The sequence below is a fragment of the Pantoea sp. USHLN298 genome, from assembly GCF_037149395.1.
In the GTDB taxonomy this organism is placed as follows: domain Bacteria; phylum Pseudomonadota; class Gammaproteobacteria; order Enterobacterales; family Enterobacteriaceae; genus Pantoea; species Pantoea astica.
On record NZ_JBBCRO010000001.1, the window covers coordinates 628195 to 684551 of the forward strand.

A 56357-nucleotide genomic window follows, 5' to 3' on the forward strand; every position below is an offset into this window, starting at 1 on the left:
GTTATTGCAACAATTTACTGAAGCATTAGGTTTCGACTATTTTGCTTTTCTGATTCAGCATCCGGTGCCTTTTAGTCGGCCGCGCATTCATTTGCACAGCACCTATCCCGCATACTGGGTGAAGCATTATGAGGCGAACAATTATTACGCGGTCGATCCGGTGCTGGAACGCTGTCAGCGGCCGGGCAGAGGAATGGTGTGGGCGCGAGAGCAGTTTACTGAGGCCGGTAACCTGTGGGATGAGGCGCGTGAGCACGGCTTACAGAGCGGTTTTTCTTGCTCTGCAATGGCACCAAATCGCGTCATTGGTATATTATCTATATCATCGCAACAGCCGCTTCCTATTGACGAGCGCCGCATTGAACTGGAAGTCAAACTACACTTTTTAGCGGAGCTAAGCCTGGATACGCTGGAACGCTTTAGCGATGATGCCATGGTGGTACTAAAAAAAGAGTTTAGTCAGCGCGAGCTGGAAATTTTGAAATGGACTGCCGAAGGAAAAACGGCGGTAGAAATTTCACTTATTTTATCCATCTCTGAACATACCGTTAACTTTCACCAGAAAAATATGCAAAAGCGTTTCAATGTTTCCAATAAAACTCAGATTGCCTGTTATGCAGCAGCGATCGGGCTGATTTAGATGAAAGGCAACTACTAAATTTAGTAGTTCCCTCGTCCGGGTCAGTTGTCTACCCTGCGCCGGGGCTTTGCCAGGCTGGCGCAAAGAAATCATTGCAAACATGGGGATGTCAGAGGCGCATGATGAAAATAGTTCAAACGCAATTAAAGGATATGCCATCCTCTTTGCTCGCCGAACTTGGCAGCTACCGGTATAGCGTATTTGCGCGCGGCGAGGGATGGTCGATTCCTCCCCGTCTTAGCACGCCGGGACAGGAATATGATCGCTACGATCGTTCAGATGTGACCTGGCTGATCGCCTGGAATGCGCGTGATGGAATCAGCGGCTGCGCGCGATTAATGCCGTGGTTCGAGCCTGAACAAAGTGAAGGCATTGTCTTGCCCTTCAGCCATGAGAAAGTGTGGGAGATGTCGCGCTTTTCAGCACGGCTGGAAGTGGACCCTGAATTGCCATTGAACATTCTCTGGCACGCGGTGCAGCTGGCAGAACTGAATGGCATGGAGTACATCATCAGTTCAGCGACACCGATGCTTGAGAAGATGTTCGAGCAGCATCAGGTGGTGTATGAACCGCTGACGCCGGGATTAATTCTGTCAGAGGATAATCTGTTCGCGATTCGCATTCCGGTGATGCAGCCGGCATTGGCGGAGAAGTATCGCGGTACCCGGCGTTTCAGTCCGGAAGAGGTGCTGCCGTCGCTGGGTGTTTCGGTTAACTGGCAGTCGCACAACTAAATAATTTGCCCCCGCAGCTGGGGGCAAAATGTTTACTGGCGGTAGGCCGCTTTGATCTGCTTAATGGTGTTGCTGAACACTTCTGCCTGTGGCTTGTCGCCCAGCGTCTGCACGTAGCGTTCCATATTGATAATGACTTTTCCGGCATCCGCCTGACCCATACCTTTCAGAATCAGCGTGATCATCATTTTCAGACCCGCTATTTCATCCGATAATTTGCGCGCTTCCTGCGAAGTGGCAAAATCTTCATCGCTCATGATTTTCTCCTTGGTGAATAACAACGTGTCGGCAATCAAGTCCGTACAGCAGTGCGTGAGTATACCACAGGGCCGTTAAGTTGCTGAGGCAGCCGGTTCGCTTCTATCCGAAAAGGCATTCAGTCCAGCCGGGCTAATCAATCGCGGAAAGTTATCATAGCCTTCTGCCACGGCCTGCCAGCACAATGCGCCAGGCGTGGGCGTCGCCGGGAAAATAATTTAACTTATTGAAAATAAATAGTTTAATTTAATATTTTCAGGGTGGTAAACGGCAGCGTGAGACCCCGGCCCGGAAAACAAACGCCGCCGTTTTGAATCAGGTATCCCACCTACAGTTTTGCTTTGTTGATGTGCTTTTGAGGTAAAAGCAGGTATGATTACCGCCTGAAATCGTTAATCGCTTCCTCTTTTTTTAGCCTCTGGAGTCTTCCCGTTGATCAGTGTGCTTCTTGTTGATGACCATGAACTGGTCCGTGCTGGTATCCGCCGCATCCTGGAGGATGTCAAAGGTCTGGTGGTGGCTGGAGAAGTTAACTGTGGCGAAGATGCAGCAAAGTGGTGTCGCGCCAATCAGGTTGATGTAGTGCTGATGGATATGAATATGCCTGGTATCGGCGGACTTGAGGCGACACGAAAAATCGTGCGCTACAACCCTGACATCAAAATCATCATGCTGACCATTCATACCGAGAATCCACTGCCCGCCAAAGTGATGCAGGCCGGTGCCGCCGGTTACCTCAGTAAAGGGGCCGCGCCACAGGAAGTGATTAATGCGATCCGCTCGGTCAATGCCGGACAGCGCTATATTGCCTCGGACATCGCGCAGCAGATGGCGTTGAGTCAGATCGAGCCCCAGAAAGCCGAATCACCTTTCAGCTGTTTGTCGGAAAGGGAATTGCAGATTATGCTGATGATCACCAAAGGACAAAAGGTGACGGAAATTTCCGAGCAGCTGAATCTCAGTCCTAAAACCGTTAACAGCTACCGTTATCGGATGTTCAGTAAGCTGAATATCAGTGGTGACGTAGAGTTAACGCATCTGGCCATTCGACATGGCCTCTATAATGCGGAGCCGTTAATCAGTAGTGAGTGACGTTTTTAACCCCAAAGCCTTTCTGAGTACGGTGACCAGCAAGCCTGGCGTCTACCGCATGTATGACGCCGCAGGCAACGTCATCTATGTTGGTAAAGCCAAAGATCTGAAAAAGCGTCTGACCAGCTATTTTCGCACTCAGGTCGGCAGTCGCAAGACCGAAGCGCTGGTGAGTAATATCCAGCACATCGATGTCACCGTAACCCACACCGAAACCGAAGCGCTGCTGCTTGAGCATAACTACATCAAGCTCTATCAGCCGCGCTACAACGTACTGCTGCGCGATGATAAATCCTATCCCTACATCTTCCTGAGCGCGGATACGCATCCACGTCTGGCGATGCACCGTGGCGCGAAACATGCCAAAGGGGAATACTTCGGTCCGTTTCCCAACGGCTATGCGGTGCGTGAAACTTTAGCGCTGCTGCAAAAGGTGTTCCCGATCCGCCAGTGTGAAAACAGCGTCTATCGCAACCGATCACGTCCCTGTCTGCAATATCAGATTGGGCGTTGCCTTGGGCCGTGCGTTGCCGGTCTGGTGAGCGAAGAGGAGTACGCGCAGCAAACCGATTATGTGCGGTTGTTCCTGGCGGGCAAAGATGACCAGGTGCTGAATCTGCTGGTGAAGCGGATGGAAGAGGCCAGCGTCGGGCTGCGATTTGAAGAAGCGGCGCGCCTGCGCGATCAGATTCAGGCGGTACGTCGGATTACCGAGAAGCAGTTTGTCTCTAATCAGGGCGATGATCTGGACGTGATGGGCGTAGCCTATGAGGCGGGTATGGCCTGTCTGCATGTGCTGTTTATTCGTCAGGGCAAAGTGTTAGGCAGCCGCAGCTACTTCCCGAAAGTGCCGGCGGATACCGATCTGGCCGAAGTGGTGCAAACCTTTGTCGGGCAGTTCTATCTGCAGGGCAGTGAAGCGCGCACCTTACCGGGCGATATCCTGCTCGACTTTACGCTGCCGGAGCGCGAGCTGCTGGCTGACTCGCTAAGTGAACTGGCCGGTCGTCGCGTCTCGATTCAGAGTAAACCGCGCGGTGACCGTGCCCGTTATCTGAAACTGGCGCGGACCAACGCCGCAACCGCGTTAACCACCCGGCTGTCGCAACACTCGACCATTCATCAGCGTCTGGCGGCGCTGGCAGAGTTTCTTGAACTCGACAAAATTACCCGCATGGAGTGTTTCGATATCAGTCACACCATGGGCGAACAGACGATCGCTTCCTGCGTGGTGTTTGATCAGAACGGTCCGCTGCGTGCCGATTACCGCCGCTATAACATCAGCGGCATCACGCCGGGCGATGACTATGCGGCGATGAATCAGGTGCTGCGCCGACGTTATGGTAAAGCCATCGAAGAGGATAAGATCCCCGATGTGATCCTGATCGATGGCGGGAAAGGGCAGCTGGCACAGGCAAAACAGGTGTTTGCCGAACTGGATGTACCCTGGGATAAATCCCACCCGATTCTACTGGGTGTCGCCAAAGGCAGCGATCGTAAAGCCGGTCTGGAAACGCTGTTCTTTGAAGCGGAAGGCGAAGGGGTATCGCTGCCGCCGGATGCGCCTGCGCTGCATGTCATCCAGCATATTCGTGACGACGCTCACAATCATGCAATTTCGGGCCACCGCAAAAAACGGGCTAAGGTCAAGAACACCAGTGCGCTGGAAAGTATCGAAGGGGTAGGGCCGAAACGGCGTCAGCAACTGCTCAAGTATATGGGGGGCCTGCAACCGCTGATGAATGCCTCGGTGGAAGAGATCGCCAATGTACCGGGTATCTCACACGCGCTGGCAGAAAAAATATACTACTCGTTGAAACACTAGCATTGAAACGGGGGGGGCAATGTAGGAACATACGTTAAATTCTACCCATTCCAGACAGTTACCGGCATATGCAATTTAACATTCCGACGTGTCTCACCCTGTTCCGAGTCGTCCTCATCCCGTTCTTTGTGCTGGCTTTCTATCTGCCGTTTCACTGGGCGCCGCTGGCTACCGCATTGATCTTCATTTTCGCCGCCGTCACCGACTGGTTTGACGGCTTTCTGGCGCGCCGCTGGAAACAGACCACGCGCTTTGGTGCCTTTCTTGATCCGGTAGCGGATAAAGTGATGGTGGCCATGGCGCTGGTGCTGGTGGCGGAATATTTCCACGCCTGGTGGATTACCCTGCCTGCCGCCACCATGATTGCCCGCGAAATTATCATCTCCGCGCTACGTGAGTGGATGGCTGAGATTGGCAAACGCAGTAGCGTCTCCGTTTCATGGATTGGCAAAGTGAAAACCACTGCCCAGATGCTGTCACTGTTTGCCCTGCTGTGGCGTCCTGACAGCACCGTGGTCGGGATTGGCGTGGTGGCGTTATACATTGCAGCGGTGCTGACGTTCTGGTCGATGTTCCAGTATCTGAGTGCTGCACGCGGCGATCTGCTCGAACCGTGATCGATGCGATTCAAAAAGCAGCAAACAGACACACAGTGAGGATAATTTTATTGACTCATTGCGTGAGGTCAGTAGAATGCATCGCATCGAACGGCAGCCAGTCTGCCAGAAGGTAAATAAAATCAGCAAGTTCGATGCAGTTGCTGAAAAATGCGGGAATAGCTCAGTTGGTAGAGCACGACCTTGCCAAGGTCGGGGTCGCGAGTTCGAGTCTCGTTTCCCGCTCCAGATTCGCAGGTCAGGTTAACCTGACGGCACATCAGTTTAAGGCGCGTTGGCAGAGTGGCTATGCAGCGGATTGCAAATCCGTGTACCTCGGTTCGACTCCGGGACGCGCCTCCAGTTACACCCTGCCCGGGTGGTGAAATCGGTAGACACAAGGGATTTAAAATCCCTCGGCTGTAAGGCTGTGCGGGTTCAAGTCCCGCCCCGGGCACCATATCGAATTACCAATAAAATCAATGATAAGCAGTGTCGTATGACCGCCCCTCAGAGGCGGTTTTTTTGTGCCTGCGATTTGCAATACGGCCCACTTTTCCGTTCAGACGCCACTGCCATTATGCCCGGTAAAAACTGCCTCACCTTCAGGCACGGGAACTGAACACCAGCCGATCGTCAGTGTTACTGATCAGATAGAGGCGCTGCGCTTCGCCGCTGGAAGAGACAAAGGTGACCTCCTGACCGATACGGGCCGTATCAAACGCTTCTGTCGGCTGCAGTTGCTTCTGGATCTCAAGCACCATACGCGATTTAAACGGTTTTTCATTGACGGTATCAATATGGTAACTGGCGGTGAACGTCAGCTCGGGATGATCAATAATATAAAATTGTCCTGAGGGCATGGTACTTACCTCTTCGCTTAATACAGTCATCTGCGCCGGAATAGTCTTCCCGACAGGCTGGATAGTAAGGCTAGCTGAATAATCACTTATTAAAAGCCACAGTAAATAATTTTTACGACCTGCACGGTTTTATCAAATTGTCACCGCTTGCGCTTGCAGCCTAATTAGCGGGCACTACCCTTTATTTAATCAGGCATCATTGCGGCAGTAAAAGCCAGTGGAATAATCGGCATGCTAACCTTTAAATGTCCTTCATGTGGCTGCAGAAAATTCCGCTTTACCGCCTGTGATGAAACGGAGTCGGGCCACCACGGTGCCGTTTGCGCGCAGTGTAAAAATCCGCTGACGATAGCGTCCTGTTTTCCCTATTCCGCCTATGCGCGTCAGACAGATTATGGGGCAGGGCAGGCAGAGCAGCAGGCACCTATGCCAGAGAAAAAACCTTCACGCGGCACGTGACCCTACGGGCATGGTATAACGGTATTACTGCAACTCCTGGTGGGTTGCCGATGCAGGTTCAACTCCTGCTGCCCGGTCCTGCTGTCGCCCGCCGGACCGCCGCCAACACACTTCCCGCACTGACCGGCTGAAACGCCCTGGCCTTGACTATGGGTCAGGCGCTACGTTTTCCCGTGCAGATGCAGGCTGAATCAGGGTGCCATCAAAGCGGTGCTGACCGGACCGTTTCGGCGGAATATGCTTATGACAGGAGCGGCCTGACAATAATAACCGATGCGCGTACGGCTTCTCTTTTTCGCATCGCGTCGCATTGTGGGGAGTTGTGCAGAATTATGCGGATATTAAAGCGCGCCAATAATTGATTCTGGCGGCTGGCTTATTAATAGGGTGTGCTGATGACAGAGAAATAGATTTCTTATCTGGCGTCTCTATTCTGATGCGAGTGCTAACGCACTGAAAAATCCGTTTTCTCAGCAGCCAAAACGTATTCAGCGGCAAACGCATCTTTTGGGATGAAATAACACCGAGTGCAGCTCAGATAACCAGATGGCCGGCCGGACCCGCCTGAAGGCGAAATTACATGCTGCCAGGCTTCCCTGGGTCCTCTGGTCGCTGCCCGCCCATTACATTATTTTTCACGCATTTTTGCGGCCTGGCTCTGGCTTTGTAACCTGTTGAAAGTCAGCTATTTCCAGTATGGTAGGGGCTATTGTTCTTAGCCGCAGAGAAGTCAGGACACTGATGATGACGCTTTCCCCTTCCCGACAGCCTGAAGCCGCATTTCCCATGATGATTGGCGTAGTCACCAGCCCGTTACTCGCTCCCTGTCATCAGAATGTCCTCAACGAACTGGCGCGCCAGCTCAACACACGCGGCGCGCTGATGCTGCTATTACCCGCCGACACCGGACAGACGCTAACCGCACAGTTAACGCAGGCTGCACCATTAGGGCTACGCGGTTTACTGGTATTGTCCGACGGGGTAAGTGATCGGCAATGGGATGAGGCGCTTGCGGCCAGCTCGCTGCCGGTAATTCGGCCAGATGCTGAGCCGGACGTGCAGCACGATGCCCGACGGGCGGGCGAGGAGATGGGGCGTCTGTTGCTGGCTGAGGGGCACCAGCGTTTTGGCTCTCTGCAGAGTCATCCAGGCAGATCGCCGCAAATGCAAGGCTATCACGCCAGCCTGATGACGGCGAACCACACCCTTGCGGCCGAACTGCTGGCAGATGGCAGCGATCGCGAGCAGGCTTATCAGGCTGTGACCCGTTACCTGAAACAGACCCGCGCGGCCGAGCGCATTCAGGCGCTTTTCTGCGAGAGTGATCTACTGGCATTTGGTGTCATGCAGGCGATCCGTGATTTTGGTCAGGGTGCGCACATTGCGGTGGCGGGATTTGGCGATGTTGACGAAGCGCGCTCCTCTACCTGGCATCTGACCACCTGGGCCGACAATATCGGCTGGCGCATTAGCCAGGCGCTGAATCATCTGCTCGGAACAGTGGCAGCAGAAGAAGCCGAGGAGCGTGAAGGCGTGTTAAAGATTCGCCACTCCCATTTTGGCAAACAGCGACCGGGCGAAATGTCTGAGTGTGGATGTGCCCATCGGCATTAGAACGCCCGGCGTCTGAAGCATCGCGCACCGGGCGGAATAGCCTGTGCTCAGTGGCACCGGTTCAGGATTGTGGCTGCCCAACCGGTCCACTGCCACCGGGCGCTCCAACCGGCTGCTGACCGCCTGGCGGTGAGGGCGGCGGTGGCGCATCTCTGCCAGGCGACGGAGGCGCGCAGGCGGAAAGGGTGGTGATAATGGCAAAAGCTGACAGTAATAAAGCGCAACGTTTCATCAAAATATCCTGAAAGTTCAGACGGTGCATTGAGTATAGAAAAGCGACCGGGAATCACCTGGCTCACCACGCTGCGCTCGTCAGAACGAAATCGGGGGTCCGTTTTATTTGAGGCGCCTCTCAACTCAGCTATGACAACAATGCGTTTTGTGCCGAACACCGCTAAGGTAGCGCATCATTTAAGAGGAGTGGTTATGAATGGCATCGTGAAGTTCGTCCGCGGCTGGCTGGTGTTCTCTGTTCTGTGGGGCGTGTTCATGTGGTTTATGTCATGGCAGCAGCAGGGCAAAGAGCCAGCAATGGCGATTCTGATGAGTCTCTACGCCGGTCTGATCTATCAGGCGCTGGTGACGATGGTGGCCCGCTACAAAGCGCGCCGGCAACAGGCCTGAATCCGATCGGCTGTCCATCAGACAGCCGATCGGTCAGGGTCAACCGCAAGGCTAACCGAAATTACCGGTCAACCGGCGGTGGAAGTCAGTGCTACGGTTATCCAGTCCCACAATGGTGACCTGTGCGCCATAGCGCTGATAGCGATACTCAATGCCATCCAGTGCCGCCACGCTCGACGCATCCCAGATTTGCGCATGAGTTAAATCGATAATTACGCTCTTCGGATCGTGGGCATAATCAAAATGCTCAAACAGATCGTTACTGCTGGCAAAAAACAGGGGCCCCCGCACCGTATAACGTACCGACTCGCCATCTTCACTCAGTTGACGCTCCGCGTGAATGACATGCGCAATACGGCGGGCAAACAGCATCATCGCGACAATCACTCCGGCCAGCACGCCCAGCGCCAGGTTTCCAGTCCAGACCGTTACCACCACCGTTAATACCATAATCAGCGTTTCCGACCACGGCATGCGTTTCAGGGTTGCCGGTTGCAGGCTGTGCCAGTTAACGGTTTTTACCGCCACCACCATCATGATCCCCGCCAGCACCACCATGGGGATTTGCGCCATAATCTGGCTCAGGCCGGTGACCAGCAGCAGCAGCACCAGTCCGGCAGCAATCGTCGAGACCCGACTGCGCGCCTTGCCCAGCTCCACGTTAACGATGGTCTGGCCAATCATGGCACAACCGGCGATGCCACCATAAAAACCGGCAAAAATATTGGCGACGCCCAGACCCCAGGATTCCCGCCGCTTGCTGGAAGGCGTATCGGTCAGATCATCAACCAGCTTGGCGGTCAGCAGCGACTCCATCAGCCCGACAAAAGCGATACTCAGCGCGGTAGGCCAGATAATCTGCAGGGTTTGCAGATTCAGCGGCACCATCAGGCTGTTAAAACCGGGCAGGCCGGGGCTCATTGGTCCTTCATCACCGACGTTCGGCATCCGGTAGCCCATCAGCAGGGCAACGGCGGTCACCACGACAATGGCAACCAGCGGTGAGGGGACGCTTTTCACCAGACGTGGCAGCAGCAGCACGATGGCCAGCGTCACGGCAAAGAAGATCCACACCAGCGAAGATTGTCCCCAGACATGCGGAACCTGCGCAAAGAAAATCAGCACGCCCAGCGCGTTCACAAATCCCAGCATCACCGAGCGTGGAATGTAGCGCATCATGCGCGCCAGTCCGGCCACCCCAAACAGGATCTGAATCACGCCGCCCATCACTACCGCCGGCAAAATATATTCAACCCCATGCAGATGCACCATCGGACCGATGACCAGCGCCACCGAACCGGCCGCAGCGGTGACCATCGCCGGACGTCCACCGAGAATCGACAGGGTCAGACAGAGCACCACTGAGGCAACCAGGCTGACTTTCGGGTCAACGCCAGCAATAACGGAAAAGGAGATCACTTCAGGGATCAGGGCCAGCGCGGTGATCACACCGGCCAGGCATTCGCGGGTCAGCAGTGCCGGTGAGCGCAGTACGCGGCCGACACTGATATCACTCGCTACAACAGGCGTTGCAGCGACATCATTTGATTGGGTCATAAAAGGTTGCAGGCTCTTATTTTGTTTTGCTCTCGCGCGAAGGGCGAGAAAGTCAGGATAAACAGTGAGAGGCAGATGTTACCGGGCGAAGGGCGAAGATACCAGAAAAAGGCAGAGTGACTCCCTCCGTGGAGTCGGGATTACAGCGAAAAATCATCCGGGGTTTTGTGAACCACCAGCTCCAGCAACTGCCGGTAAATTTCCAGCGATTCGCGGTCGCTTTCCAGCTCCAGACGATGAATCAATTTCGAAATGATCGCTTTGTTACTCACCGGCATGCCGGACTGCAGGATCTCCGCGACCAGTAAACCGAGCATCTCCATATCACTGGCCGGTTTATTGGCCGCAGCATTAAAGTAGTCGGCAATCTCTTTATCGGTTTTAGGTACGATGTTCTGGTTTTGCATGTGTCAGCCCTTCAAAACAGCCCGATTCCGTTTCGGATGTCAGGACAAAAAAGACATTAAAAAAACCTCCGCATGGACAGATGCGAAGGAACCCAACGTCATAAATTAACGGATAAAAAAATAACCTCTGAAGGTGGAAATCCACTGACACCTTCAGAGGCGACGCAAGTGCATCATTCGTTACAGAGTCGCAAGACAACTCGTGGGGATAAAGTTATACAATGAATCCCGATCTGTACAATCGGATTATTGAGCATTATGTGCTATATGAAGGTTAACAGGAGGTTATAAGGAATATTCCGAGAAAAAATCTGTACAGAAAATCTGTACAGCCAGAGGTCAATCTGAAAATGAGGCGGAAAACCGCGATCGGCTTTCCGCACCCGACTTAGCTGAACAGGGCTAAATTTGCGGTCAGTTTGCGCAGCGCCTTTTTCTCACCGACAACAGCGACGCCCAGCAAGCGCCACTGCTGGCGTGGCTGCTGACGCATCGCAGCACTCAGCGCCTGATAGTCGGTGGTGGACTGACCCTCTTCCGGAAACAGCACCATATCGCAGCCGGTCAGTTCGCCTTTTTCCCGCAGCAGGCTGAGCTGTTCGGGCGTGGCCGCCAGAACCGGAATACCGACCGGAATCAGGCCGGGGCTGGGATGGGCGCTGGCGTCTTCCAGCGCGTCACCTACCAGTGCCGGATGGCGCTGGCCGAGCGTTAATGCCATCACCGCCGCGGCATTGGTCGCTTTGCCCGGCGGCAAACTGGCATTTAAAATCATCACACAACGTAAATCCTGCATCACGCTTCTCCTGACTAAAAAAGCGCATTGTGGCAAGCCGGTTAAGTCAGGTCTGGAAGATTTGTGCAGATGCGCTGATAACGCGCCGGACTGAGCTGGCAGGCTCGTTTGAACCAGCGGCCCAGATGACTCTGATCGGCAAAGCCCAGCGTCGCCGCCACATCGGCCACCGGCTGGCCCTCCGCCAGACGCCGTCGCGCCTGACTCAGCCGCCACTGCACCAGCCACGCATGCGGCGGCAAGCCCCAGTGGGCCTGAAAGCGTCGCGACAGGCGGAAGCGGTCGATGTTCAGGCTCTGTGCCATCTGCTGTAAGCCCGGATTCTCCGTATGATGGGCAATCAGCCAGTCGCGCGCCAGCAGTGCCAGCCGGCTATCGCCTGGGCAGTCTGCTTCCGGCAATCGCCATAGCCGGTGTTGCGTCAGCTGACCAAACAGCCGGTCGAGCGCCGCCTCTTTAATCAGAGCGGGGTGATCGTGCCATAGCGCGTCAAAGGCGTGCCACACCGCATAAGCCAGCGGCCGGTCGTCACGCAGGGTCGCGGCAAAGCTCAGTTCACGCGGTTCCGGCCCCTCAGCCAGCAGCGGAGCGAGCTGCTGCTGCACCTGCTGCGGTGAAAGGTAGAGCATGCGATAGGTGAAGCCCTGCGGGTTGATCGCGTCACCATCATGCAGTTCTTCCGGCTCCAGCATAAACACCGTGCCGGGTCGGCTTTGATGCTGTTTGCGTCGCGAATGAAACTGCTGTACACCTTGCTCTGTCACGCCAATCAGATAACTGTCGTGCCAGTGCGGATCGTAAGCGTGTCCGGTAAAATGGGCGCGAATCGACTCAATACCGCTGGCAGCGTCACGGCGCAAATCCACCCAGTTTTTCGCAGCTGTTATCATGGTGTCGCACTCCCGGTTACGGCCTCTGGACATTCTGCCGCGATCCACTAATTTTTAACAGATCGGGCGCTTTTCATTCGCGTTTCGCTTTGCGTATAATAACGCCTCCATTTAATTAGATGTCTGACTATTAGGTTGCTAACATTTGTCTTCGCACACTCGTACTTTTACCCATTTACTGCATCTGACCGCACACGCCTGGCGCCTGGCCGTTGACCGTCATCTGAAAGACAGCGGTCTGAGCATGAGCAGCTGGATGGCGATTGGCCTGATTGCCAGCGAGCCTGAACGTCTGACCCAGACTGAACTGGCGCAGATGCTGGGTCTGGAAGATGCCAGCATGGTGCCGCTGGTGGATCGGCTGGTAAAACAGTCGCTGCTGTCGCGGGTGCAGCCGCCGGAGGATCGACGTAAGCGTCACCTGGTACTGACTGAAAAAGGCAATCAGGCGTTTGCCAAAGTAAAAACCCAGGCAGATGCGCTGCGCAGCGCAATGCTGGCGGATATTGACCCGCAGGATCTGGCCGTCACCGAACGGGTGCTGCAGCAGTTGCTGACGCGAATGGGAAGCATGTAAAGGTGGCGAAGCGCAATCCCTACGCCGCGCGCGAATGGTTACCGCATGAAAAACCGATGCTGCCGGGATCACCTTCGACCCCGCTGCATCCGCTGCCGAAACGGATAGCGTTTGGCCTGATAGGTCTGCTGATCTCGTTGACCGGCGCGCTAAGCAACGCGCTGGTGACCGCCAATCTGATTAACCTGCAGGGCACCTTCGGCGCCTATTCCAATGAGATAGCCTGGCTGCCCGCGGTCTACGTGATGGGCAACATCTCCATCAACCTGCTGCTGGTGAAGTTCCGACAGCAGTTTGGCCTGCGCGCCTTTACCGAAGCGTTTCTGGTGCTCTATGTGCTGGTGGCGTTTTTTCATCTGTTCGCCAACGATCTCAGTTCAGCGATCATCGTGCGTACTGCGCACGGCATGGTGGCGGCAGCGCTCAGCTCGCTGGGTATCTATTATCAGGTACAGGCCTGGCCTGCGAAGCATCGCCTGAAAGCGCTGGTGATCGGTCTGACGGTATCGCAACTGGCGATTCCGCTGGCCCGACTCTTCTCTTCGGAACTGCTGCAACTCAATGAATGGCGCGGACTCTACCTGTTTGAACTGGGCCTGGCGCTGATTGCGCTGGGCGGCGTGCTGGTGATTAAGTTACCGCCCGGCGATCGGATCAAAACCTTTGAAAAAATGGATTTCGTCACCTTTATGCTGCTGGCACCGGGCATGGCGCTGCTGTGTGGCGTACTGTCACTGGGCCGGATTGAGTGGTGGTTTACCACGCCGTGGCTGGGCATCTGTACCGCCATCGCATTAACGCTGATCGTCACCGCCATTGTGATTGAGCACAACCGGCGCAATCCACTGATCAATACCCGCTGGCTGAGTAGCGGCATGATGGTGCGTCTCGGCATTGTGATGATCATGATCCGCATTGTGCTGGCGGAGCAGAACACCGGTGCGGTAGGTTTTTTACAGCAGATTGGCCTGCAGAACGATCAGATGCGCGGACTGGCGCTGGCGATCATTGCTGGCGTCATTGTCGGTATTGCCGCCAGTGCGCTCACCATCAAGCCCAACCACCTTAACTGGCCCATCGTCACCTCGCTGGTGGTGATGATTATCGCCTCGCTGATGGATGCGCACTCCAGCCCGCTGACCCGCGCTAACAATATGTACTTCAGCCAGTTCCTGCTGGGCTTCAGCAGCGCTTTTTTCATGGCACCGGCGATGCTGATGGGAATCGGCAGCGTAGTGACGCAGCCGAAGAACCTGGTGAGTTTTGTGGTGCTGTTCGGCATGAGTCAGAACCTGGGCGGGCTGATCGGTTCGGCGATCCTCGGGACGTTTCAGACCTGGCGGGAAAAATATCACTCCAGTTTGCTCAGCGATCAACTTTCGCTGCTGGACCCTAACGTCAATGAACGTCTCAGCCAGTACAATGCGCTGTTTAACAGCCTGGTCGGCGATAACGTTCTGCTCGGGGCGCAGAGCAGCAGCCAGCTGCAAACCGTGGCGACCTTACAGGCCAACGTGCTGGCGTACAACGATACCTATCTGTTAACGGCCGCGCTGGCCCTGATTACCCTGATGTGGGTGATCTGGCGCTTAACACGTCGGCGTTATCTCGACTGGCGGCAGGCACAATTTAACCTGCGAGAGCAGCAACAGCTGGCCGAATTACAGCAATCAACGGAGAAACAATGAGTCAGCAGGACGAACTTCAGGCGGCAGAACGCGATCGTGCGAATCGTCGTCGTATTCTTTCGATTGCCGCCGGCAGCGGCATTGTGGTGATTGGCGTATTAGTCATTCTCTACGCCTGGCAACTCTGGCCTTTTACCAGCGCAGTGCAAAGCACCGAAAATGCCTATGTTCGCGGTCAGGTGACCTTTATCAGCCCGCAGGTCAGCGGTTACCTGACCTCGGTTGAGGTGATCGATCTGCAGCCGGTGAAAAAGGGTCAGTTGCTGATGACCATCGACGATCGTATCTACCGTCAGCGCGTTCATCAGGCGCAGGCGCAACTGGCGATGAAGGAAGCCGCGCTGAGCAATAACCTGCAGCAGCGACGCAGTGCCCAGGCGACGATTGAGAGTAATAAAGCGGTGCTGGAGAATGCCAAAGCGCAGGCGCTGAAAAGCGGCTTTGATCTGAAGCGGGTCGAAAACCTCGCCGCCGACGGCTCATTGTCAGTGCGCGAACGGGATGCGGCCCGTGCGGCAAATGCCCAGGCGCAGGCGCAGGTGCGTCAGGCTGCGGCGCAAATCGCCGTGGCAGAACAAAATCTGCAAACGGTCATCGTTAACCGCGCCTCGCTGGAAGGCGACGTTGCCAGTGCGAAAGCGGCACTGGAACTGGCGGAGATCGATCTGGCCAATACCCGGATTACCGCGCCGGATGACGGTCAGCTTGGTCAGTTGTCGGTGCGGACCGGCGCTTATGTTACCGCCGGGACGCGGCTGACCTCGGTAGTGCCTAACCGTAAATGGATCATCGCCAACCTGAAAGAGACGCAGCTGGCGCGAATCCGGCCCGGTCTGCCGGTGACCATCCGGGTTGATGCGCTGGATGGCAAACGCTTTACCGGTCAGGTTGAATTTATTTCGCCCGCCGCCGGATCGGAGTTCAGCGCCATTTCGCCCGACAACGCCACCGGTAACTTTGTCAAAATTGCCCAGCGCATTCCGGTTCGCATTCGTATCGACGATGGCGATATGCAGCAACTGCGTCCCGGCATGTCGGTGGAGGTGAGTATTGATACGGCGGCACAACCGGCAGGTGAGGGCGCGCCATGATCGACCGCCGTTTACTGATTGCGGCTCTGGCGCTGACGCTGGCCGGTTGCGCCACCGAAGTTGAAAAAGCGCCGTCGTCACTGCCGATACCGGCAGCCTGGCGCGACCAGGTCGGCCCCAACGCCGCTCCGGAAGCTGGCTGGTGGCGCGCCTTTGGTGATGAGCATCTTAACCGGCTGGTGACGCAGGCTCTGCGCAACAATCCCGATATTCTGACCGCGCGCTCGCGGGTCGATCAGTATCGCGCCCAGCTGCGTGCGGCGCAGGGCGACAATTTCCCGACCCTGAGTGCTGGCGCGGCGGCCACCCGCGAACGTACGCTTTCGTCTGTGACCGGTCAGCCTTATGAGACCGATGTTTTCCAGGGCCTGCTACAGGCAAACTACGACGTTGACTTATGGGGCGCGCGCAGCAGTTCGATCGAGGCTTCACGGGCGTCGCTGGCGGCGCAACAGGCGGCGGCCTCGGCAGCGGAACTGACCATCGCCAGTTCGGTAGCAACCGGCTACCTGAACCTCTGCGCGCTGGACGAGCAGTTAAGGGTTACCGAGGCGACGCTGGCGACCCGTAATAATTCATTGATGCTGGCGAAGCGCCAGTTTGAAACCGGCTATACCTCGCGGCTGGAGTGGATGCAGGCCGCATCGGAGTATCAGTCAGCCAAAGCGCAGATACCACAGCTCCGGCACCAGATCAGACAGCAGGAGAATGCGCTGAGTATTCTGGTGGCGATGAATCCGCGCGAAATCGCCCGCCGTCAGCAGTTTGAACAGATCTCGCCGCAGCATCTGCCGTCGTTGCTGCCGTCACAGCTGCTTAATCGCCGTCCGGATATTGTCCAGGCTCAGCGTCAGCTGCTGGCTGCCGATGCCAGTCTGGCCTCCGCCAAAGCGCAGCTGCTGCCCAATATCAACCTGACCGCCACCGGCACGTTACAGAGTTCGGTGCTGCATCAGCTGGCGGATAACCCGTTCCGCCTGTGGAGCGTCGGCGGCAGCATTCTGGCTCCGCTGCTCAACCGTGAAGCGCTGACCGCAGCAGTGGATGTCTCAATGGCAACGCGTAATCAGGCGCTCTACGGCTATGAGAAAGTGGTGCGTAACGCCTTCTCGGAAGTGAACGATGCGATGGACGCGATCCGGCAGGGAGAGGAGCAGCTGGCAGAGTTGCAGAAGCAGGAACGCTATGTGGCAGAAGCGTTGCGTATCGCCAGCAACCGCTACCAGAACGGTTACGCCTCTTACCTTGATGAGCTGGATGCCCAGCGCACCCTGTTCTCAACGCAGCTGAATCTGGTGACGGTGAAAAACAACCTGCTGCTGGCGCAAATCGATCTCTATCGCGCGCTGGGCGGTGGCTGGTCAGCGGGGAGTGCTGCCTCATCCATTAATTAACATTTCTGCGGCGTCTGACTGCCTGCCCATGCCGTTAAGGCATGGGCATTCTCTTTATTCTCTCCTGCCCGCTTTTCATTCAGCTATCCACTTCCCTGACCGGCAATTTTACTTGCAATTGACCCGCTCCTGCGCATAATCGCAAACCGCAATAATAATGATTCTCAGTCCAATTCAAATCAGGGAACCACCCATGCGTCAGCGCCTTTTAACCCCAGGATATAAACCGACTCTGCTGGCCATGCTGGTCAGTGCCGGATCTCTGCCCGTGATGGCGGCAACGCCTTCTGCCTCTTCAGCCACCGCCAGCCAGAGCGGGCAGACCATGACGGTAACCGCGACACCCGACGACAGCTTTAAGCCGGGCGGCGATCAGACAGTGCCGGCCTGGCTGGAAGGGCAGGTGGCGCACGGCGGCCGGCTGGGCATGCTGGGTGAGCAAAAGGCGATGGATGTGCCGTTTAACATCATCGGCTTTACCGCAAAAATGATTGAGGACCAGCAGGCCAAAACCATCGCTGATGTGGTGCGTAACGATGCCGGAGTGCAAAACGTTAAAGGCTACGGTAACTTCGCCGAAAGCTACCGCATTCGCGGTTTCCTGCTGGATGGCGATGACATGACCTATGGCGGAATGCCAGGCGTGGTGCCGCGTCAGGTGATGGATGCGTCGCTGATTGACCGGGTTGAAATCTTCAAAGGCGCCAACAGCCTGCTGAACGGCGCGGCCAGCAGTGGCGTCGGCGGGATCATCAACCTGGAACCTAAACATGCCGGGGAGCTTCCACAGGCACGGATAGGCGTGGATTACAGCTCCGATGCGCAGATCGGTACCACGGTGGATGCGGGACGGCGCTTTGGTGATAACGACCAGTTTGGCGTTCGGGTTAACCTGGTCCACCGCGAAGGGGAAACCGGCGTGGATGACGAGAAAAAGCGCACTACCGCCGCCTCAATCGGTCTGGACTATCGCGGTGACCGGTTACGTACCTCACTGGACGTCGGCTACCAGAAAAAGAGTTTCCACGACGGCTTGCAAGGCATCAACATCAGCGGCGTCGACTTCCTTCCGGCAGTGCCTTCCCCTTCCCATAACTACAGCCAGAAATGGGTCTACAGCGACATGGAATCGGAGTTTGGCATGGCCCGGGCGGAATACGATCTCAGCGATAGCTGGACCGCCTATGCCGGTTTAGGTGCGCAGCACGCCCACGAAACCGGTAACTACGGCACGCCAAAACTGATCAACCGCGCGGGCGATGCCACTATCGGCACCTTTAATACCAATCGCGTGCAGGACAACATGAGCGGTATGGTCGGGCTGCGCGGCAATTTCGATACCGGTTTTATCTCGCATAAGGTCAACATCGGCTACTCGGCGCTGACCACCAATGCGAAGAATGCTTACGCGATGTCGCTGACCAATGCCAATACCAACATCTATCACACCGATGAAATTGCCGCGCCGACAGCTAACTTTGCCGGCGGCAAGTTCTCCGATCCTCTGACCACCGCGCGGTCGCGTACCCAGGGCTATCTGCTGAGCGACACCCTGGGCCTGTTTGATGATTCGCTGCTGCTGACCGTGGGTGCGCGCCATCAGAAAGTGTGGGTGCGTAATTACAATTACAACAGCGGCGCGGAAGATACCGCTTCGCGCTACACCAATAGCCGCTGGATGCCGACCTATGGCGTGGTCTACAAGCCGTGGCAGTCGATCTCTCTGTATGCCAATCACACCGAAGCGCTGCAGCCCGGTTCGGTGGCGCCGCGTAATGATACGGTCGTCAATCCGGGGGCCATTACCGGCATCGCCCATTCGAAACAGAATGAGGTCGGGGTGAAGGGCGATTTTGGCCGCATCGGCGGCACGCTGTCGCTGTTTGAGATTAAAAAGCCGTCGGGAATGATTGACGCCAATGGTGTGTATGGCATGAACGGTGAGCAGCGCCATCGTGGCATTGAAACGAATCTGTTTGGCGAGCCGGTACTGGGCGTCCGGCTTAACGCCAGCGCCACCTGGCTCGACCCGGTGATGGAAAAAACCGCTGGTGGCGCCTATGACGGTAAGCAGGCGGTGGGCGTGCCGCGCGACACCTATACGCTGGGTGCCGAATATGACATCAGGCCGCTGGAAGGGTTAACCGCCACCGCGCTGATCACCCATTCCGGTTCACAGTGGGCGGATGCCGCCAACAGCAAAAAGATCGACAGCTATACCACGCTGGATCTGGGGCTGCGTTACCGCACTCAGCTTAATCAGAATGAGATGGTCTGGCGTGTCGGAGTCGAAAACGTTACCAACGAAAAATACTGGGCTAACGTGGATGACACCGGTACCTATCTGTCACAGGGCGACGGCCGCACGCTGAAAGTCGGGGTAACCTACGACTTCTGATCGGGCCGATGGTGGTGAAAACGGGGTGCCGCGCGCACTCCGTTTATTTTCCAGACGAAAGAACCGGACGCCACTCAGGCTTTCCTCTACACTGTGACGCGCTGCATAACCGGTCAGCTGAACCCATGTTACAGGAACCCCATGTCGTTACCTTTGCCACCCGACGATCACGATGAGCCGATTCGCCAGTCGCTCGACGATGCGCACTTCGCGATTGTAGTGCTTGCGGTGACCTCGGTTACGCTTATAATCTTTGTCCTGATGATTACGCTCTGGATGAGCTGAACGCACAGGCGATTCAGGGAAAGGGAAAAGGAGACGGCGATGGAATCGAGAGATGACAAACTGATCGCAATTATCGGCCTGCTGACCGCCTGCCTGATCGGCGTCACATTCCTGTTTACCATGACCTGGCTCACCGACGTACGTCATCCCACCGATCCGTCACTGGATGTCCAGTCCTGCTATCCCAAAGCGCCGCCGTCTCAGCACGTCTGATCGCGCCGGGTAAATTTGATCTGCTGACTGCGCAGCACCAGCGCTAACGCCTCGTGCAGGTTGCGATTCCCGTTGGGATCGGCCAGCCCGAACAGCGGGCCGGGTGAGCGCCGGTCATCCGCCCAGGCCGGATATTCCACCACCGGATAGAGCGAAACGCCCTCCACCGCAATCCCCTGATCCAGCGCCACCGCGACATTCTCACTGATCTCCTGCAGCCACGGCGCACGCGCCTCGCCTTCGGCACCGGTTTCGGCAATCAGCATCGGGCGCTGGAAGCGCTGCCAGCACTGCGCCAGCAAAATATGCAGCGGAACGCGTGCCGGATCGTCTGCCGGCATCGGCCGATCGGGGAAGAACCAGTGGTTGTCGGGGTAGTAATTCAGACCAAGAATATCAAGGCAATCTTCACTGCCGCCCAGCTCTTTATCGAGGCGACCCGCCAGCATGTCCCAGGCTTCGAATTGCGCCTGATGCTGGGCATCCGCGTAGGGTTTACTGTCCGGATTATCGCTATGATGCGCAATCTGCACCAGCGGATCGGTCAGCACAAAGCGCGCATCGGGATAGACCTCGCGAATGGCATGAATGGCAGCCAGCGAGGCGCGCACCAGCTGACGTTTCAGCTCTTTGCCCCGGCCCGCGGCGTGCGGATTGAACCAGGCGACATCGGCACCGGCCCACGACCAGAATGAGATTTGATTGACCGGAGTAAAGAACGGCTGTTCGATGCCCTCATCTCGCATCAGTTGCGCCATCGCGCGGGCGAAACGGCTAAAATGGTCAACAAATTCCGCTTTCCAGATATTAAGATGGTCGGGATAGCCGAAGTGCGCCAGCTCCCAGATAATCTGCAGATTCTGTCGGCGTGCGGCGTCAATCATCGGCAGAAAGCTCTGCCAGTCATACTGATTCGGGACTTTTTCAATCAGGTGCCAGCGCGCCCCGTCACGCGCGGTGAACAGGTGCTGTTCGGCCAGGGCGGCGTAATCCTTCTCCAGCAGCATATCGTGACCGCTGCTGATCACCATATCCAGCCGTTTTCCTGGCGTGCGGCAGGCGGTGGAGCAGGGAAAACTGCCCTGGAAAAAACTGCGAAACAGGCTGGGATGATGGCGCTGGCGGGCGTCTGTAAGGGGCTGATGTGACATATTCCTCTCCTGCCGGGCAATGCCGGTCACAGATCGTCCGACTAAGTCTAGACTAAAAACCAGCCGCGGCGTTTTACGAAGTCAGAAGGATCGTATAGCGTCAGCGTGCGGGCCGGGGAATAATAAAAATAACTGCATTTTACAGGGAATGGTCATGACCGAAGCGTTTGAGCTGCCTCAGCAATCCGAACAGCCCAGCTGGCTGGAGGCGCAACTGGTGCCGCAGTGCCAGCGTCATCCCGGACTGAGCGGGATTTATCCGCTCAGCGATGGGCTGGATGCCTTTGCGGCGCGCTATCTGCTGATGCAAAAAGCGGAGCGTTCACTCGATATTCAGTACTACATCTGGCAAAACGATCTCTCTGGCCGGTTGCTGTTCAGCGCGATGCTGGAAGCGGCACAGCGTGGTGTCAAAGTCCGGTTGCTGCTGGACGACAATAATACGCCGGGCCTGGATGAAACGCTGGCCCAGCTCAACCGTCACCCCAATATTGCGGTGCGGCTGTTTAATCCCTTTTCATTTCGCACCTTACGGGCGCTGGGCTATCTCACCGACTTTGCCCGCCTCAACCGCCGTATGCACAACAAAAGTTTCACCGTCGATGGGGTGACCACCATCGTGGGCGGACGCAATGTTGGCGATGAATACTTCGGCACCGGCAATGAGCCGCTGTTTGCCGATCTCGACGTGATGGCGATTGGCCCGGTGGTTGAGGAAGTGGCGCAGGATTTTGAACGTTACTGGAATAGCCGGCCGGTCTCGCCGCTACAGCAGGTACTGGATGATGATGAGCAGGCGGAAGATAACGTCAGTTTGCCTGCCGAGTGGCGGCACAGCGAGGCGGTGCAGCGCTATCTGCAGCGGCTGGAAAACGCCTCACTGTTGCAGGATCTGGCGCAGGACAGCTTAGCGCTGACCTGGGCCAGAACCCGCCTGCTGAGTGACGATCCGCGTAAAGGGCTGGGTAAGGCGCGTCCGAAAACCCTGCTGCCGCAGCGGATGCTGGAGGTGATTGGGACACCGCAACGGCAGTTCGACATTATCTCCGCCTATTTTGTGCCAACCCGCGCTGGCGTAGCGCAGCTGCTGTCGCTGAAGCGCAAAGGGGTGAAAATCGCCATCCTGACCAACTCGCTGGCGGCTAATGATGTCTCGATTGTGCATGCCGGCTATGCCAAATGGCGCAAAAAGCTGTTGCGGCACGGTATCGCCCTCTATGAGCTTAAACCTCAGGCGGCGCTGCAGGATGCCCCACACGATCGCGGCTTAACCGGTAACTCCGGCTCCAGCCTTCACGCCAAAACTTTTTCCGTCGATCAGCAGACGCTGTTTATCGGTTCGTTCAACTTCGATCCCCGCTCGGCGGTGCTCAATACCGAAATGGGGCTGGTGATTGAGAGTGAAACGCTGGCACAGGTGACCCATGAGCGCTTCAGTCAGTCGATGCGCGATCGCGCCTGGACGCTGCGGCTGGATAAGTGGGGACGGGTGAACTGGCTGGAGTATCCCGGCGAGGCGCAACAGATAGTGCATAAGCATGAACCGGGCTGCTCATGGTGGCAGCGGTTGCAGGTGCGGCTGGTGTGGCGCTTGCCTATTGAGTGGCTGCTGTAATCTGGACGCCGCGCACGCCCTCCGCAAAGACACAAAACCCGCCATCGCTGGCGGGTTTTGTGTCTTTGCGGAGGGCGCAGGCTCCCTTTGCGTTAAGTTTGTGAACCGTCTCTGGCTAACACCATTAAAGGCCGGCACCCATTAGTTGCCTGATCCCGGTTTATTTGCGTTCAAATTTACCGGAGAACAGGAAGCGCAGCAGCGGAATCCGCAGGTGAATCTCATACAGCAGGAACGCAATCCCGAACACCATTAACAGGCCAAGGAAAAAGCCCAGCGTGTTGTTTTCGATGCGCGGCGTGACGTAGATGCCGTACAGCAGCGTCAGCGGATGGTGCACCAGATAGATAAACAGTGACGCATTCACCAGATACATGATGCGCGGGGAGTGCGAGTTCAGCAGCTTATGACCAAAGCAGAAGCAGACGTTCAGCATGCATAATCCCATCAGCGTCGAGATCAGCGCATCCAGTTCATACAGCCAGCCTTCACCACTGCTCAGCCGCTGATTAGCGCAGTAGGCAATAAACATCACTACCGCGCCGGCCCACATCAGCGGATTGAAACGGACAAACAGCTGTTTCAGCGGCTGATGCTTCCACGCCAGCGCCCCCAGCATAAAGAACGGCAGATAGAAGAGCGTCTGCATCACGATGATGCTGAACAGGCCATCCATCAGCCAGGCGGGCTGGAACAGAAAGATCAGGCGACGGAAGGCACACCACAGCAGCGCCCAGCCCACTACGCCCGCAGCCAGCGAACCCCAGCCGACCCGGCTGTAATCCAGGGTGCGGTGTTGATCGCGCAACCAGCGGAAGGTCACCATGCCGAGCGTGGTCAACATCACCAGCACCACCAGAAACCACAGGTGCGAGATGAGCTCCCACATCAGGTTATTGAATTTCTGATAGGGCGTGAAGCGCGGCCAGTCGGCCAGCTTGGCAGTCCAGTTTTTCAGCATAAAAAACTGCGGCAGGGTAATCAGCGGAATGGCGGTCAGAAGCGGGATGCCGACACGCTCCAGCCGCACTTTAAGAAAGCGTTTCGGCTGATAGCGCAGGTAAAGCATGTAGGAGAAATAACCCGAAATGACGAAAAACACCTGCATACGAAACGAGTGAATGAAATCATTCAGCAACGTCAGCCACAGAGAGGCGTCATTGCTGTTAACCGCCCATTTCTGCGTGGAGTAAATGAGGGAAACGTGAAACGGTACCCCCAGTAACATCAGATACGCCCGGATAGAGTCGAGGAAGTATTCACGTTCAGGTTTTGCTGTACTCATAAAGTTCCAGTTCGTTAGTACGTTTGACCGGTTTCGCCCTGAAACCGGATTATGCTCGGGCGAAATTCTACCTGCGATAAACAAGGTATACTATCAGTGGAATCCGTAGTGTTTAATTGTCCTAAAAGCGGGTCTTTGCCTGACGAAATGCGGGAACAATGTTGCGCATAAGCTGTCGGAAAACCGAATAATCCTTTAAGATAAGCGGGTTTGATTTAAGCACACGAAAGGGGGGGATGTGCTGACTAAAGAAAAAAATAAAGCCGGACTGATGAAGGTACGCTGGATTGGTACTGCAGTTCTGCTGGCGTTATACGCCAATAACAGTTGGGCGTTTAACATCGATGATGTTGCCAGACAAGCCAAAGCGTTGGCAGGGAAAAGCTTCGAAGCGCCAAAAAGCAATTTACCCTCTCAATTTCGTGAAATGAAATTTGCTGATTACCAGCAGATCCAGTTTAACCACGATAAAGCGTATTGGGGCAAGCTGCGCACGCCGTTCAAGCTGGAATTTTACCACCAGGGTATGTATTTCGATACCCCGGTTCAGATTAACGAAGTGACCGCTAACGCGGTGCGCGAAATCAAATACAGCCCCGATTATTTTAATTTCGGCAATGTAAAACATGACGTCGACTCGGTGAAAAACCTCGGATTCGCCGGTTTCAAAGTGCTCTACCCGTTAAACAGCAAGGGTAAAGATGATGAGATCGCCAGCTTCCTCGGGGCCAGCTATTTCCGGGTGATCGGTGCCGGTCAGGTTTATGGCCTGTCTGCCCGCGGCCTGGCGATCGATACTGCGTTGCCGTCCGGTGAAGAGTTCCCGCGTTTCAAAGAGTTCTGGATTGAACGTCCGAAACCGCAGGATAAACAGCTGGTGATCTATGCACTGCTCGATTCGCCACGCGCAGCGGGTGCCTATCGCTTTGTGCTGCGTCCGGGCCAGGCATCGACCGTTGATGTGCAGTCGAAAGTCTATCTGCGCGACAACGTTGGCAAACTGGGGATCGCTCCGCTGACCAGTATGTTCCTGTTCGGCCAGAATCAGCCGTCCACCGTGAACAACTTCCGTCCGGCGTTGCATGATTCAGACGGTCTTTCTATTCACAGCGGTAATGGTGAATGGATCTGGCGTCCGCTGAATAACCCACGTCATCTGGCTGTGAGCACTTACACCATTGAGAGTCCGAAGGGCTTTGGTCTGCTGCAGCGTGGGCGTGACTTCAGCAACTATCAGGATCTTGATGACCGCTACGACCTGCGCCCAAGCGGCTGGGTTGAGCCATTGGGCGACTGGGGTAAAGGCCGCGTCGAGCTGGTCGAGATCCCAACGGCTGATGAAACCAACGACAACATCGTTGCCTTCTGGACACCGGAGACGCTGCCGGAGCCGGGCAAAGAGATGAACTTCAAATATCGCCTGCACTTCTCACGTGATGAAAATCAGCTGCACTCCGACGATACCGCCTGGGTGAAGAATACCCTGCGTTCTGCGGGTGACGTGAAGCAGTCAAATCTGGTGCGTCAGCCAGATGGCACCGTGGCTTTCACCATCGACTTCGTGGGTAAAGACATGAGCAAGATGGCGGAAAACAGTCAGGTGGCACCGCAGGTCAGCGTAGGTAAAAACGCGGATGTGGTGGAGCAGAGCGTACGTTATAACCCGGTCAATAAAGGCTGGCGTCTGGTGTTGCGTCTGCGTGTGAAAGACAACAAGCAGCCCACCGAAATGCGTGCGGCGCTGGTTAGCGGCGACAAGACATTGACGGAAACCTGGAGCTATCAGTTACCTGCCAATGAATAAATCGACTTTTACACCTCAACGTTACGTGGAATCCCTGCCGCTGGATGCGGCGGGGAAGGCCCGTCTCAGCGCCTCGTTGCAGAATGCCGGGGCGTTTCATTTCATTCATGATGCGCTGGGCAAGGATGTGGCCGCCAGCGATCGTCCCGATGATGCACCGTTAAAATCGGTCTCTTCGCGGGTCGAAATGGCCTGGCCTGATTCGCTCGCCAACGGTCAGCAACTGGGTAAAGATGACCTGGATCGCACCACGCTGAAGGCGATGCCAAAGGTCAGACGTTCACTGATGTTCCCGGAAGCCTGGCGGACCAACCCGGTCGCGCGCGCCTGGGACTCGCTGCGTGGGCATAAATCGGTGCCGCGTTACGCTAACGCAGAAGAGCAGCGTGCCGAAGAGAAATGGCGTCATGTCGGATCGATTCGCCGCTATATTCTGCTGATTCTCACCATCATGCAGACCGTGGTCGCCACCTGGTATATGAAGACCATTCTGCCGTACCAGGGCTGGACGCTGCTGGACCCGATGGAGATGATCAATCAGAACTGGCAGCAGTCGGTGATGCAGATTCTGCCGTATGTGTTGCAGACCGGCATCCTGTTCCTGTTCGCTATCCTGTTCTGTTGGGTCTCCGCCGGTTTCTGGACCGCGCTGATGGGCTTCCTGCAGCTATTGATTGGTCGCGATAAGTACAGCATCTCCTATTCGACCGTGGGGGATGAACCGCTCAATCCCGAGCACCGTACCGCGCTGATCATGCCGATCTGTAACGAAGATGTTGAACGCGTTTATGCGGGCCTGCGTGCCACCTGGGAATCAGTGGTGCGGACCGGTAACGCTGAGCATTTCGACGTCTATATTCTTAGCGACAGCTATGACGCCGATATCGCCATCGCCGAACAGAAAGCCTGGATGGAGCTGGTGCGTGACGTCGGCGGTGCGGGCAAGATTTTCTATCGCCGTCGTCGTCGTCGTGTGAAGCGTAAAAGCGGCAACATTGATGACTTCTGCCGCCGCTGGGGCAGCAACTACAGCTACATGGTGGTGCTGGACGCCGACAGCGTCATGAGCGGTGAGTGTCTGACCGGTCTGGTACGCATGATGGAAGCTAACCCTAACGCCGGTATTATCCAGTCATCGCCAAAAGCGTCCGGTATGGATACGCTGTACGCGCGCTGTCAGCAGTTTGCGACCCGCGTTTACGGTCCACTGTTTACCGCCGGCTTACACTTCTGGCAACTGGGGGAATCCCACTACTGGGGGCACAACGCGATTATCCGGGTGAAACCCTTTATTGAGCACTGTGCGCTGGCGCCGTTACCGGGTGAAGGCTCGTTTGCCGGATCAATTCTGTCACACGACTTTGTTGAAGCTGCGCTGATGCGTCGTGCTGGCTGGGGCGTCTGGATCGCCTACGATCTGCCAGGCTCGTATGAAGAGTTGCCGCCGAACCTGCTGGATGAGCTGAAGCGTGACCGCCGCTGGTGTCACGGTAACCTGATGAACTTCCGCCTGTTCCTGGTTAAAGGCATGCACCCGGTTCACCGTGCAGTCTTCCTGACCGGCGTAATGTCCTATCTGTCCGCTCCGTTGTGGTTTATGTTCCTGGCGCTCTCTACTGCCTTGCAGGTGGTGCATACGCTGATGGAGCCGACCTACTTCCTGCAACCGCGCCAGCTATTCCCGGTGTGGCCACAGTGGCGTCCTGAACTGGCGATAGCGCTGTTCTCCACCACGCTGATACTGCTGTTCCTGCCGAAGCTGCTGAGCGTGGTATTGATCTGGTGCAAGGGCGCGAAATCTTACGGCGGTGCAATACGTCTGTTCATCTCGCTGATGCTGGAAATGCTGTTCTCGGTGCTGCTGGCGCCGGTGCGTATGCTGTTCCACACCGTGTTCGTGGTCAGCGCCTTCCTCGGCTGGGAAGTGGTCTGGAATTCACCGCAGCGTGACGATGACGCGACCCCGTGGAGCGAGGCGTTTAAACGTCACGGTTCGCAGATGGCGCTGGGTCTGGTGTGGGCGATCGGCATGGGCCTGTTGGATCTCAACTTCCTGTGGTGGTTGTCACCGATTGTGTTCTCGCTGATTCTGTCGCCGTTTGTGTCAGTGATGTCGAGCCGGGCAACCATCGGTATCAAGAGCAAGAAAGCCCGTCTGTTCCTGATCCCGGAAGAGTATGAGCCGCCGAAAGAGCTGGTGGATACCGATCGCTACCTGCAGCTTAACCGCGAGCGGGCGCTGGAAAACGGCTTTATGCACGCGCTGTTCAACCCGGCGTTTAACGCGCTGGCGACGGCGCTGGCGACGTCACGGCATAAACAGAGTCAGTTGCTCGACTATGCCCGCGATCGCCGTGTCGATCAGGCGCTGAGCGACGCGCCCGATAAACTGAATCGCGATCAGCGTTTACAGCTGATTAGCGATCCGGTGGTGCTGGCGCGCGTACATACCCGGCTGTGGGAGAACGCTGAGAAATATCATCAGTGGGTGGAGAGTTATCAAAAACTCACCCTCAACCCCAACGCGCTGGTCAAAAACGCGTAAACTGAAAAAGCGGCAGCGATGCCGCTTTTTTTTGCAGGTTATTCAGGTTCAGCAGAGCAGGTCGTGCGCTTCTTCAGGCAGCGATGAATCTGACGATAATGGCGCGAGCGCAGGACAACAATAATGGCTGTTAAGAGTGGGGAGCTGTGGTGAAACGGGGTTTAAAAACGAGTCTGTTAATGGTGGCCGTGCTCTGTCTGAGCGGATGCGGCAGTATTATCAGCCGTACCGTGCCCGGTCAGGGGCACGGTAACCAGTATTATCCGGGCGTACAGTGGGATGTGCGTGACGGTGCCTGGCGCGTATTAACTATCCTCGACCTGCCGCTGTCGCTGGTGGTTGACACCCTGCTGTTGCCGGTTGACGCCAGCCACGGTCCTTACGAATAGCCCCGATCGGAGTCGCTGTTATCATCTTCCCACTCTTGCGCAGCGGCTTCACCTTCTTCGGTATCCAGCGGTGGCTCCAGCTGGAACTCGCCATCGTCCCACTCATGCAGCGTGTTTTCCGCTAACCACTCCTGACGCAGTTCAACCTCATCAAAGTCAGCATCGAAAATCGCCTGTGCGGCCTCACCGCTGCGAATCGGCAGGCATTCGCCCGCATCGCCTTCCTCGGCCAGAAACTCAGCCTGCCACATGATATCGCCATCCTGCATCACATATTTCTGCAGACCAAACTGACTGACCGAGGCATCCCCTTCATCAAGTTCAGGGTGGTTAGCGAGAAACTCTTCACGTGCAGCATCAATCGCTTCCTCTAAGGTACTGTACATGCTCATCGCTCTTCTCCTTGACTGGTTGATTTGATTTCAGTGAAGAATAGACGAAATTCGGCGGAGGGAAAGGGCGGGGCAGTGTGATCGGCGGGAAATAAGGCATTTCCCGCCGAAGAGGGTCAGGTCACTTTTTGCGGGAAGTGCAGCACCGGTCTGACAGACTCATGGATCACCGGCGCGGAATAACGGATACAGCATTTGATGCAGGGCTTAACTTTTTTGAAGTTAATACGTGCAATCGATAACGCCTGACTCAAATTATAAAGGGTACCAATAAATATCACGTCCTCTTTATCGGGCATCCGTCGACATCCCTGACGATGAAGCGCGTGATAATTATCCTGATCGGTGCTGATTGTCACATAATAATAGAGGCCTTTATTCATATTATAAGTCCTGCTAAGCGGTTTGCTGTGGGTCATCTTTTTTATGATTTTTAACTAGTGCAGTTAAGTCTCTAACTGTCACAACAGAAATTAACGATAACCTGCCGCTTATTCAAATGCCATAACGGTCTATCAGCATGTTTAATATTTGTAAAATGGAATATACCCGGCAAATGAGAGGCAATTGCTTGTAAATTAAGTTAATTTTGCTGGATTAATAAGCTGCAGGAAATGATTAAGCCTGGCTAAATAGGAATAGGCCTGGCGTTTAAAAAAATTAGCGCCGCAGTAAAATATGCTCTGCTGCTGTGAAATTAATTTATCAGGGCTGCAACAGGTCGTGAGGTCAGATAACCGGCTCTTTTATGGTTAATTGCGTTAATTCAATTGCGTGATTACGGGGCGTATTTTAACGGCTGTTGATTTATGACTGGCCCGTTCATCGCCCCGCGGATGACGAACGGTGGCGACAGACTGTTTTAGCTGTGACAGAAGAGAGGCGGCGCTGAACGGCATTGTGGCCGCCGTTCAGCGTCAAAAAGGTTAATAACGTGAGGGTTCGCCCTGCGGACGAGTCTTAAAGCGGCGATGCAGCCACATATACTGTTCAGGGGCCAGCAGAACGCCTTCTTCGACCACTTTATTCATCCGTGCGGCGGTGTTTTCTTCGCTTTCCAGCGTAAAACTGTCGCTGATGTCAGGCAAAATCATCAGTTCGTAACCGCGTCCTCCGGGCAGGCGGCGCGGCACAAAGGGGATGACTGCCGGTTTACCCATGCGGATCAACAGATGCGTTCCCACCGTGGTTGCCGCCTTCGCGACGCCAAAAAACGGCACAAATACGCTGCTGCGTGGGCCGTAATCGTGGTCGGGCGCGTACCAGATAATATCGCCACGCTTCAGCGCGCGAATCATCCCTTTGAGATCTTTCCGGTCGAGCATACTTTTATTGGAGCGCATCCGGCCATGTACCTGCAGCCAGTCAATCAGCTTATTATCATTGGGACGGTAGACGCCGATGCCAGGGTTATGAATGCCGAACATCCGCGCGCCAATCTCCAGCGTCAGAAAGTGCATGCCGATCAGCAGTACACCGCGCTGACTGTCATGCGCCTGTTTAATGTGCTCTAAACCCGACGGCTTATGCCATTTGTTGATGCGCCAGTCAGGCCAGAACCAGGCCATCCCGGTTTCAATCAGGCCCATACCCACCGATTCAAAGTTGTGCTTCACCATCGCTTCACGTTCATTGACCGGCATATCCGGAAAACTCAGCTCCAGGTTACGCCGCGCAATATTGACGCGTCGTTTCATAAAACGCATACCAATACGACCAATATTGCAGCCGAGAACATAGAGCAGGGGATAAGGAAGTAGCACCAAAAGATAAAGTAAGAAGACCCCCAGCCAGGTTAACCAATAGCGGGGATGCAGCAGTTCTCGCGAAAATTGAGGCAACTGGGTCATATGAACGTATATTTTCCTGCGTCGCGCACCGTTCGGTGCTGATATCTCGTTGATTTTCGCTATTGTGCCAGCTTTTGCCGCGCGCATAAATATTGCTTACGTCAATGACGAGGCTGCGGAAATTATAAGCGCACCGGTGGTGCGGAAAAAATAGCCAGTAAAAACGCTATTTTGCGGCTGCCCTTTGCATCGCGTTGAAATCAGGTATCATGTGCGCGCTAAATTTCTATTATTGATAACAGGAAAGAACACCATGCCAGTGTTACATAACCTCGTTTCCAATAAAGAGCTGAAGGCGCGCATGCTGGCTGAAACCGAGCCGCGCACCACTGTCTCTTTTTATAAGTACTTCCAGATTGCCGATCCCAAAGCCTTCCGTGATCAACTCTACCAGGGCCTGACCGCACTCAAGGTGTTTGGCCGCGTCTATGTTGCCCATGAGGGAATCAACGCGCAGATCAGCGTTCCTGCCAGCCAGTATGACAAGATGAAGGCCTATTTGTACGGCTTTGATCCGGCGCTGAATAACCTGCGGATGAACATTGCGCTGGATGACGACGGTAAATCTTTCTGGGTGCTGCGCCTGAAGGTTCGCGATCGGATTGTGGCGGACGGTATCGCCGACGGCACGTTCGACGCGAGCGATGTGGGCCAATACCTAAAAGCCGCCGAAGTGAATGCCATGCTGGACGATCCGGAGGCGGTCTTCGTCGATATGCGTAACCACTACGAATATGAAGTGGGACGTTTCGATAACGCCCTGGAAGTCCCTGCCGACACCTTCCGTGATCAGCTGCCGATGGCGGTGGATATGTTGCAGGATAAGAAAGATAAAAAGATTGTTATGTACTGCACCGGTGGGATTCGCTGCGAGAAAGCCAGCGCCTGGATGCGCCATAACGGTTTTGAAGATGTCTATCATGTTGAAGGTGGCATCATTGAATATGCCCGCCGCGCCCGTGAACAGGGTTTACCGGTGCGATTTAAAGGCAAGAACTTTGTCTTTGATGAGCGGATGGGCGAGCGTATTTCCGATGATGTGCTGTCGAACTGTCACCAGTGTGGTGAGCCGTGCGATACCCACGTTAACTGCGTCAATGATGGCTGCCATCTGCTGTTTATTCAGTGTAAAAGCTGCGCAGAGAAGTTTGAGAACTGCTGTAGCCCGCTCTGTCAGGAAGAGGCGAAACTGTCGCCAGAAGAGCAGCGCGCCCGTCGTGCCGGACGTGAAAACGGCAATAAGATCTTTAACAAGTCACGTGGTCTGTTAAACATGACCATTCCGTCGCCGGTTAAAAAATAAGTGATGCCGCCTGAAGCCCGGCTTCAGGCGGCTTAGCTGTTTACTGACGCACGCCTTCTACCGAAATCATCAGCTGAACCTTTTGCGAGGCCGGTCCGAGATCTTTGGTGATATTAAAATCTTTCAGTGCAATTTCACCCTCGGCTTCAAATCCTGCCCGATAGCCGCCCCACGGATCTTTGCCTTCACCCAACAGCTTCGCTTCCAGCGTCACCGGTTTAGTCACGCCGTTAAGCGTCAGATCGCCGGTGATCGCCAGCTCATCACCCTCTTTTTTCACCGCGGTAGATTTGAAGGTGGCCTGAGGATTTTTCCCGACGTTGAGGAAGTCTGCACTGCGCAGATGCTTGTCACGCTCGGCATGGTTGGTATCCACGCTATTGGTGTTGATGGTGACCTCGACCTTATCGGCCGAAGGGTTCTTTTCATCAAAGCTAAAGCGGCCGTCAAAATCTTTAAACGTGCCATAGAGCCAGCTGTAGCCTAAGTGCTGAATGCGAAACTGAATAAAGGCGTGCTGGCCCTCTTTATCAATTTTATAATCAGCGGCGTTAGCGGTCAGTGAGCCCAGCAGCAGGCTGGCGCCCGTCATGGCCAGTAGCGTCTTCTTCAGCATATTACTTTTCCTTTTCAGCGGGTAAAGGGATGCGCAAACCTGACATCCGTTTTAAGGTACTATCGCGATCGATAAAGTGATGTTTTAACGCAGCCAGACCGTGCAGCAGTGACAGAATCACCACCGTCCAGGCCAGCCACAGATGGATATCGCCCGCCAGATCGGCCTGTTCGCCTGCGCCACTCAGCAGCGCAGGCAGGGAAAACAGGTTAAATACCGCAATCGGCTTACCCTCGGCGGTGGAAATGAAATAACCGCTGAGCAGAATGCCCAGCAGCAGCGTATAGAGCAGCCAGTGCGCCACCACAGAACTGATGCGCACCACCGGGGAATAACTGCTTAACGGTTGAGGTGGTGGCGAAAGCGTTCGCCAGAGCAGACGAATCACTAATGTCAGTAACAGAATCACCCCTATGCTTTTATGAATTTCCGGCGCATCGTGATACCAGCTATCGTAGTAACCGAGGCCGACCATCCATAATCCCAGCGCAAACATGGCATAAATAACCAGTGCCATTGACCAGTGCAGCAGCACGGCAATCAGACCAAACTGATGAGGTGTATTCCGTAACATAGCCTGTTTATTCAGTAGAAATAATCTGAAACAAGCATCTACATAATGAAATATAAAAGCAATCGACCTTACGCTTCTATAACTTTGCCAGCGGATAATGAAAAACATCCTTTAAAAGCGCGCTGAATGCCCAGTATTACTGAATGACTTATTTTATTTAACCGGGCCGTCAATCAATAAAGGCAAGAATGAACATTCCGGGCGAAATAAACCGGCTGAAAACGTCAGCTATATTCAGTTAATGTCATTTTTTGTCAATCGGGCGTTATCAGATGATACCACCCGAATTGAGAGTCAGAAGCGGGAGAGGCGGAAAGGGGAGAGATCGAATGAGAATGGCTTTTGCTGGGCAAATTCCGCCGCCAGTTCACCCAGCACGCTGGCAAATTTAAAGCCGTGGCCGCTTAACCCGGTGATCAGCAACCGATCCGGCTCGCCTGGCAAGGTATCGATAATAAAATCTTCGTCCGGGCTGAAATCGTAGCTGCAGGCTTCACCATGCAGACAGACGCCAACGCCGGGTAAAAACTGGCGCAGGAAGCCAAACGCTTCGCTGCCATCGGCTGCCACCGTGCCAAAGGGTTTACGATCTTCAGGCTGTTGCATCAACTGGCCGCCGTCATGACGTCCCACTTTCAGCGCATTATTGTCTGCCGGGAACCCATAAAACTGGCTGCCATCGGCCATTTCAACCGTAAAGCCGGGAAACTTATTGTTCTCGCTGTAGCGTCCATCGGCCTGATACCAGGCAAAGACTTTGCGGGTCGGGGCAACCGGCAGATCCGGCACCAGTTTACCGACCCAGGTGCCGGCACTGATCAGCAACTTTCGGCCACGGTAGATACCATCAAGCGTGGTGACCTGCTGCAGATCGCCATCGCGGCCAATCTGCGAAACCGGACAGTTAAACAGCTGGGCACAGCCCGCCTGTTCCGCCAGCTGAATCCAGCTGCGTACCGCCTGCTCACACTTCAGGTAGCCCGACTGCGGCTCAAAGACGCCGAGGTAGCCGTCAGGGACGTTAATTTGTGGCCAGCGCTTACGCACCTCGTCAGGCTGCATCACCTCAATGTTGAGCTGCCATTGGGTGGCGCTATCGATGACGTTCTGAATAAAGGGTGACTGAATCGGTGCCAGATTCAGCACGCCGCTGCGGTGCATGATGCGTTCGCCAGCGCGCTGCTCCAGTTCATCCCACAGCGTTTGTGCGCGCAACACCAGCGGGACATAACGTTCACCTTCGCCATAAGCGTGGCGGATCAACCGGCTCTCACCGTGATGGGTGCCCTGATTATGCGGCGGATGAGCACTGTCGATCATCAAAACCGACAGGCCCGCCTCGGTGGCATAGTAGCCTGCTGCCGCGCCGACTGAGCCGCTGCCGACGATGATAAGATCATAAATCATGGTAACTACGCTCCTGAAAGAGTCAGATAATCAAAAGCATACCAGAAACAGAAACGAAAAAGGCACCCCTGAGGGTGCCTCTTTGATGCGGCAGACATTAATGCTTCTTAAGCAGTCGTTCTATCTGCTCGGCCGATTCAATCTTAGCGATACCCGCTTCGAGGATCGAGATGAACTGCCTTGCGACATCCGTCGTCAGCCAGTAAGTCGGGCCAACATCCGCTTCTTCTTCTTTTTGATCCTGCGACGATAACGAGTGCAGGCGGATCATCATGGCATCATAACTGTCAACGGTACTGATATCCCAGCCCACCAGCGGATGGGTCTGAATCACATCTTTTCTTCTGTCCATTATAACCTCCTTATTACTCGTTAAACGAAGTGCATGATGAGGTTCAATGCGGCTTTTTTATTCCAATAGCGAAACTATTATAACAGTAAACCGGGCCATTACTGATGAAAAAATGCCTGCACCCAGCTTCGCACAGAATATTTGTGTTTAAAAGATGGCGGATGAAAAAATAAAATGCCTGACGAGCAGGCATTTTAATCCGTGATTCTTTGAAGCCATTAAAGCGGGGAGAGCCAGCCGCCGGCGTTAAAGTGCCGGGGTTTCGGGTGCGATGCCGCCGCCGCGCTTTTGCAGCGCCTCGGCCAGACGGGCAAAGTGCTGCTGCAGCTGCTCATCATGGTTCTGGTTTTGGGCTTCCAGCGACAGATTGTGCACCAGTAACTGACTGGCACGATCGTCAAGACAGAAAATCAGACTGGAAAACGCATTTTCCAGCACCGTCAGACGACGTTGCTGATCGCCAATCAGTGCTAACAGCTCACCAAAAGTCATCGCCTCTTCCGGTTTATCAGTAGTCATGGTGTCGCACCTCCTGTTATGCATGACGAGCGCAAGGATAGGGCATTGATCATTCAGAGTCTAGATGCAGGATTGGGGAAGTGCGAGAGGGGAGAAAAGATAAAAAAACCGGGTGGCGACACCCGGCAAAAACAGCACAGAGGCGGTTAATCGGTAATAAACCAGTCGTCAGCGCTTTCCCACGTTTGCTGCAGGATTTCGCTGATCTGATCGCGAGTCTCTTTGCCACCGCCCAGCACGCTAAGGTTATTGGCGCTGGCGTAGCGCACTTTCACGTGATTAGTGCTGTCCGGGAACTGTTCGTCAATGCGGCGCGACAGCTCGTCGCTCAGTGCCTCAATGGCACCCGCAGGAAGAGGTCGGGTATTCGATACGGTAATTTCAACGCGCATGGGAGCCTCCAGATAAGATACTGTACATATTTACAGTATTACCGGTCCGGAGGCAAGTGAAATTATGCGATACGCCAGTTCAGGGTTTCACCGGCCAGGAACGGCACCAGCGAATCACTGCCGAGCGCAATGCTCTCCGGGACCTGCCACGGTTCCCGTACCAGCGTCACGGTGGTGTCGTTAAGCGGCAGGCCGTAAAAACGTGGGCCGTTTTCAGAGCAGAAGGCTTCAAAATGCGACAGCGCATCCAGCTCTTCGAACACCGTGGCGTAGGCGACTAACGACGTCGGGGCGCTGAAGACACCGGCGCAGCCGCAGCTCGCTTCTTTCAGATGGCGCAGATGTGGCGCGGTATCGGTGCCGAGGAAGAAGCGCGGATGGCCGCTGGCGACCACCTTACGTAGCGCCTCCTGATGCACATTGCGCTTGAGGATCGGCAGGCAATAGAGGTGCGGACGAATCCCGCCCACCAGCATGTGATTACGGTTAAACATCAGATGCTGCGGAGTAATCGTCGCGCCCAGTGTCTCATCCGCGGCGGCGACATACTCGGCCGCCTCTTTCGTGGTGATATGCTCCATCACTACTTTCAGGGCCGGGAACTGCTGGCGCAGCGGCATCATCACTGTCTCAATAAAGCGCGCTTCCCGGTCGAAAATATCAATATGCGCGTGGGTCACTTCACCGTGAACCAGCAGCGGCATCCCCAGCTGTTGCATCCGATCCAGCACGCTGGCGATGGCGGCAATATCGGTGACGCCGTGGCTGGAGTTGGTGGTGGCGTGAGCCGGATAGAGTTTGGCGGCGGTAAACAGGCCAGCGGTAAAGCCCCGCTCCAGCTCATCCGGGTCAAGTGAATCGGTGAGGTAGCAGGTCATCAGCGGCGTGAAGGCGTGATCAGCGGGCAGCGCCGCGAGTATCCGATCGCGATAGGCTTCACCTGCCGCTACGCTGGTTACCGGCGGCACCAGATTGGGCATCACGATGGCACGACCATTGACCGCGCTGGTATAGGGCAGGACCGTTTCAAGCATCGCATCATCACGCAGATGAATATGCCAGTCGTCAGGGCGGCGGATGGTAAGTTGCTGAGGTTGTGCAGTCATCAATGAGGCTCCGGCAGAGTGGAAACGAAAGGCACGTTTAGGCCGGGGTCTAAGCATAAGGATTCAGGCAACCGTTTGCACCTGCTTTTTGTCGTCGGACGAAAATCCGCGCCGGATGGCGCGGCAGATCGTCAGTCAGTAAACGGGATCACCAGTTCACCCGGTTTCACTTCCAGCCCTTTGGCAAATTTTTTCGCCAGCGACTCACCTTTACTGCGATCGGTACTCAGCACGTAAGCGGGTTGCTGATCGAAATAGCTTTTCAGGGATTGATTGAGATAGGGCGTCAGCGTCTTCATGATCGAGGCCATTTTGTCAGGCGTCACCTGCGCATCGACAATCTCCATATCGCGCAGATAGATCGCGCCCTGCTGCTGATCAAACACCGGCTGGGCACGCATCTTCAGCTGCATATCGGCCTGTTGCGGGCCGAACAGGGAGGTGACATTGATCTTCGCATTGCCTGCGAGCGTGACTTTGCCTGGCTCTTCCCGGCCAATCTGGCTGGTGAGGTTGCTGAGCACGATGTGCGCGTTAACCAGGCCGGAAACCCCGATGTCCTTCTCGTAGTTGTTATGTTTCTGCAGCGCCTGGTTCACTTCCTGTTCGCTGATGGTGTACTGCGTCAGTTGATTACAGCCGCTAACCAGCAGCACCAGTAACAGAGCGGCAAGGCCGGAAAAACCCTTTTTCATCGATTTTTATCCTGAATGACGGAGCTATTGAACAGGGCATAGCGTGCCTGAATGCGTTACAGGTGTCATCAGGAAAGGGATGAGAAACGCGAGCGGTTTCTCATCCGGCAGCCGTTACTGGGCGATGGAGGAGAGCAGGTTGACCTGAGTTTGTTTGGCCATGTTATCGCGGTATTCCGCCACTCTGGCGGGCCAGTCGATGCCTGCAACCAGCGTCAGGGAGCGCAGCAGCGGGAACAGATTAAAGTCATCTTCAGAGAGTTCGCCGTTCACTGCATTTGGCTGAACAATTAACTTGTCGAGCTGGCGCAGGTCGCCACTGACGTTTTTGATCAAACCGGCCGCATGGCTTTTCAGCTCGGTAAAATCGCCGATGCTGGCCTGCTTTTTATTACGGAAATAGTCGCGTGCTTCCGGCGTGGCAAATTCGGCAAACGGCGCCTCTGCGATGCGCGGCAACAGCAGTTTGTTAACGTAACTGTTCATGTGACGCAGCCAGTCGGCAATGGCAGGATTAAGCGCGCCGGTGATCAGCGGCTCGCCCTCCAGTCGATCGACATAATGCACGATATCCATGCTCTCTGGCATCGCGCTGCCATCCTGCTTCTGCAGAATGGGCGCCATCTTCTGGCCGATCAGTCGTTTTGGCGTCTCTTCGTCATCATTCAGCATCACCACCAGCTCAACCGGCAGATTTTTCAGGCCGAAAATCATCCGCGCCTTCACGCAGAAAGGGCAGTGTTCGTAGATATACAGCTTCATCCTGATCTCCTCTGTTTGGCAGAATGCATCAATTCATTCTGTTTTCGGGCTCGCCAAAAAGTATGGAAGAGATTAAGCAGCAGGGCAAACCGGCTGGCAGCAGATGGCCTGCTCGCCGCTACCACGGGGATCATGGGCGTGGCTCAGCCCGCTGAGGAAGGGTGATAACCGCGCAAAATCAAGGCCTTTGCAGCGCAATCGCGGGTAACATTTTACCGCAGCCCAGGCGGCGGTTATAGTGAATACAGGGTAATGACGGCTCATCTTTATCAGCCATTGATTTCAGGAGTCAGGATGTTTGGCTATCGTTCTGCCGCGCCCAGGGTGCGATTAACCACCGACCGGCTGGTGGTCCGTCTGGTTCACGAGCGTGATGCCTGGCGGCTGGCAGATTACTACGCGGAAAACCGCCTGTTTTTAAAACCGTGGGAACCGGTGCGCGATGAAAGCCACTGCTATCCCTCTGGCTGGCAGGCGCGGCTGGGGCTGATTACCGATATGCATAAGCAGGGATCGGCATTCTACTTCATTCTGATGGACAGCGAAGAAACCGAAGTGCGCGGCGTGGCGAACTTCAGCAACGTGCTGCGTGGGTCGTTTCACGCCTGTTACCTGGGCTACTCACTGGGTGAGAAATGGCAGGGCCAGGGCATGATGTTCGAAGCGCTGCAGTCCGCTATTCGCTATATGCAGCGTCAGCAGCATATTCACCGCATCATGGCCAACTACATGCCACACAACCAGCGCAGCGGCGATCTGCTGGCGCGGCTCGGATTCGAAAAAGAGGGTTACGCCAAAGATTATCTGTTGATCGACGGCCGCTGGCAGGATCACGTCCTGACAGCATTAACCTGGCGGGAATGGACGTCGGATCGGCGTGGATAATCATAAGGAATCGGGAATGAAATTGACGTTGTCGGCGCAGGCGTTGCGTGTGCTGGGCTGCCTGCTGGAGAAGCAGGTCACCACGCCGGAACAGTATCCGCTCTCTCTCAATGGCGTGGTCAGCGCCTGTAATCAGAAATCGAACCGTGAACCGGTGATGAATCTCAGCGAGACGGAGGTGCAGGATCAGCTCGATCAGCTGGAAAAACGGCATCTGGTGACCGTCAGCAGTGGATCGGGCCAGCGGGTGATGAAGTATGAACAGCGCTTCTGCAACTCCGCCTTTGGCGCGCTAAAGCTCAGCAGCGCAGAAGTGGCCGTGCTGACTCTGCTGCTGCTGCGCGGCGCACAGACGCCGGGTGAATTGCGCACCCGTAGCGGACGTCTGCATGAGTTCAGCGATGTCAGCGAAGTGGAGCAGACGCTCGACGCCTTGTTGCAGCGTGAGGATAGCGCCAGGGTGATGCGTCTGGCTCGCGAGCCGGGCAAGCGCGAACACCGTTTTATTCATCTGCTGAGCGATGACGCTGAGGTGCCAGAACCGATATCGGGCGCGGATCAGGACGACCTTTCGACTCGCGTCGCGGCGCTGGAACATCAGGTAGCGCAACTGCAGGCGCAACTTACTCAACTGCTGCAACCGGAGAGCTAAAATGACGTTACGCATTGGCGTGGTGGGACTGGGCGGGATCGCGCAGAAAGCCTGGTTGCCCGTGTTATCAGCCGCGTCCAGCTGGTCGCTGGTCGGGGCGTTTTCGCCAAATCAGGCCAAAGCCCAGCCGATTTGCGACAGTTTCCGGATGCGCTGTTTCAGCTCGCTCGACGATTTAGCGGCGGCCTGCGACGCGGTGTTTGTTCACAGCAGCACCGCGAGCCACTATCAGGTGGTCAGAGCGCTGTTGCTGGCGGGGAAAGATGTCTGCGTCGATAAGCCGCTGGCGGAAACGCTCGATCAGGCGGAAGCGCTGGTTGAGCTTGCTGAAAAGCAGCAGCGCAAACTGATGGTGGGCTTTAATCGCCGCTTTGCCCCGCGCTATCTGCAACTCCGGGCGGAGATGAATAGGGTCGCCTCACTGCGCATCGAAAAGCACCGTAGCGACAGCGTCGGGCCGCACGATCTGCGTTTCACCCTGCTTGATGACTATCTGCACGTGGTGGATACCGCGCTGTGGCTTGGCGGTCAGCCGTTTAGTGAGGTTCAGGGGCGGATTACCACCACTCCTCAGGGAGAGATGCTTTACGCTGAGCACCATTTCAACCTGGGCGGCGTGCCAGTCACCACCAGTATGCACCGGCGCGCAGGCAGTCAGCGCGAGCGGATCAGTGCGGTGTGCGACAGTAAATGTATCGATATCAGCGAAATGCGTGACTGGCAGGAAGAAACGGCAGCCGGCCTGCTGATTGCGCCACCGCCAGCCTGGCAGAGCCATCTGGTGCAGCGCGGGTTCAGCGGCGCGGCGCACCATTTTATCCAGTGCGTACAAAATCAGACGATGCCTGAAACCAGCGGCGAACAGGCCCTGATGGCGCAGCGGGTGGTGGAAAAACTGTGGCGTGACGCAACGCCGTCATAATGCCTTGTAACACTCCGTGCTGGTCATTTCCCGCCGTGGCAGTAGACTATCGCCGGGCATCATCAGGATGCCCGCGCTAAGTCTCTCATTTTGCCGATTCTTTTCAGGATGCGCCGTCAATTATGAATTTGTTGAAATCGCTGGCAGCGGTCAGTTCCATGACCCTGTTTTCCCGCGTCTTGGGCTTTGCCCGTGATGCCATTGTGGCGCGGGTGTTTGGCGCCGGAATGGCGACCGATGCGTTCTTTGTCGCTTTTAAACTCCCTAATCTGCTGCGGCGAATTTTTGCTGAAGGGGCCTTCTCACAGGCGTTTGTGCCGATCCTGGCGGAATATAAAAGCAAGCAGGGCGAAGAGGCAACGCGCCTGTTCCTCGCTTACGTCTCTGGCCTGCTGACGCTGGCACTGGCGCTGGTCACCGTGGCGGGGATGATCGCCGCGCCGTGGGTGATTATGATCACTGCGCCGGGTTTTGCCGACAGCGCAGACAAGTTTGCCCTGACCAGTTCGCTGCTGCGCGTCACCTTTCCCTATATCATGCTGATTTCACTCGCCTCACTGGCGGGCGCGGTGCTGAATACCTGGAACCGTTTTTCGGTCCCGGCCTTTGCGCCGACGCTGCTTAACGTCAGCATGATTGGTTTCGCGCTGTTTGCCGCGCCGCATTTTCATCCGCCAGTGATGGCGCTGGCATGGGCGGTAGTGGCAGGCGGCGTGCTGCAGCTTGGCTACCAGCTGCCGCACCTGAAGAAACTCGGGATGCTGGTACTGCCACGGCTGAACCTGCGCGATGCAGGCGTCTGGCGGGTGATGCGTCAGATGGGGCCGGCGATTCTTGGCGTCTCGGTCAGCCAGATTTCCCTGATCATCAATACCATTTTCGCCTCTTTTCTGGTTTCGGGATCGGTCTCGTGGATGTATTACGCTGATCGGCTGATGGAGTTCCCGTCCGGCGTACTCGGCGTGGCGCTGGGAACGATCCTGCTGCCGTCGCTGGCGAAAAGTTTTGCCAGCGGCAATCACGATGAATATTCGCGGCTGATGGACTGGGGTTTGCGGCTTTGCTTTTTGCTGGCGCTGCCCAGTGCCGTGGCGCTGGGGATGCTCTCCGGACCGCTGACCATTGCGCTGTTTCAGTACGGCAAGTTCACCGCCTTTGATGCGGCGATGACCCAGCGCGCACTGATTGCTTACTCAGTCGGACTGATGGGTCTGATTGTGGTGAAAGTGCTGGCACCGGGTTTCTATTCGCGGCAGGACATTAAAACCCCGGTGAAGATTGCGATAGTCACCCTGATTATGACGCAACTGATGAACCTGGCATTTATCGGTCCGCTGAAGCACGCGGGCCTGTCACTGTCGATTGGCCTGGCTGCCTGTCTCAACGCGGCGCTGCTCTACTGGCAACTGCGCAAAAAGCAGATCTTTATGCCGCAGCCCGGCTGGGCCAGTTTTCTGATCCGTCTGGTGATCGCGGTACTGGCGATGGCGGCGGCGCTGTTTGCGATGCTGCAATGGATGCCGGCGTGGGAACAGGGCGTGATGCTGTGGCGGCTGCTGCGTCTGGCGGCGGTCTGTGCGGTCGGCGGTGGGGCGTACTTCCTGACGCTCGGGCTGCTGGGCTTCCGCTTGCGCGACTATGCGCGACGCACTGCGGTGTAACAGCAACGTCCGGATATACAGTCCGGATGCATAGTCCGGATATACAGTCCGGATGCGAAAAATCCCGCACCTGGCGTAATGCTGATCAGTTAAGCGACGGGTGAGAACGCAGTCTGGTGCCGCTCAGGGGCTGGCGGTCCTCGCGCCGCTGCGCGGTACCTTCACGTCATTCCTCTGCCTGACGGACCGCCGGGGATGGCACATCCTGTGCCGCCCCGCCTTTCGCCCGCGTCCTGCGGGCTCTCCTGGCAGACTCATTCCGTTCAGCGCTGCGGATTGCCTGCCCCTGATCGGCCCCAGCCTGCTCTGAAACTTCAGTGCGTGCTGTTAAAAAGGGCACAAGAGCAGAGGTGATCAGGCCCGCACTGCGGCACGATCGCGCCCAAAAAAAAGCTGCCACGTTTGATCGTGACAGCCTTTGCAAAGGTAACCTTAACTGACGAGCATCAGGCACCTGGCAGGATTTTTTGCTCAGTCAGCCGTCAGGCTTTGCGGCTGAGCGTCGCCTGACCTTTACCCATCCCATCCGGGCCATAGAAAGCCTGAGTCTGGTGCGGTTTCAGCACCTGCAGGGCATCCTGGGTAAAACGAATCTGATGTTGCAGCAACATGCCATTATGCACGTTGGCATCCTGCAGGCGACGGGTATGCTGCTCAATGCGCTGCCAGCGGCTCGCCATCTCGTTCTGACCACGATAAGGTGCCTGGGTTGCCAGACTTTGCTCGGCAGTCCGGCGCATCTCATCCAGATAGTTCAGCGTACTGAGCAGCGCGCCTTTATCTTCGGTAATGCGCTGCAACAGGTTGCTGTTAATGTTTCCGGCCGACAGCTGCTGCTGTTCTTCGTCCAGCAGGGTCGACAGCGATGCCAGCACATCCTGCATCTTATCTAATGTGGTCAGCAAGTTACTCATGGGGACTAGTTACCCTCTAAATACGCCTTAGTGTCGGCAATCAGCGCGTCGGCGATCTTGCCGGTATCCATTTTCAGTTCGCCATTACGAATGGCGGTTTTCAGTTGTTCAACCCGCTGGACGTTAATGTCCTGGCTGCCCGGCTGCATCAGCTGTGACTGAGCGCTGCTCAGGCTGACCTGCGCGGCGGCGGGTGTGGTGCTGGCCGCCGGCGTGGTGCTTTGACGCACTTTAGGCGTGGCGGGCTCGCTGGTATCGCGGCTCTGTACGGTGCTGGCGGGTTTCAGCGGTTGCGTTCTGTCGATGCTCATATTCAAGCTCCTGTACGGTCAGGGGAGTCTGCCACCTGAATCAGAATAGCGTAATTGCTTAGTTGATTCTTCTATCGGCAGAACAACTGGCTTCTTTAACGCTTTATAGTGTTATAAGAATATTCCCATCATCCCGCACCCGACCGCTAACGATCTGCCCGTTTCCCATCCGTACCCGTACCCATTGTGACTGGGTAGCATTGTTCAGCGCCTTACCCTCACCGCTGGCGTCAAATCCGTCGCCACTGGCAATCACCATCACATTCTGACCCGCCTTGACCCGCCACGGCTGACGCAGCATCGACGGGTTAATCGGCTGGCCTGGCTGGATATCGCGCAGTACCACCGCATCCGCTACCGCCTCATCGTTGAGCAGCGAACGCGCTGGCAGAACGTCCAGCCGGCCGGTCTGCAGGCTGAAATCAGCCGTGCTGACGCTGCTGCCCCGCGTTAACAGCCGGTTAGCCACCAGGTAAGACCCGGTGACCTGCACCTGGACCTGAATGTAGCGGCGGTTCTCACCGCAGTTTGCCGCCACGCTCATATTGCCCCACAGGCGGCTATTGCCTGGCAGCGTAAATGCTGGCGTATCGCAGTCGGGCCACTGGGCCTGCGGCGTCCGGACCACCACCTTCATGCCTGCGGCATGCTGCGCATCACGGGCTTTAAAAAATTGTTCCAGTTGCGCACTGAAATCCCCGGCCGTCACCGGCAGGGCGATCAGGACCAGCAGGCTGGCCAGCAGGGTTTGATATCCACGCATGTGCTTTTCCTCACTGATGATGGCAACAAGTCTACGCGCAGCAAAAATTATTCAAGAGTCAAAATAGCATGGGTTTTTGGCCTTATTCAGACGATCACCTCTTGCTTTTCCAAATTAAGCTGCCAGCTCGAAATTCTCATTTGCGGAGGAACCATGCTCGACAAACTGGATGCGGCGCTGAAATTTGGTACGGAAGCCCTCAACCTGCGTGCTCAACGTCAGGAGATCCTGGCGTCAAACATTGCCAACGCCGATACCCCTGGTTATCAGGCCCGGGATATCGACTTTGCCAGCGAGCTGAGTCGGGTGATGGCCAATGGTCGTGCGGAAGGCAGCAGCATGGCGTTAAAAGTCACGTCAGCTCGCCACATTGAAGCACAGACCAACTCGGCACCGTCGATGGATATGCTCTATCGCATTCCCGATCAGCCAGCCGCCGACGGCAACACAGTAGATATGGACCGTGAACGTACCCAGTTCGCGGATAACAGCCTGAAATATCAAACCGACCTCACCCTTATCAGTAGCCAGATCAAAGGCATGATGAGCGTGTTACAAGGGCAATAATTATGGCCTTGCTGAACATTTTTGACATTGCCGGCTCAGCGATGACCGCGCAATCACAGCGATTAAACGTCAGTGCCAGTAACCTGGCCAACGCCGACAGCGTTACCGGCCCGGATGGGCAACCCTACGTCGCTAAACAGGTGGTGTTTCAGACCGATGCGGCACCTGGCGCGGCCACCGGCGGCGTAAAAGTGGCGAAGGTGGTCGACGATCCGACCCCGGCAAAACTGGTGTATGACCCAGGTAACCCGATGGCAGATGCCAAAGGCTACGTGAAGATGCCGAACGTGGATGTGGTCTCTGAGACCGTCAACACCATGTCAGCGTCGCGCAGTTACCAGGCTAACGTCGAAGTGCTCAACACCGTGAAGTCGATGATGATGAAAACCCTGACGATCGGGCAATAACGGAGAAAAATTATGGCTATCGCGGTAGGCGTTAACGAGAAGCTGGACCCCACGGTCCTCAGCTCTTCCAGCACCAGTGGCACCGGCAACAGCGCGCAGGATCTGCAGAATCAGTTCCTCACCATGCTGGTGACCCAGTTACAGAACCAGGATCCCACCAATCCGATGGACAACAGCCAGCTGACCACTCAGCTGGCGCAGATCAATACCCTGAGCGGAATTGAAAAACTGAACACCACGCTGGGATCGATCTCCGGCCAGATCAGCACCAGCCAGTCGCTGCAAAGCTCCACGCTGATTGGGCATGGCGTAATGGTCAACGGCTCGCAGGTACTGGTCGGCAGCGGCACCACCACGCCGTTTGGTGTTGAGCTGGCGTCGGCCTCAACCGCAACCGCCGCCACGATTAAAGATGCTAACGGCTCGGTGATCGATACCGTTGACCTCGGCGCACTCAGCGCTGGCGTTCATACCTTCTCGTGGGACGGCAAACTGAGCGACGGCTCCACCGCGCCAGACGGTAAATACAGCGTTGCGATTGCGGCAAGCAATGGCAGCACACAACTGGTGGCACAACCGCTTAACTACGCCTACGTCAATGGGGTAAGTACCGCGAACGACACCACAAAACTGGATCTCGGCACCATGGGCTCCGCTTCCCTTGACGAAGTACGTCAGATTCTCTGATTAACCTGTAGACAGGAGACACACACATGTCATTTTCCCAAGCGGTCAGCGGCCTTGGCGCTGCCTCAAGTAACCTTGATGTCATCGGTAACAACATCGCCAACTCCGCGACAGCGGGTTTTAAATCAAGCACCATCGCCTTTGCCGATATGTTTGCCGGTTCTAACGTCGGCCTCGGCACCAAAGTTGCTGCGGTGATTCAGAACTTTAACGACGGTTCGACCACCACCACCAGCCGTGGCCTCGACGTCGCGCTGAGCGGCAACGGTTTCTTCCGTATGACGGACACCAGCGGCGCGGTTTACTATTCGCGTAACGGTCAGTTCACACTGGATGCCAACCGTAACCTGATCAACACCCAGGGCCTGAACGTGACCGGTTATCCGGCCAGCGGCTCACCGGCCACCATCCAGGCGGGCGCAAACCCGGTTGCGATCAGCATTCCGACCGAGCAGATGCCGGCACGCGCGACCACCACCACCGGCCTGGTTGCGAACCTGAACTCCACTGACACTGCCCCGACGGTCACGACTTTCTCGACCGCCAACGCCGACAGCTATAACAAAAAGACCACGGCGACCGTGTTCGACTCGCAGGGTAACGACCATGCGCTCGACATGTACTTTGTCAAAGACACCGCCAGCAACAGCTGGACCGTGCACGCTATCGACGCCAACACCGGCTACTCCGCGGGTGACTTCAAAATGGCATTCGATACCAGCGGCAAACTGACCAGCATGGACAAGCTGGACGCCAATGGCGCCGTGGTCAGCAGCAGCACCGATGGCACCGTAGGCTTAACCCTTAACGTACCGGCACCAGGCCAGACTGCCGCCGCTAACGGCGCGGTGGCCAATCAGCCGATCACCCTGAGCATGCTGGGCAGCCTGCAGCAGAACACCGGCAGCACCACCTTTGGCAGCCCGACTCAGGATGGTTATGCGCCTGGCGATCTGACCAGCTACGCCATCAACGATGACGGCACCATCACCGGCACCTACTCCAACCAGAAAACCCAGCTGCTGGGTCAGATCGTCCTGGCAAGCTTCTCTAACCCGGAAGGCCTGCAGTCACAGGGCGATAACGTCTGGTCTGCCTCTAACGCTTCAGGTCAGGCGGCGATTGGTCTGGCGAACACCGGCACCTTCGGCTCACTGACTGCCGGCGCGCTGGAAGCCTCTAACGTCGACATGAGTAAAGAGCTGGTGAACATGATCGTGGCGCAGCGTAACTATCAGGCGAACGCGCAAACCATCAAAACTCAGGACCAGATTCTTAACACGCTGGTTAACTTACGTTAATTCGCTAACAGGATTGCTTTATGGATCACGCGATATATACCGCGATGGGCGCGGCCAGCCAGACGCTGGATCAGCAGGCGGTTACCGCCAGCAACCTCGCCAACGCCTCAACGCCAGGCTTCCGTGCGCAGCTTAATGCGCTGCGTGCGGTGCCGGTCAATGGCTGGTCCCTGCCGACCCGCACGCTGGTGACGGCGTCAACGCCGGGCGCCGATATGAGTCAGGGCACCATGGATTACACCGAGCGCCCACTCGACGTGGCGGTGCAGCAGGATGGCTGGCTGGCGGTGCGTACCGCTGACGGCAGCGAAGCCTATACCCGCAACGGCAACATGCAAATCAGCCCGAACGGTACGCTGACGATTCAGGGCAATCCTGTGATGGGTGATGGCGGTCCGATTGTGATCCCGCAGGGATCGGAAATCACCATTGCCGCCGACGGTTCCATCACCGGCCTGAATGCCGGCGATGCGCCGAATGCCACTGTCCAGCTCGGTAAGCTCAAGCTGGTGCGCGCCACCGGCAAAGAGGTGCAGCGCAGCGACGACGGCATGTTCCGTCCGACAGCGGCCACCCAGGCCACGCGCGGTGCGGCGTTGCAGGCTGACCCCACCATGCAGGTGATGCCTGGCGTACTGGAAGGCAGCAACGTGAAACCGGTGGAAACCATGGTCGACATGATCGCCAACGCCCGACGTTTTGAGATGCAGATGAAAGTCATCACTAACGTCGATGAAAACGAACAAAAAGCCAACCAGCTGCTGAACATGAGCAGCTAAGGCGCGAGGATAACAACATGATTCGTTCTTTATGGATCGCGAAAACCGGTCTTGATGCACAGCAGATGAACATGGACGTGATTGCCAACAACCTGGCAAACGTCAGCACCAACGGCTTTAAACGTTCGCGTGCGGTGTTCGAAGATCTGATGTATCAGACCATGCGTCAGCCGGGCACCCAGTCGTCAGAACAGACGACGCTGCCTTCTGGCCTGCAGATTGGTACCGGTGTCCGTCCGGTGACCACTGAACGTCTGCATACCCAGGGCAACCTGTCGCAGACCAGCAACTCGAAAGATATCGCGATTAATGGTCAGGGCTATTTCCAGATTCAGATGCCGGATGGCACCTCGGCTTATACCCGTGACGGCGCTTTCCAGGTCGATCAGAACGGCCAGCTGGTGACCAACTCCGGTTTCCCGGTGCAGCCAGGCATCACCATTCCGGCCAACGCCACCAGCATCACCGTGGCGCGTGATGGGGTAGTGAGCGTGACGCAGCAGGGACAGACCCAGGCGACCCAGGTCGGCCAGTTAACCCTGAGCACCTTTATGAACGATGCCGGTCTCGATAGCGTGGGTGAAAACCTCTATCAGGAAACGCAGGCATCGGGCGCACCCACCGACAGCACCCCTGGCCAGAATGGCGCGGGTCTGCTCTACCAGGGCTATACCGAAACGTCGAACGTCAACGTGGCGGAAGAGCTGGTCAGCATGATCCAGACCCAGCGCGCCTATGAAATCAACAGCAAAGCGATCAGCACCTCCGATCAGATGCTGGCGAAACTGACTCAGATTTAATCCACAGCAGGGCCAGCTCCGGCTGGCCTGAAGAACAGATATTGATAAGGTCGTGACTCCGTGGCGAAGCAACAGATTCTCAAGCCTGGACATTGGTTAGTCGCCTCGTTGCTGCTAACCCTTAACGGTTGTGCACTGGTACCGCGTACACCGCTGGTAGAAGGGGCGACCACGGCGCAGCCGATGCCGTCCGCGCCACCGGTGGTAAACGGCTCAATTTTCCAGGGCGTTGCGCCGCTCAACTACGGCTATCAGCCGCTGTTTGAAGATCGCCGCCCACGCAACATTGGCGACACTCTGACGATTACGCTGCAGGAAAACGTCAGTGCCAGCAAAAGCTCCTCGGCGAATGCCAGCCGCGATGGCAGCAACAGCTTCGGTTTAAGCGCGGTTCCGACCGGGCTGGCAGGACTGGTGGGTGCCGGTGGCGAGAAAGCCAACTTTGGCGCCGAAGGCAAAAATGATTTCGCAGGTAAAGGCGGCGCCTCCGCCAACAACACCTTTACCGGCACCATTACCGTCACCGTGGATCAGGTGTTGTCGAACGGCAACCTGCACGTGGTGGGCGAGAAACAGATCGCCATTAATCAGGGCACGGAGTTCATTCGCTTCTCGGGCGTGGTTAACCCACGCACCATCAGCGCCAGCAACGCCGTGTTATCTACCGCCGTCGCCGATGCACGTATTGAGTACGTCGGAAACGGTTATATCAATGAGGCGCAGACCATGGGTTGGTTGCAGCGTTTCTTCCTGAACATCTCGCCGATGTAAGAGGTTTCAATGAAAAAGTTAACGCTGTTGCGAATCGGAGTGGCGCTGCTGCTGGGCGTCAGCCTGCTGGCAAAGGCCGATTTAATTCGCGATCTGACCACCGTACAGGGCGTGCGTGAAAACCAGTTGCTTGGCTATGGCCTGGTGGTCGGGCTGGACGGAACCGGTGACCAGACCACCCAGACGCCGTTCACCACCCAGACGGTGAGCAACATGCTGTCACAGCTCGGCATTACCGTGCCGACCGGCACCAACATGCAGCTGAAAAACGTGGCGGCAGTGATGGTGACCGCCAAACTGCCGGCGTTTGCCCGTCAGGGACAGACGCTGGACGTGGTGGTGTCGTCACTGGGTAACGCCAAAAGCCTGCGCGGCGGTACGCTGCTGATGACCCCGATGAAAGGGGTCGATAACCAGGTTTATGCGCTAGCGCAGGGTAACATCCTGGTCGGCGGTGCGGGCGCGTCGGCAGGCGGCAGCAGCGTGCAGGTTAACCAGCTGAACGGCGGCCGGATTACCGGCGGGGCAACGGTTGAGCGGGAACTGCAAAGCAACTTTGGCTCGCAGAACACCATCAACCTGCAGCTGAACAGCGAAGACTTCTCAATGGCGCAGCGGATTGCCGATGCGATTAACGCGCGTGGCGGTTACGGTGCCGCCCAGCCGCTGGATGCCCGAACCGTTCAGATCCGCGTCTCACCGAATAACGGTGCCCAGGTGCGTCTGCTGGCGGATATCCAGAACATCAACGTTTCGATACCGGTTGAGGATGCGAAAGTGATCATCAACTCCCGTACCGGTTCGGTGGTGATGAACCGCGAAGTGACGCTGAATCAGTGTGCAGTGGCACAGGGTAACCTGTCGGTGACCGTCAATCAGCAGCAGAACGTCAGTCAGCCAGATACGCCGCTGGCCGGTGGTCAGACGGTGGCAACCACCCAGACCCAGATCGATCTGCGTCAGACCGGTGGCGCGCTGCAGCGTGTTAATGCCAGTGCCAACCTGAACAACGTGGTGCGTGCGCTGAACGCGCTGGGCGCATCGCCTATTGAGCTGATGTCGATTCTGCAATCGATGCAGAGCGCCGGTTGTCTGCGCGCCAAACTGGAAATTATCTGATGACGGATACGCAATCTCTGATGAGTGCGGCTTACGACAGCCGCTCACTGAACGAACTGAAACACCAGGCCAGCGGCGATCCGAAAGGGAAAGCGCTGCAGGTCGCCCGTCAGGTCGAAGGGATGTTTGTACAGATGATGCTGAAAAGCATGCGTGAGGCGTTGCCGCAGGATGGAATGATGAGCAACGAACAAACCAAACTTTTTACCTCAATGTACGATCAGCAGATTGCGCAGGAGATGGGCAAACGCGGCCTCGGACTGGCGGAAACCATCGTTAAGCAGATGCAGCCCGCCACCGCACCGGATGAGAAAGCTGGCACGGTGCCGATGAAGCTGGATAACAGCTTTATTCTCAGCACCGTCGGCGCGGTGCAACAACCGGCGCAGCAGCTGGAGCAGATGGTGCGCAAAGCCATGCCGCGTCTTCCGGTCTCGTCACCGACCGGCCTGCCAACCGACAGCCGCGAGTTTATTGCGCAGCTGACACAACCGGCGCAGGCCGCCAGTCAGCAGAGCGGTATTCCGCACCATCTGATTCTGGCGCAGGCGGCGCTGGAGTCGGGCTGGGGCCAGCGCCAGATCCTGACCCGCGATGGCAAGCCGAGCTACAACGTATTCGGCATTAAAGCCAGCGGTGACTGGAAAGGCGAAACCACCGACATCATGACCACCGAATATGAGCAGGGCGAAGCGAAGAAAGTGCGCGCCAGCTTCCGGGTTTACAACTCCTATTTCGAAGCGCTGACGGATTACGTCAAACTGATTACCAATAATCCCCGCTATGCCGCCGTGGCTAACGCGTCAAGCGCCGAGCAGGGCGCGCAGGCACTGCAGGCGGCGGGTTACGCCACCGATCCCAAATATGCACAGAAGCTGGTGGGAATGATTCAGCAATTCAAGAACATGGGCGAAAAAGTCGTTAAAGCCTACAGCCAGGATTTAGGTGACCTGTTCTGATCATTTAGCCTCAAGTTTCACTTAAGCACGCCGATAACACCATCATAAGCCAGATGCGTTTTCGCCTGCTGGCGCCCACTTTGATGACTGCCAGCCCGGTTGACGGGGAATGTAAGGAACCGAGATGTCCAGCATAATTAACTCCGCGATGAGCGGATTGAGTGCCGCGCAGGCCGCCCTGAGCACCACCAGCAACAACATTACCAACTACACCGTGGCGGGCTATTCACGCCAGACCACTATCCTTGCCCAGGCTAACAGCACCCTGCAGGGCAACAGCTACTATGGCAACGGGGTTAACGTGACCGGCGTTCAGCGTGAATATGATGCGTTTATCGCCGCCCAGCTGCGCGGCTCCAGCGCGAACTACAGTGCGGTAAGCACCCAGTACAGCCAGATTTCTAACATCGACGATCTGTTATCGACCTCGACCACCAGTCTGTCGACCTCGATTCAGAGCTTCTTTACCAACCTGCAGAACGTGGTCAGTAACGCCAACGATCCGTCGGCGCGCCAGTCAATGCTGAGCAACGCCCAGGGGCTGGTCAGCCAGTTCCAGACTACTTCGCAGTATCTGACCAGCATGCAGAACAGCGTTAACAGCGACATTGGCTCCAGCGTGGATAAGGTCAATACCTACACCACGCAGATTGCGGATCTGAACAAGCAGATCGCCAGACTGACGACCGGCACCGGTACCGCACCGAATGACCTGCTGGACAAGCGCGATCAGCTGGTCAGCGACCTGAACAATGTGGTCGGCGTGACCGTGTCGGAGCAGGATGGAAGCTATAGCGTTTCAATGGCGAACGGCCTGACGCTGGTCAACGGCACCAAATCAAACCAGCTGGTGGCCATGACGTCCAGCAGCGATCCGACCCGCACCACCATTGGCTATGTGGACAAACAGGCCGGTAATGTTGAGATCCCGGAAAAACTGATTACCACCGGTTCGCTCGGTGGCCTGCTGGCGTTCCGCTCGCAGGATCTCGATCTGGCGCAGAACCAGCTCGGCCAGCTGGCCGCTGCCTTTACCACCAGCTTTAACACCGTGCATAAGCAGGGCTTTGACAGCAACGGGGATCAGGGCGTCGATTTCTTTAATATCGGCACGCCGACCGTGGTGAGTAACAGCAAAAACAGCACCGCAGCCTCGGTGACCGCTGAGTGGACCGACACCAGTGCGCTGAAAGCCTCTAACTACACCCTGAGCTATGACGGCAGCAACTGGACCGCGACCCGCGCGTCTGACGGCGTCTCCGTTGCCATTAACCGGGTCAACGAGAGCAACGGCGACACCACGCTGAGTTTTGACGGTCTGAAGCTGACCGTCGGCTCCACCCCTGCGCCGGCTGCCAAAGACAGTTTCCTGGTGAAGCCGGTACAGAACGCGATTAACGACATGTCAGTGGCTATCACCAGCGAATCACAAATCGCCGCTGCCGGTGCAACAGGTGGCGAAAGCGATAACCGTAATGCGCAGAAACTGCTGAACCTGCAGGACAGCAAACTGGTGGGCGGCAACGCCACGCTGGCACAGGCTTACGCCAGTATCGTCAGCACCGTCGGCAACAAAACCAGCTCGCTGGAAACCACCAGCACCACGCAGGAAAGCGTGGTCAGTCAGCTCACCGAACGGCAGCAATCGGTCTCCGGGGTTAACCTCGATGAAGAGTACGCCAACCTGACAAAATATCAGCAATATTACATGGCAAATGCGCAGGTACTGCAGACTGCCAGCACCATCTTTGATGCATTGATCAATATTCGCTAAGGGTAGGGGATAGCATGCGAATCAGTACAAATATGATATTTAACCAGCAGGTGCGTGGAATTACCGACTCGCAAGCCTCCTGGCTGAAAGTGGGCGAACAGCTCTCCAGTGGCCGCCGGGTCACCAATCCATCGGACGATCCGATTGCCGCCTCACGCGCGGTGGTGTTGTCGCAGACGCAGTCGCAGAGCAGCCAGTACGCGCTGGCGCGTACTTTTGCTAACCAGGGATTATCGCTGGAAGAAAACGCGCTGAAAGGCGTGACCGGCAGTATTCAGGATGCGCAAACGCTGATCGTCAACGGTTCAACCGGCACGCTGAGTGACGATGACCGTGGCTCGATTGCGACCCAGCTCGAAGGTATCCGCGCCCAGTTACTCAACCAGGCTAACAGCCAGGATGCCAACGGTCGTTATATCTTTGCCGGTTACAAAACTGACAGCGCGCCGTTTGTAGATGGCGCCGGCACTGGCGTGAGCTATGCGGGCGGAACCGATGCTATTACTCAGAAAGTGGACAGCAGCCGCAGCATGACCGTCGGCCATACCGGTGACGATATCTTCATGGCGATCACCGGCAATGCCACCAAAGAGCCGGACGGCAGCGCCAGCGAAACCAACCTGTTCGCCATGCTGGATAGCGCCATTGCCGCGCTGAAAGTGCCGCAGGATGATGCGGATGCCGCCACTAAACAGACGTTCCAGGATGCGATGGATAAAACCAACCGCGGTCTTGGCAACTCGCTGAACAACGTCTTAACCGTGCGCTCCGAAATCGGGACTCAGCTGTCGGAACTCGATACGCTGGATGCCCAGGGCGACGATCGTAACGTGATTTACAGCTCGCAGATGAGCGACCTGGTGGATGTGGATTATACCCAGGCGATTTCCAGTTACACCATGCAGCAGACGGCGCTGCAGGCGTCGTACAAGACCTTTACCGATATGTCTAAGATGTCCCTGTTCCAGCTGAATTCATAATCTGACCTGAAAATTTGAGCGTACTTTAACCGGGTGCGCTTAGTTTCTCCCATCCTCCTGATAAAAGAGGGTGGGATTTTTTTTGCCTGTATGCCAGCTGAGCCACAGAAAACAGGCATAAAAAAAACCCCGGCTTGCAGGCCGGGGTCAGGTTCAGAGCAAGGTCAGCGTTATGGCTTAGTCGCTGGTGCCGTGGCCTGATGGGTAGCCGCGTGACCGCCAGCAGAACCACGTCCATCGAACTGGTACGGAGAACGTACCCAGTCGCTGTGACGTGCCGGTTCTGGCTGCCAGACCGGCGCAGGCGCTTTGGTCATTGGCGCAGAAGCGAAGTGCTTCCAGCGGGTGACATCTGCGGCGACGGCAGGCTCAGCAGCGGCAACCGGCTCAGCGGCGACAACCGGCGCTGGCGATGCTGCCACCGGTGCAGGTTCAACGTCACGTGCCGCGACAGGTGCATGAGGCTCAGTGCTTAACACCGTCTCAGCGTCGGCTGCGATCGGGGCATTCAGCACTTCTTCTACCTGTGCTTCAGTTTCACGGCTGACTTCGACCGGTGCCTGCTGAGCCATCTCTGCGGGCTGTGCCGCTTCATCACTCTGTGCAGCATCCGGCATTTCGCTTACCGGCTCAGCAGGCTGTGCCTGAGCAGCGATGGTTTCAGCGATCGCTTCAGCCGCGGCTGGGATCACAGACGGCTGATGATCAACCGGTGCATCGATCGCACGGGTATCGTCAGTGTTCACCACCGGCACCGGCGTTTCGGCCTGCGGTTCAGCCTGCTGCACGGGTGCGTCCTGTGACGCATCTGATTCAACCGCAGCAGCAACCGGCAGTGCAATGGCACCTGCGGTCTCTTCACGGCTGTAATCTGGCGTTTCCTGAACGGCATCCTGCACTACCTGCTCTTCGCTGGCCTGGCTGACCGGATAGCGTACCCACACTTTACCGGAGGCCATTTCTGGCGACGCGGCTGCAGCCGCCAGAGGCATGGCTGACTGGGTTGGGTAACGCTCATCACGATAACGACGACGACGCTGACCGCTGACGCGCAGATGACGTGGCGAACGGCGTGAGCGACGCGGCATATTGGCGTTATCACGGCTGTCGTTATCATCCTGCTCTTCGATCTGTGGGGCTTCGGTTGGCAGTACGTCGGCCGCTGGTTGCGGTACCGCACGCGCTTCAGTCGGCACGGCAATATCCGTGGCTTCTGCAGGCAGTGGCTGACGATTATCATCAACGCGGACTTTCTGGCTCAGCTGACGCGGCTTACGACGCGGCATCACCTGCACGCGTTCGTCATCCTGCGCTTCAGGGGTTTCAGCTACAGCCTCGGCAACCACT

58 protein-coding genes and 4 tRNA genes (2 of these 62 only partly in view) are annotated in these 56357 nt (G+C 56.2%); 38 read left to right on the top strand and 24 right to left on the bottom strand.

Annotation, left to right across the window (positions count from 1 at the left end; genetic code table 11):
* Nucleotides 1-640: the 3' portion of a transcriptional regulator SdiA gene (sdiA, locus tag WFK59_RS03045; protein ID WP_262287751.1), read on the top strand. The gene continues 83 nt to the left of window position 1, outside the view; 640 of the gene's 723 nt are visible here — the last part of the coding sequence; its start codon lies off the left edge, out of view; the stop codon is at nt 638-640.
* A 122-nt stretch (nt 641-762) separates the two neighbouring features.
* Nucleotides 763-1374 (top strand): autoinducer synthase, encoded by a 612-nt coding sequence (locus WFK59_RS03050; RefSeq protein WP_336755126.1) that lies wholly within the window; start codon nt 763-765, stop codon nt 1372-1374.
* Between the two features lie 32 nt (nt 1375-1406).
* Here WFK59_RS03050 and WFK59_RS03055 read toward each other — a convergent pair whose 3' ends face one another.
* Nucleotides 1407-1631, bottom strand: coding sequence for a DUF2594 family protein (locus WFK59_RS03055; protein WP_094121818.1), 225 nt, complete (start codon nt 1629-1631; stop codon nt 1407-1409).
* Nucleotides 1632-2064: 433 nt separating this feature from the next.
* Here WFK59_RS03055 and uvrY point away from each other — a divergent pair, with 433 nt between their 5' ends.
* From uvrY to WFK59_RS03085, 6 genes are all read left to right on the top strand, one after another.
* Complete coding sequence (gene uvrY, locus WFK59_RS03060; protein WP_094121817.1) at nt 2065-2724, top strand: UvrY/SirA/GacA family response regulator transcription factor; 660 nt, start codon at nt 2065-2067, stop codon at nt 2722-2724.
* Nucleotides 2717-4549 carry an excinuclease ABC subunit UvrC gene (uvrC, locus tag WFK59_RS03065; RefSeq protein WP_233984669.1) on the top strand — a complete coding sequence of 611 codons (1833 nt, stop codon included), beginning with the start codon at nt 2717-2719 and terminating at the stop codon, nt 4547-4549. The genes uvrY and uvrC overlap by 8 nt, the downstream gene beginning before the upstream one ends.
* 68 nt (nt 4550-4617) lie before the next feature.
* Nucleotides 4618-5166: a CDP-diacylglycerol--glycerol-3-phosphate 3-phosphatidyltransferase gene (gene pgsA / locus WFK59_RS03070; RefSeq protein WP_031376084.1), complete on the top strand. Its 549-nt coding sequence runs from the start codon at nt 4618-4620 to the stop codon at nt 5164-5166.
* A 152-nt stretch (nt 5167-5318) separates the two neighbouring features.
* A tRNA-Gly gene (locus WFK59_RS03075) sits at nt 5319-5394 on the top strand.
* Nucleotides 5395-5434: 40 nt separating this feature from the next.
* Nucleotides 5435-5508, top strand: a tRNA-Cys gene (locus tag WFK59_RS03080).
* A 10-nt stretch (nt 5509-5518) separates the two neighbouring features.
* Nucleotides 5519-5605: transfer RNA gene (locus WFK59_RS03085), tRNA-Leu, on the top strand.
* 145 nt (nt 5606-5750) lie between these two features.
* Here WFK59_RS03085 and WFK59_RS03090 read toward each other — a convergent pair.
* Entirely contained in the window at nt 5751-6008 is a 258-nt protein-coding gene (locus WFK59_RS03090) for a hypothetical protein (RefSeq protein WP_233984668.1), read from the bottom strand.
* A gap of 463 nt (nt 6009-6471) precedes the next feature.
* Here WFK59_RS03090 and WFK59_RS03095 point away from each other — a divergent pair.
* From WFK59_RS03095 to WFK59_RS03105, 3 genes are all read left to right on the top strand, one after another.
* Nucleotides 6472-6544: transfer RNA gene (locus tag WFK59_RS03095), tRNA-Thr, on the top strand.
* A gap of 664 nt (nt 6545-7208) precedes the next feature.
* Nucleotides 7209-8081 (top strand): substrate-binding domain-containing protein, encoded by an 873-nt coding sequence (locus tag WFK59_RS03100; protein ID WP_336754976.1) that lies wholly within the window; start codon nt 7209-7211, stop codon nt 8079-8081.
* Nucleotides 8082-8507: 426 nt separating this feature from the next.
* Entirely contained in the window at nt 8508-8705 is a 198-nt protein-coding gene (locus WFK59_RS03105) for a DUF6404 family protein (RefSeq protein ID WP_233984666.1), read from the top strand.
* Between the two features lie 51 nt (nt 8706-8756).
* Here WFK59_RS03105 and WFK59_RS03110 read toward each other — a convergent pair whose 3' ends face one another.
* From WFK59_RS03110 to WFK59_RS03125, 4 genes are all read right to left on the bottom strand, one after another.
* Nucleotides 8757-10262: a SulP family inorganic anion transporter gene (locus WFK59_RS03110; protein ID WP_336754977.1), complete on the bottom strand. Its 1506-nt coding sequence runs from the start codon at nt 10260-10262 to the stop codon at nt 8757-8759.
* Between the two features lie 140 nt (nt 10263-10402).
* Complete coding sequence (locus tag WFK59_RS03115; RefSeq protein ID WP_094121332.1) at nt 10403-10669, bottom strand: biofilm/acid-resistance regulator YmgB/AriR; 267 nt, start codon at nt 10667-10669, stop codon at nt 10403-10405.
* A 388-nt stretch (nt 10670-11057) separates the two neighbouring features.
* Nucleotides 11058-11465 (bottom strand): DUF2000 domain-containing protein, encoded by a 408-nt coding sequence (locus tag WFK59_RS03120; protein ID WP_336754978.1) that lies wholly within the window; start codon nt 11463-11465, stop codon nt 11058-11060.
* Nucleotides 11466-11506: 41 nt separating this feature from the next.
* Nucleotides 11507-12355 carry an AraC family transcriptional regulator gene (locus WFK59_RS03125; RefSeq protein ID WP_233984663.1) on the bottom strand — a complete coding sequence of 283 codons (849 nt, stop codon included), beginning with the start codon at nt 12353-12355 and terminating at the stop codon, nt 11507-11509.
* A gap of 145 nt (nt 12356-12500) precedes the next feature.
* Between WFK59_RS03125 and WFK59_RS03130 the strand changes: the two genes are divergently transcribed.
* From WFK59_RS03130 to WFK59_RS03160, 7 genes are all read left to right on the top strand, one after another.
* Nucleotides 12501-12932: a MarR family winged helix-turn-helix transcriptional regulator gene (locus tag WFK59_RS03130; RefSeq protein WP_233984662.1), complete on the top strand. Its 432-nt coding sequence runs from the start codon at nt 12501-12503 to the stop codon at nt 12930-12932.
* Nucleotides 12933-12934: 2 nt separating this feature from the next.
* Nucleotides 12935-14620: an MFS transporter gene (locus WFK59_RS03135; RefSeq protein WP_233984661.1), complete on the top strand. Its 1686-nt coding sequence runs from the start codon at nt 12935-12937 to the stop codon at nt 14618-14620.
* Entirely contained in the window at nt 14617-15711 is a 1095-nt protein-coding gene (locus tag WFK59_RS03140; protein WP_094121337.1) for an HlyD family secretion protein, read from the top strand. Before WFK59_RS03135 ends, WFK59_RS03140 begins: the two co-directional genes overlap by 4 nt.
* Nucleotides 15708-17105, top strand: a complete 1398-nt coding sequence (locus WFK59_RS03145) for an efflux transporter outer membrane subunit (RefSeq protein WP_336754982.1) — start codon at nt 15708-15710, stop codon at nt 17103-17105. Before WFK59_RS03140 ends, WFK59_RS03145 begins: the two co-directional genes overlap by 4 nt.
* A gap of 193 nt (nt 17106-17298) precedes the next feature.
* Entirely contained in the window at nt 17299-19503 is a 2205-nt protein-coding gene (locus tag WFK59_RS03150) for a TonB-dependent receptor (RefSeq protein ID WP_442956291.1), read from the top strand.
* A 141-nt stretch (nt 19504-19644) separates the two neighbouring features.
* Nucleotides 19645-19788 (top strand): hypothetical protein, encoded by a 144-nt coding sequence (locus tag WFK59_RS03155; RefSeq protein ID WP_010246429.1) that lies wholly within the window; start codon nt 19645-19647, stop codon nt 19786-19788.
* A gap of 39 nt (nt 19789-19827) precedes the next feature.
* Entirely contained in the window at nt 19828-20001 is a 174-nt protein-coding gene (locus WFK59_RS03160; protein ID WP_167373383.1) for a hypothetical protein, read from the top strand.
* Here the strand turns inward: WFK59_RS03160 and WFK59_RS03165 are convergent.
* On the bottom strand, nt 19989-21152 hold the full coding sequence (locus WFK59_RS03165; protein WP_336754986.1) for a beta-glucosidase: 1164 nt from the start codon (nt 21150-21152) through the stop codon (nt 19989-19991). The two genes, WFK59_RS03160 and WFK59_RS03165, sit on opposite strands and share 13 nt — an antisense overlap.
* 154 nt (nt 21153-21306) lie before the next feature.
* Between WFK59_RS03165 and WFK59_RS03170 the strand changes: the two genes are divergently transcribed.
* Nucleotides 21307-22767 (top strand): phospholipase D family protein, encoded by a 1461-nt coding sequence (locus WFK59_RS03170; RefSeq protein ID WP_336754988.1) that lies wholly within the window; start codon nt 21307-21309, stop codon nt 22765-22767.
* A gap of 160 nt (nt 22768-22927) precedes the next feature.
* Here the strand turns inward: WFK59_RS03170 and mdoC are convergent, their stop codons facing one another.
* Complete coding sequence (mdoC, locus tag WFK59_RS03175) at nt 22928-24052, bottom strand: glucans biosynthesis protein MdoC (protein ID WP_233984657.1); 1125 nt, start codon at nt 24050-24052, stop codon at nt 22928-22930.
* 268 nt (nt 24053-24320) lie between these two features.
* On the opposite strand from mdoC, the gene WFK59_RS03180 reads away from it, so the two are divergent.
* The 3 genes from WFK59_RS03180 (at nt 24321) to WFK59_RS03190 (ending at nt 28790) form a co-directional block, all read left to right on the top strand.
* Nucleotides 24321-25856: a glucan biosynthesis protein G gene (locus WFK59_RS03180; RefSeq protein ID WP_336755130.1), complete on the top strand. Its 1536-nt coding sequence runs from the start codon at nt 24321-24323 to the stop codon at nt 25854-25856.
* The gene (gene mdoH, locus WFK59_RS03185; protein WP_336754991.1) at nt 25849-28401 is read left to right on the top strand and encodes a glucans biosynthesis glucosyltransferase MdoH; all 2553 of its coding nucleotides are present in this window, start codon (nt 25849-25851) and stop codon (nt 28399-28401) included. The genes WFK59_RS03180 and mdoH overlap by 8 nt, the downstream gene beginning before the upstream one ends.
* Before the next feature lie 179 nt (nt 28402-28580).
* Nucleotides 28581-28790: a YceK/YidQ family lipoprotein gene (locus WFK59_RS03190; protein ID WP_233984655.1), complete on the top strand. Its 210-nt coding sequence runs from the start codon at nt 28581-28583 to the stop codon at nt 28788-28790.
* Here WFK59_RS03190 and WFK59_RS03195 read toward each other — a convergent pair.
* From WFK59_RS03195 to WFK59_RS03205, 3 genes are all read right to left on the bottom strand, one after another.
* Nucleotides 28781-29182, bottom strand: a complete 402-nt coding sequence (locus WFK59_RS03195) for a MysB family protein (RefSeq protein WP_094121342.1) — start codon at nt 29180-29182, stop codon at nt 28781-28783. The two genes, WFK59_RS03190 and WFK59_RS03195, sit on opposite strands and share 10 nt — an antisense overlap.
* 116 nt (nt 29183-29298) lie before the next feature.
* On the bottom strand, nt 29299-29565 hold the full coding sequence (locus tag WFK59_RS03200; protein WP_233984654.1) for a hypothetical protein: 267 nt from the start codon (nt 29563-29565) through the stop codon (nt 29299-29301).
* Between the two features lie 543 nt (nt 29566-30108).
* Entirely contained in the window at nt 30109-31032 is a 924-nt protein-coding gene (locus WFK59_RS03205; protein WP_233984653.1) for a Kdo(2)-lipid IV(A) acyltransferase, read from the bottom strand.
* 253 nt (nt 31033-31285) lie between these two features.
* Between WFK59_RS03205 and trhO the strand changes: the two genes are divergently transcribed.
* Nucleotides 31286-32335, top strand: a complete 1050-nt coding sequence (gene trhO, locus WFK59_RS03210) for an oxygen-dependent tRNA uridine(34) hydroxylase TrhO (protein ID WP_233984652.1) — start codon at nt 31286-31288, stop codon at nt 32333-32335.
* Between the two features lie 40 nt (nt 32336-32375).
* Here trhO and WFK59_RS03215 read toward each other — a convergent pair whose 3' ends face one another.
* From WFK59_RS03215 to grxB, 9 genes are all read right to left on the bottom strand, one after another.
* Complete coding sequence (locus WFK59_RS03215; protein WP_233988198.1) at nt 32376-32948, bottom strand: YceI family protein; 573 nt, start codon at nt 32946-32948, stop codon at nt 32376-32378.
* 4 nt (nt 32949-32952) lie between these two features.
* The gene (locus WFK59_RS03220; protein ID WP_233984651.1) at nt 32953-33525 is read right to left on the bottom strand and encodes a cytochrome b; all 573 of its coding nucleotides are present in this window, start codon (nt 33523-33525) and stop codon (nt 32953-32955) included.
* 294 nt (nt 33526-33819) lie between these two features.
* Nucleotides 33820-34932, bottom strand: a complete 1113-nt coding sequence (solA, locus tag WFK59_RS03225; protein ID WP_233984650.1) for an N-methyl-L-tryptophan oxidase — start codon at nt 34930-34932, stop codon at nt 33820-33822.
* Nucleotides 34933-35029: 97 nt separating this feature from the next.
* Nucleotides 35030-35284: a biofilm formation regulator BssS gene (gene bssS, locus WFK59_RS03230; protein WP_010246399.1), complete on the bottom strand. Its 255-nt coding sequence runs from the start codon at nt 35282-35284 to the stop codon at nt 35030-35032.
* 246 nt (nt 35285-35530) lie between these two features.
* On the bottom strand, nt 35531-35803 hold the full coding sequence (locus WFK59_RS03235) for a hypothetical protein (RefSeq protein WP_031376546.1): 273 nt from the start codon (nt 35801-35803) through the stop codon (nt 35531-35533).
* A 146-nt stretch (nt 35804-35949) separates the two neighbouring features.
* On the bottom strand, nt 35950-36195 hold the full coding sequence (dinI, locus tag WFK59_RS03240; RefSeq protein ID WP_003849907.1) for a DNA damage-inducible protein I: 246 nt from the start codon (nt 36193-36195) through the stop codon (nt 35950-35952).
* Between the two features lie 62 nt (nt 36196-36257).
* Nucleotides 36258-37301 (bottom strand): dihydroorotase, encoded by a 1044-nt coding sequence (gene pyrC, locus WFK59_RS03245; protein WP_336754993.1) that lies wholly within the window; start codon nt 37299-37301, stop codon nt 36258-36260.
* Between the two features lie 131 nt (nt 37302-37432).
* Nucleotides 37433-37996 carry a lipoprotein gene (locus tag WFK59_RS03250; protein ID WP_233984648.1) on the bottom strand — a complete coding sequence of 188 codons (564 nt, stop codon included), beginning with the start codon at nt 37994-37996 and terminating at the stop codon, nt 37433-37435.
* Nucleotides 37997-38110: 114 nt separating this feature from the next.
* Nucleotides 38111-38758, bottom strand: a complete 648-nt coding sequence (gene grxB / locus WFK59_RS03255) for a glutaredoxin 2 (RefSeq protein ID WP_233984647.1) — start codon at nt 38756-38758, stop codon at nt 38111-38113.
* Between the two features lie 294 nt (nt 38759-39052).
* Here grxB and rimJ point away from each other — a divergent pair, with 294 nt between their 5' ends.
* The 4 genes from rimJ (at nt 39053) to murJ (ending at nt 42878) form a co-directional block, all read left to right on the top strand.
* A complete protein-coding gene (gene rimJ, locus WFK59_RS03260) occupies nt 39053-39643 on the top strand; it encodes a ribosomal protein S5-alanine N-acetyltransferase (protein ID WP_233984646.1) in 591 nt (196 codons plus the stop codon).
* A gap of 16 nt (nt 39644-39659) precedes the next feature.
* Entirely contained in the window at nt 39660-40295 is a 636-nt protein-coding gene (locus tag WFK59_RS03265) for a YceH family protein (protein ID WP_336754994.1), read from the top strand.
* Nucleotide 40296: 1 nt separating this feature from the next.
* Complete coding sequence (locus tag WFK59_RS03270) at nt 40297-41217, top strand: Gfo/Idh/MocA family protein (RefSeq protein ID WP_336754995.1); 921 nt, start codon at nt 40297-40299, stop codon at nt 41215-41217.
* Between the two features lie 122 nt (nt 41218-41339).
* Nucleotides 41340-42878 (top strand): murein biosynthesis integral membrane protein MurJ, encoded by a 1539-nt coding sequence (gene murJ, locus WFK59_RS03275; protein ID WP_233984643.1) that lies wholly within the window; start codon nt 41340-41342, stop codon nt 42876-42878.
* A 482-nt stretch (nt 42879-43360) separates the two neighbouring features.
* Here the strand turns inward: murJ and flgN are convergent, their stop codons facing one another.
* The 3 genes from flgN to flgA form a co-directional block, all read right to left on the bottom strand.
* Nucleotides 43361-43792 carry a flagellar export chaperone FlgN gene (gene flgN, locus WFK59_RS03280; RefSeq protein ID WP_233984642.1) on the bottom strand — a complete coding sequence of 144 codons (432 nt, stop codon included), beginning with the start codon at nt 43790-43792 and terminating at the stop codon, nt 43361-43363.
* A 5-nt stretch (nt 43793-43797) separates the two neighbouring features.
* Nucleotides 43798-44103 carry a flagellar biosynthesis anti-sigma factor FlgM gene (gene flgM, locus WFK59_RS03285; RefSeq protein ID WP_094120372.1) on the bottom strand — a complete coding sequence of 102 codons (306 nt, stop codon included), beginning with the start codon at nt 44101-44103 and terminating at the stop codon, nt 43798-43800.
* A gap of 103 nt (nt 44104-44206) precedes the next feature.
* Nucleotides 44207-44866: a flagellar basal body P-ring formation chaperone FlgA gene (flgA, locus tag WFK59_RS03290; protein WP_094120373.1), complete on the bottom strand. Its 660-nt coding sequence runs from the start codon at nt 44864-44866 to the stop codon at nt 44207-44209.
* A gap of 153 nt (nt 44867-45019) precedes the next feature.
* Between flgA and flgB the strand changes: the two genes are divergently transcribed.
* The 11 genes from flgB to flgL all read left to right on the top strand — a co-directional run bounded on the left by flgB (nt 45020) and on the right by flgL (nt 55010).
* Nucleotides 45020-45433 carry a flagellar basal body rod protein FlgB gene (gene flgB / locus WFK59_RS03295; protein ID WP_031376556.1) on the top strand — a complete coding sequence of 138 codons (414 nt, stop codon included), beginning with the start codon at nt 45020-45022 and terminating at the stop codon, nt 45431-45433.
* A gap of 2 nt (nt 45434-45435) precedes the next feature.
* Entirely contained in the window at nt 45436-45840 is a 405-nt protein-coding gene (gene flgC / locus WFK59_RS03300; protein WP_031376557.1) for a flagellar basal body rod protein FlgC, read from the top strand.
* A 12-nt stretch (nt 45841-45852) separates the two neighbouring features.
* Nucleotides 45853-46527: a flagellar hook assembly protein FlgD gene (flgD, locus tag WFK59_RS03305; protein ID WP_233984641.1), complete on the top strand. Its 675-nt coding sequence runs from the start codon at nt 45853-45855 to the stop codon at nt 46525-46527.
* A 26-nt stretch (nt 46528-46553) separates the two neighbouring features.
* Nucleotides 46554-47828 (top strand): flagellar hook protein FlgE, encoded by a 1275-nt coding sequence (flgE, locus tag WFK59_RS03310; protein ID WP_233984640.1) that lies wholly within the window; start codon nt 46554-46556, stop codon nt 47826-47828.
* A gap of 20 nt (nt 47829-47848) precedes the next feature.
* Nucleotides 47849-48607, top strand: a complete 759-nt coding sequence (locus WFK59_RS03315; RefSeq protein ID WP_233984639.1) for a flagellar basal body rod protein FlgF — start codon at nt 47849-47851, stop codon at nt 48605-48607.
* Nucleotides 48608-48624: 17 nt separating this feature from the next.
* Nucleotides 48625-49407, top strand: coding sequence for a flagellar basal-body rod protein FlgG (gene flgG / locus WFK59_RS03320; RefSeq protein ID WP_233984638.1), 783 nt, complete (start codon nt 48625-48627; stop codon nt 49405-49407).
* Between the two features lie 60 nt (nt 49408-49467).
* A complete protein-coding gene (locus WFK59_RS03325; RefSeq protein WP_031376561.1) occupies nt 49468-50178 on the top strand; it encodes a flagellar basal body L-ring protein FlgH in 711 nt (236 codons plus the stop codon).
* Between the two features lie 9 nt (nt 50179-50187).
* Nucleotides 50188-51297 (top strand): flagellar basal body P-ring protein FlgI, encoded by a 1110-nt coding sequence (locus WFK59_RS03330; protein WP_233984637.1) that lies wholly within the window; start codon nt 50188-50190, stop codon nt 51295-51297.
* Nucleotides 51297-52256, top strand: coding sequence for a flagellar assembly peptidoglycan hydrolase FlgJ (gene flgJ / locus WFK59_RS03335; RefSeq protein ID WP_233984636.1), 960 nt, complete (start codon nt 51297-51299; stop codon nt 52254-52256). Before WFK59_RS03330 ends, flgJ begins: the two co-directional genes overlap by 1 nt.
* Nucleotides 52257-52380: 124 nt before the next feature.
* Entirely contained in the window at nt 52381-54030 is a 1650-nt protein-coding gene (flgK, locus tag WFK59_RS03340; RefSeq protein WP_336754997.1) for a flagellar hook-associated protein FlgK, read from the top strand.
* A 14-nt stretch (nt 54031-54044) separates the two neighbouring features.
* A complete protein-coding gene (gene flgL, locus WFK59_RS03345) occupies nt 54045-55010 on the top strand; it encodes a flagellar hook-associated protein FlgL (RefSeq protein ID WP_233984634.1) in 966 nt (321 codons plus the stop codon).
* A gap of 170 nt (nt 55011-55180) precedes the next feature.
* On the opposite strand, the gene rne is transcribed toward flgL, so the two are convergent.
* Nucleotides 55181-56357 carry the 3' portion of a ribonuclease E gene (gene rne, locus WFK59_RS03350; protein ID WP_336754998.1) on the bottom strand. Its footprint extends 2210 nt past the window's final position, so 1177 of the gene's 3387 nt are visible here — the last part of the coding sequence; the start codon falls outside the window, past its right edge; its stop codon occupies nt 55181-55183.

What these genes read in the sequence shown, in the direction of transcription:
- WFK59_RS03050 (WP_336755126.1), top strand. Translation starts at nt 763, where the DNA reads ATGAAAATAGTTCAAACGCAATTAAAGGATATGCCATCCTCTTTGCTC.
- WFK59_RS03055 (WP_094121818.1), bottom strand. Translation starts at nt 1,631, where the DNA reads ATGAGCGATGAAGATTTTGCCACTTCGCAGGAAGCGCGCAAATTATCG.
- pgsA (WP_031376084.1), top strand. Translation starts at nt 4,618, where the DNA reads ATGCAATTTAACATTCCGACGTGTCTCACCCTGTTCCGAGTCGTCCTC.
- WFK59_RS03090 (WP_233984668.1), bottom strand. Translation starts at nt 6,008, where the DNA reads ATGCCCTCAGGACAATTTTATATTATTGATCATCCCGAGCTGACGTTC.
- WFK59_RS03100 (WP_336754976.1), top strand. Translation starts at nt 7,209, where the DNA reads ATGATGACGCTTTCCCCTTCCCGACAGCCTGAAGCCGCATTTCCCATG.
- WFK59_RS03105 (WP_233984666.1), top strand. Translation starts at nt 8,508, where the DNA reads ATGAATGGCATCGTGAAGTTCGTCCGCGGCTGGCTGGTGTTCTCTGTT.
- WFK59_RS03110 (WP_336754977.1), bottom strand. Translation starts at nt 10,262, where the DNA reads ATGACCCAATCAAATGATGTCGCTGCAACGCCTGTTGTAGCGAGTGAT.
- WFK59_RS03115 (WP_094121332.1), bottom strand. Translation starts at nt 10,669, where the DNA reads ATGCAAAACCAGAACATCGTACCTAAAACCGATAAAGAGATTGCCGAC.
- WFK59_RS03120 (WP_336754978.1), bottom strand. Translation starts at nt 11,465, where the DNA reads ATGCAGGATTTACGTTGTGTGATGATTTTAAATGCCAGTTTGCCGCCG.
- WFK59_RS03125 (WP_233984663.1), bottom strand. Translation starts at nt 12,355, where the DNA reads ATGATAACAGCTGCGAAAAACTGGGTGGATTTGCGCCGTGACGCTGCC.
- WFK59_RS03140 (WP_094121337.1), top strand. Translation starts at nt 14,617, where the DNA reads ATGAGTCAGCAGGACGAACTTCAGGCGGCAGAACGCGATCGTGCGAAT.
- WFK59_RS03145 (WP_336754982.1), top strand. Translation starts at nt 15,708, where the DNA reads ATGATCGACCGCCGTTTACTGATTGCGGCTCTGGCGCTGACGCTGGCC.
- WFK59_RS03150 (WP_442956291.1), top strand. Translation starts at nt 17,299, where the DNA reads ATGCGTCAGCGCCTTTTAACCCCAGGATATAAACCGACTCTGCTGGCC.
- WFK59_RS03155 (WP_010246429.1), top strand. Translation starts at nt 19,645, where the DNA reads ATGTCGTTACCTTTGCCACCCGACGATCACGATGAGCCGATTCGCCAG.
- WFK59_RS03160 (WP_167373383.1), top strand. Translation starts at nt 19,828, where the DNA reads ATGGAATCGAGAGATGACAAACTGATCGCAATTATCGGCCTGCTGACC.
- WFK59_RS03165 (WP_336754986.1), bottom strand. Translation starts at nt 21,152, where the DNA reads ATGTCACATCAGCCCCTTACAGACGCCCGCCAGCGCCATCATCCCAGC.
- WFK59_RS03170 (WP_336754988.1), top strand. Translation starts at nt 21,307, where the DNA reads ATGACCGAAGCGTTTGAGCTGCCTCAGCAATCCGAACAGCCCAGCTGG.
- mdoC (WP_233984657.1), bottom strand. Translation starts at nt 24,052, where the DNA reads ATGAGTACAGCAAAACCTGAACGTGAATACTTCCTCGACTCTATCCGG.
- mdoH (WP_336754991.1), top strand. Translation starts at nt 25,849, where the DNA reads ATGAATAAATCGACTTTTACACCTCAACGTTACGTGGAATCCCTGCCG.
- WFK59_RS03190 (WP_233984655.1), top strand. Translation starts at nt 28,581, where the DNA reads ATGGTGGCCGTGCTCTGTCTGAGCGGATGCGGCAGTATTATCAGCCGT.
- WFK59_RS03195 (WP_094121342.1), bottom strand. Translation starts at nt 29,182, where the DNA reads ATGAGCATGTACAGTACCTTAGAGGAAGCGATTGATGCTGCACGTGAA.
- WFK59_RS03200 (WP_233984654.1), bottom strand. Translation starts at nt 29,565, where the DNA reads ATGAATAAAGGCCTCTATTATTATGTGACAATCAGCACCGATCAGGAT.
- WFK59_RS03205 (WP_233984653.1), bottom strand. Translation starts at nt 31,032, where the DNA reads ATGACCCAGTTGCCTCAATTTTCGCGAGAACTGCTGCATCCCCGCTAT.
- trhO (WP_233984652.1), top strand. Translation starts at nt 31,286, where the DNA reads ATGCCAGTGTTACATAACCTCGTTTCCAATAAAGAGCTGAAGGCGCGC.
- WFK59_RS03220 (WP_233984651.1), bottom strand. Translation starts at nt 33,525, where the DNA reads ATGTTACGGAATACACCTCATCAGTTTGGTCTGATTGCCGTGCTGCTG.
- solA (WP_233984650.1), bottom strand. Translation starts at nt 34,932, where the DNA reads ATGATTTATGATCTTATCATCGTCGGCAGCGGCTCAGTCGGCGCGGCA.
- bssS (WP_010246399.1), bottom strand. Translation starts at nt 35,284, where the DNA reads ATGGACAGAAGAAAAGATGTGATTCAGACCCATCCGCTGGTGGGCTGG.
- WFK59_RS03235 (WP_031376546.1), bottom strand. Translation starts at nt 35,803, where the DNA reads ATGACTACTGATAAACCGGAAGAGGCGATGACTTTTGGTGAGCTGTTA.
- dinI (WP_003849907.1), bottom strand. Translation starts at nt 36,195, where the DNA reads ATGCGCGTTGAAATTACCGTATCGAATACCCGACCTCTTCCTGCGGGT.
- pyrC (WP_336754993.1), bottom strand. Translation starts at nt 37,301, where the DNA reads ATGACTGCACAACCTCAGCAACTTACCATCCGCCGCCCTGACGACTGG.
- WFK59_RS03250 (WP_233984648.1), bottom strand. Translation starts at nt 37,996, where the DNA reads ATGAAAAAGGGTTTTTCCGGCCTTGCCGCTCTGTTACTGGTGCTGCTG.
- grxB (WP_233984647.1), bottom strand. Translation starts at nt 38,758, where the DNA reads ATGAAGCTGTATATCTACGAACACTGCCCTTTCTGCGTGAAGGCGCGG.
- rimJ (WP_233984646.1), top strand. Translation starts at nt 39,053, where the DNA reads ATGTTTGGCTATCGTTCTGCCGCGCCCAGGGTGCGATTAACCACCGAC.
- WFK59_RS03265 (WP_336754994.1), top strand. Translation starts at nt 39,660, where the DNA reads ATGAAATTGACGTTGTCGGCGCAGGCGTTGCGTGTGCTGGGCTGCCTG.
- WFK59_RS03270 (WP_336754995.1), top strand. Translation starts at nt 40,297, where the DNA reads ATGACGTTACGCATTGGCGTGGTGGGACTGGGCGGGATCGCGCAGAAA.
- murJ (WP_233984643.1), top strand. Translation starts at nt 41,340, where the DNA reads ATGAATTTGTTGAAATCGCTGGCAGCGGTCAGTTCCATGACCCTGTTT.
- flgN (WP_233984642.1), bottom strand. Translation starts at nt 43,792, where the DNA reads ATGAGTAACTTGCTGACCACATTAGATAAGATGCAGGATGTGCTGGCA.
- flgM (WP_094120372.1), bottom strand. Translation starts at nt 44,103, where the DNA reads ATGAGCATCGACAGAACGCAACCGCTGAAACCCGCCAGCACCGTACAG.
- flgA (WP_094120373.1), bottom strand. Translation starts at nt 44,866, where the DNA reads ATGCGTGGATATCAAACCCTGCTGGCCAGCCTGCTGGTCCTGATCGCC.
- flgB (WP_031376556.1), top strand. Translation starts at nt 45,020, where the DNA reads ATGCTCGACAAACTGGATGCGGCGCTGAAATTTGGTACGGAAGCCCTC.
- flgC (WP_031376557.1), top strand. Translation starts at nt 45,436, where the DNA reads ATGGCCTTGCTGAACATTTTTGACATTGCCGGCTCAGCGATGACCGCG.
- flgD (WP_233984641.1), top strand. Translation starts at nt 45,853, where the DNA reads ATGGCTATCGCGGTAGGCGTTAACGAGAAGCTGGACCCCACGGTCCTC.
- flgE (WP_233984640.1), top strand. Translation starts at nt 46,554, where the DNA reads ATGTCATTTTCCCAAGCGGTCAGCGGCCTTGGCGCTGCCTCAAGTAAC.
- WFK59_RS03315 (WP_233984639.1), top strand. Translation starts at nt 47,849, where the DNA reads ATGGATCACGCGATATATACCGCGATGGGCGCGGCCAGCCAGACGCTG.
- flgG (WP_233984638.1), top strand. Translation starts at nt 48,625, where the DNA reads ATGATTCGTTCTTTATGGATCGCGAAAACCGGTCTTGATGCACAGCAG.
- WFK59_RS03330 (WP_233984637.1), top strand. Translation starts at nt 50,188, where the DNA reads ATGAAAAAGTTAACGCTGTTGCGAATCGGAGTGGCGCTGCTGCTGGGC.
- flgJ (WP_233984636.1), top strand. Translation starts at nt 51,297, where the DNA reads ATGACGGATACGCAATCTCTGATGAGTGCGGCTTACGACAGCCGCTCA.
- flgK (WP_336754997.1), top strand. Translation starts at nt 52,381, where the DNA reads ATGTCCAGCATAATTAACTCCGCGATGAGCGGATTGAGTGCCGCGCAG.
- flgL (WP_233984634.1), top strand. Translation starts at nt 54,045, where the DNA reads ATGCGAATCAGTACAAATATGATATTTAACCAGCAGGTGCGTGGAATT.